The 57,671-nt window shown below is 40.0% G+C and carries 50 protein-coding genes, 2 tRNA genes and 3 CRISPR repeat arrays (1 of these 55 running past the window's edge); of the genes, 24 read left to right on the forward strand and 28 right to left on the reverse strand.

The genetic code is table 11. The annotated features are described in order from the left end of the window. Window positions 1-142: 142 nt before the first annotated feature. Window positions 143-889: a Uma2 family endonuclease gene (locus V7L07_RS02990; RefSeq protein ID WP_335054925.1), complete on the reverse strand. Its 747-nt coding sequence runs from the start codon at window positions 887-889 to the stop codon at window positions 143-145. A gap of 64 nt (window positions 890-953) precedes the next feature. Continuing rightward, window positions 954-2,183, reverse strand: coding sequence for a tetratricopeptide repeat protein (locus tag V7L07_RS02995; protein ID WP_335054927.1), 1,230 nt, complete (start codon window positions 2,181-2,183; stop codon window positions 954-956). A 214-nt stretch (window positions 2,184-2,397) separates the two neighbouring features. Here V7L07_RS02995 and V7L07_RS03000 point away from each other — a divergent pair, with 214 nt between their 5' ends. From V7L07_RS03000 to V7L07_RS03015, 4 genes are all read left to right on the forward strand, one after another. Further along, entirely contained in the window at window positions 2,398-2,988 is a 591-nt protein-coding gene (locus V7L07_RS03000; protein ID WP_179064554.1) for a chromophore lyase CpcT/CpeT, read from the forward strand. A gap of 180 nt (window positions 2,989-3,168) precedes the next feature. Next, window positions 3,169-3,239, forward strand: a tRNA-Cys gene (locus tag V7L07_RS03005). A 233-nt stretch (window positions 3,240-3,472) separates the two neighbouring features. After that, a complete protein-coding gene (locus V7L07_RS03010) occupies window positions 3,473-4,711 on the forward strand; it encodes a tyrosine-type recombinase/integrase (protein ID WP_335054929.1) in 1,239 nt (412 codons plus the stop codon). Window positions 4,712-5,055: 344 nt separating this feature from the next. Further along, complete coding sequence (locus V7L07_RS03015) at window positions 5,056-5,211, forward strand: hypothetical protein (RefSeq protein ID WP_335054931.1); 156 nt, start codon at window positions 5,056-5,058, stop codon at window positions 5,209-5,211. 84 nt (window positions 5,212-5,295) lie between these two features. Here V7L07_RS03015 and V7L07_RS03020 read toward each other — a convergent pair whose 3' ends face one another. Next, complete coding sequence (locus V7L07_RS03020; RefSeq protein ID WP_335054933.1) at window positions 5,296-9,057, reverse strand: tetratricopeptide repeat protein; 3,762 nt, start codon at window positions 9,055-9,057, stop codon at window positions 5,296-5,298. A gap of 82 nt (window positions 9,058-9,139) precedes the next feature. Further along, a CRISPR array of direct repeats spans window positions 9,140-10,193; the repeat unit is 35 nt; unit sequence GTTTCCATCCCCGTGAGGGGTAAAGGAATTAAAAC. Window positions 10,194-10,644: 451 nt separating this feature from the next. Continuing rightward, window positions 10,645-11,394 carry a DUF4384 domain-containing protein gene (locus V7L07_RS03025; RefSeq protein ID WP_335054935.1) on the reverse strand — a complete coding sequence of 250 codons (750 nt, stop codon included), beginning with the start codon at window positions 11,392-11,394 and terminating at the stop codon, window positions 10,645-10,647. A gap of 401 nt (window positions 11,395-11,795) precedes the next feature. Between V7L07_RS03025 and cas1 (V7L07_RS03030) the strand changes: the two genes are divergently transcribed. Together cas1 (V7L07_RS03030) and cas1 (V7L07_RS03035) are read left to right on the forward strand one after the other, a co-directional pair. Further along, window positions 11,796-13,802, forward strand: a complete 2,007-nt coding sequence (gene cas1 / locus V7L07_RS03030) for a CRISPR-associated endonuclease Cas1 (protein ID WP_335054937.1) — start codon at window positions 11,796-11,798, stop codon at window positions 13,800-13,802. Between the two features lie 402 nt (window positions 13,803-14,204). Beyond that, window positions 14,205-16,062: direct repeats of the CRISPR family, unit length 35 nt; unit sequence GTTTTAATTCCTTTACCCCTCACGGGGATGGAAAC. 304 nt (window positions 16,063-16,366) lie between these two features. Then, window positions 16,367-17,464, forward strand: coding sequence for a CRISPR-associated endonuclease Cas1 (gene cas1 / locus V7L07_RS03035; protein WP_335054939.1), 1,098 nt, complete (start codon window positions 16,367-16,369; stop codon window positions 17,462-17,464). Here cas1 (V7L07_RS03035) and V7L07_RS03040 read toward each other — a convergent pair. Continuing rightward, the gene (locus tag V7L07_RS03040) at window positions 17,402-17,749 is read right to left on the reverse strand and encodes a four helix bundle protein (protein ID WP_335054941.1); all 348 of its coding nucleotides are present in this window, start codon (window positions 17,747-17,749) and stop codon (window positions 17,402-17,404) included. The genes cas1 (V7L07_RS03035) and V7L07_RS03040 overlap by 63 nt on opposite strands. 130 nt (window positions 17,750-17,879) lie before the next feature. On the opposite strand from V7L07_RS03040, the gene cas2 reads away from it, so the two are divergent. The 7 genes from cas2 to V7L07_RS03075 all read left to right on the forward strand — a co-directional run bounded on the left by cas2 (window position 17,880) and on the right by V7L07_RS03075 (window position 22,736). Then, complete coding sequence (gene cas2, locus V7L07_RS03045; RefSeq protein ID WP_335054943.1) at window positions 17,880-18,158, forward strand: CRISPR-associated endonuclease Cas2; 279 nt, start codon at window positions 17,880-17,882, stop codon at window positions 18,156-18,158. Window positions 18,159-18,428: 270 nt separating this feature from the next. Further along, window positions 18,429-18,698 (forward strand): hypothetical protein, encoded by a 270-nt coding sequence (locus V7L07_RS03050; RefSeq protein ID WP_335054945.1) that lies wholly within the window; start codon window positions 18,429-18,431, stop codon window positions 18,696-18,698. 167 nt (window positions 18,699-18,865) lie between these two features. Beyond that, the gene (locus V7L07_RS03055; RefSeq protein WP_335054947.1) at window positions 18,866-19,171 is read left to right on the forward strand and encodes a hypothetical protein; all 306 of its coding nucleotides are present in this window, start codon (window positions 18,866-18,868) and stop codon (window positions 19,169-19,171) included. A 136-nt stretch (window positions 19,172-19,307) separates the two neighbouring features. Continuing rightward, window positions 19,308-19,547, forward strand: a complete 240-nt coding sequence (locus V7L07_RS03060) for a hypothetical protein (protein ID WP_335054949.1) — start codon at window positions 19,308-19,310, stop codon at window positions 19,545-19,547. A gap of 113 nt (window positions 19,548-19,660) precedes the next feature. Beyond that, entirely contained in the window at window positions 19,661-19,816 is a 156-nt protein-coding gene (locus V7L07_RS03065) for a hypothetical protein (RefSeq protein ID WP_335054951.1), read from the forward strand. A 90-nt stretch (window positions 19,817-19,906) separates the two neighbouring features. Then, window positions 19,907-21,022 (forward strand): CRISPR-associated endoribonuclease Cas6, encoded by a 1,116-nt coding sequence (gene cas6, locus V7L07_RS03070; RefSeq protein WP_335054953.1) that lies wholly within the window; start codon window positions 19,907-19,909, stop codon window positions 21,020-21,022. A gap of 295 nt (window positions 21,023-21,317) precedes the next feature. Next, a CRISPR array of direct repeats spans window positions 21,318-21,788; the repeat unit is 35 nt; unit sequence GTTTTCAAATCATTACCCCTTACGGGGATGGAAAC. 123 nt (window positions 21,789-21,911) lie between these two features. Next, window positions 21,912-22,736 carry a hypothetical protein gene (locus V7L07_RS03075; protein ID WP_335054955.1) on the forward strand — a complete coding sequence of 275 codons (825 nt, stop codon included), beginning with the start codon at window positions 21,912-21,914 and terminating at the stop codon, window positions 22,734-22,736. 6 nt (window positions 22,737-22,742) lie between these two features. Here V7L07_RS03075 and V7L07_RS03080 read toward each other — a convergent pair whose 3' ends face one another. The 9 genes from V7L07_RS03080 to cas10 are packed head-to-tail and all read right to left on the reverse strand — an operon-like array spanning window position 22,743 to window position 31,971. Next, on the reverse strand, window positions 22,743-23,462 hold the full coding sequence (locus V7L07_RS03080) for a hypothetical protein (RefSeq protein WP_335054957.1): 720 nt from the start codon (window positions 23,460-23,462) through the stop codon (window positions 22,743-22,745). Window positions 23,463-23,471: 9 nt separating this feature from the next. Next, window positions 23,472-24,524: an RAMP superfamily CRISPR-associated protein gene (locus V7L07_RS03085; RefSeq protein ID WP_335054959.1), complete on the reverse strand. Its 1,053-nt coding sequence runs from the start codon at window positions 24,522-24,524 to the stop codon at window positions 23,472-23,474. Continuing rightward, window positions 24,517-25,095, reverse strand: coding sequence for a hypothetical protein (locus V7L07_RS03090; RefSeq protein WP_335054961.1), 579 nt, complete (start codon window positions 25,093-25,095; stop codon window positions 24,517-24,519). The genes V7L07_RS03085 and V7L07_RS03090 overlap by 8 nt, the downstream gene beginning before the upstream one ends. Beyond that, on the reverse strand, window positions 25,083-26,099 hold the full coding sequence (locus tag V7L07_RS03095) for an RAMP superfamily CRISPR-associated protein (RefSeq protein ID WP_335054963.1): 1,017 nt from the start codon (window positions 26,097-26,099) through the stop codon (window positions 25,083-25,085). The genes V7L07_RS03090 and V7L07_RS03095 overlap by 13 nt, the downstream gene beginning before the upstream one ends. Next, window positions 26,092-27,030 (reverse strand): type III CRISPR-associated RAMP protein Csx7, encoded by a 939-nt coding sequence (csx7, locus tag V7L07_RS03100; RefSeq protein ID WP_335054965.1) that lies wholly within the window; start codon window positions 27,028-27,030, stop codon window positions 26,092-26,094. The genes V7L07_RS03095 and csx7 overlap by 8 nt, the downstream gene beginning before the upstream one ends. 45 nt (window positions 27,031-27,075) lie before the next feature. After that, window positions 27,076-27,528 (reverse strand): hypothetical protein, encoded by a 453-nt coding sequence (locus tag V7L07_RS03105; protein WP_335054967.1) that lies wholly within the window; start codon window positions 27,526-27,528, stop codon window positions 27,076-27,078. Then, complete coding sequence (gene csx10, locus V7L07_RS03110; RefSeq protein ID WP_335054969.1) at window positions 27,525-28,859, reverse strand: type III-D CRISPR-associated RAMP protein Csx10; 1,335 nt, start codon at window positions 28,857-28,859, stop codon at window positions 27,525-27,527. Before csx10 ends, V7L07_RS03105 begins: the two co-directional genes overlap by 4 nt. Further along, on the reverse strand, window positions 28,856-29,614 hold the full coding sequence (locus V7L07_RS03115; protein WP_335054971.1) for an RAMP superfamily CRISPR-associated protein: 759 nt from the start codon (window positions 29,612-29,614) through the stop codon (window positions 28,856-28,858). The genes csx10 and V7L07_RS03115 overlap by 4 nt, the downstream gene beginning before the upstream one ends. Beyond that, entirely contained in the window at window positions 29,611-31,971 is a 2,361-nt protein-coding gene (cas10, locus tag V7L07_RS03120; protein ID WP_335054973.1) for a type III-B CRISPR-associated protein Cas10/Cmr2, read from the reverse strand. The genes V7L07_RS03115 and cas10 overlap by 4 nt, the downstream gene beginning before the upstream one ends. A gap of 106 nt (window positions 31,972-32,077) precedes the next feature. Between cas10 and V7L07_RS03125 the strand changes: the two genes are divergently transcribed. The 3 genes from V7L07_RS03125 to V7L07_RS03135 all read left to right on the forward strand — a co-directional run bounded on the left by V7L07_RS03125 (window position 32,078) and on the right by V7L07_RS03135 (window position 33,042). Next, window positions 32,078-32,299 carry a hypothetical protein gene (locus tag V7L07_RS03125; RefSeq protein ID WP_335054975.1) on the forward strand — a complete coding sequence of 74 codons (222 nt, stop codon included), beginning with the start codon at window positions 32,078-32,080 and terminating at the stop codon, window positions 32,297-32,299. 71 nt (window positions 32,300-32,370) lie between these two features. Further along, on the forward strand, window positions 32,371-32,700 hold the full coding sequence (locus tag V7L07_RS03130) for a hypothetical protein (RefSeq protein ID WP_335054977.1): 330 nt from the start codon (window positions 32,371-32,373) through the stop codon (window positions 32,698-32,700). Window positions 32,701-32,787: 87 nt separating this feature from the next. Further along, window positions 32,788-33,042, forward strand: a complete 255-nt coding sequence (locus V7L07_RS03135; protein WP_335054979.1) for a hypothetical protein — start codon at window positions 32,788-32,790, stop codon at window positions 33,040-33,042. Window positions 33,043-33,216: 174 nt separating this feature from the next. Here the strand turns inward: V7L07_RS03135 and V7L07_RS03140 are convergent, their stop codons facing one another. The 3 genes from V7L07_RS03140 to V7L07_RS03150 form a co-directional block, all read right to left on the reverse strand. Further along, window positions 33,217-33,582 carry a hypothetical protein gene (locus tag V7L07_RS03140; protein ID WP_335054981.1) on the reverse strand — a complete coding sequence of 122 codons (366 nt, stop codon included), beginning with the start codon at window positions 33,580-33,582 and terminating at the stop codon, window positions 33,217-33,219. Continuing rightward, entirely contained in the window at window positions 33,566-35,395 is a 1,830-nt protein-coding gene (gene xisF, locus V7L07_RS03145; protein ID WP_335054982.1) for a fdxN element excision recombinase XisF, read from the reverse strand. Before xisF ends, V7L07_RS03140 begins: the two co-directional genes overlap by 17 nt. A gap of 93 nt (window positions 35,396-35,488) precedes the next feature. After that, on the reverse strand, window positions 35,489-36,544 hold the full coding sequence (locus V7L07_RS03150; RefSeq protein WP_335054984.1) for a hypothetical protein: 1,056 nt from the start codon (window positions 36,542-36,544) through the stop codon (window positions 35,489-35,491). Window positions 36,545-36,917: 373 nt separating this feature from the next. On the opposite strand from V7L07_RS03150, the gene V7L07_RS03155 reads away from it, so the two are divergent. Together V7L07_RS03155 and V7L07_RS03160 are read left to right on the forward strand one after the other, a co-directional pair. After that, window positions 36,918-37,178, forward strand: coding sequence for a hypothetical protein (locus V7L07_RS03155; RefSeq protein ID WP_335054986.1), 261 nt, complete (start codon window positions 36,918-36,920; stop codon window positions 37,176-37,178). Window positions 37,179-37,275: 97 nt separating this feature from the next. Then, on the forward strand, window positions 37,276-39,771 hold the full coding sequence (locus V7L07_RS03160) for a DUF3987 domain-containing protein (protein WP_335054988.1): 2,496 nt from the start codon (window positions 37,276-37,278) through the stop codon (window positions 39,769-39,771). Between the two features lie 974 nt (window positions 39,772-40,745). Here V7L07_RS03160 and V7L07_RS03165 read toward each other — a convergent pair. Both V7L07_RS03165 and V7L07_RS03170 read right to left on the reverse strand, forming a co-directional pair. Next, on the reverse strand, window positions 40,746-41,360 hold the full coding sequence (locus V7L07_RS03165; protein ID WP_335054990.1) for a Uma2 family endonuclease: 615 nt from the start codon (window positions 41,358-41,360) through the stop codon (window positions 40,746-40,748). Window positions 41,361-41,813: 453 nt separating this feature from the next. Next, entirely contained in the window at window positions 41,814-42,134 is a 321-nt protein-coding gene (locus V7L07_RS03170; RefSeq protein WP_335054991.1) for a TMEM14 family protein, read from the reverse strand. 87 nt (window positions 42,135-42,221) lie between these two features. On the opposite strand from V7L07_RS03170, the gene V7L07_RS03175 reads away from it, so the two are divergent. The 3 genes from V7L07_RS03175 (at window position 42,222) to V7L07_RS03185 (ending at window position 46,603) form a co-directional block, all read left to right on the forward strand. Further along, window positions 42,222-43,571, forward strand: coding sequence for an ATP-binding protein (locus tag V7L07_RS03175; protein ID WP_335054992.1), 1,350 nt, complete (start codon window positions 42,222-42,224; stop codon window positions 43,569-43,571). 165 nt (window positions 43,572-43,736) lie between these two features. Continuing rightward, the gene (locus V7L07_RS03180; RefSeq protein ID WP_335054994.1) at window positions 43,737-45,035 is read left to right on the forward strand and encodes a tellurite resistance TerB C-terminal domain-containing protein; all 1,299 of its coding nucleotides are present in this window, start codon (window positions 43,737-43,739) and stop codon (window positions 45,033-45,035) included. A 239-nt stretch (window positions 45,036-45,274) separates the two neighbouring features. Continuing rightward, complete coding sequence (locus V7L07_RS03185; protein WP_335054996.1) at window positions 45,275-46,603, forward strand: ATP-binding protein; 1,329 nt, start codon at window positions 45,275-45,277, stop codon at window positions 46,601-46,603. A gap of 1 nt (window position 46,604) precedes the next feature. Here the strand turns inward: V7L07_RS03185 and V7L07_RS03190 are convergent, their stop codons facing one another. The 4 genes from V7L07_RS03190 to V7L07_RS03205 all read right to left on the reverse strand — a co-directional run bounded on the left by V7L07_RS03190 (window position 46,605) and on the right by V7L07_RS03205 (window position 50,557). Further along, window positions 46,605-48,035 (reverse strand): serine/threonine protein kinase, encoded by a 1,431-nt coding sequence (locus V7L07_RS03190; RefSeq protein WP_335054998.1) that lies wholly within the window; start codon window positions 48,033-48,035, stop codon window positions 46,605-46,607. 726 nt (window positions 48,036-48,761) lie between these two features. After that, window positions 48,762-48,834, reverse strand: a tRNA-Ala gene (locus V7L07_RS03195). Window positions 48,835-48,944: 110 nt separating this feature from the next. Further along, window positions 48,945-49,673, reverse strand: a complete 729-nt coding sequence (locus tag V7L07_RS03200; RefSeq protein ID WP_335055000.1) for an HAD family hydrolase — start codon at window positions 49,671-49,673, stop codon at window positions 48,945-48,947. Then, window positions 49,670-50,557, reverse strand: a complete 888-nt coding sequence (locus tag V7L07_RS03205) for a class I SAM-dependent methyltransferase (protein ID WP_335055002.1) — start codon at window positions 50,555-50,557, stop codon at window positions 49,670-49,672. The genes V7L07_RS03200 and V7L07_RS03205 overlap by 4 nt, the downstream gene beginning before the upstream one ends. A 314-nt stretch (window positions 50,558-50,871) precedes the next feature. On the opposite strand from V7L07_RS03205, the gene V7L07_RS03210 reads away from it, so the two are divergent. Both V7L07_RS03210 and V7L07_RS03215 read left to right on the forward strand, forming a co-directional pair. Next, a complete protein-coding gene (locus tag V7L07_RS03210) occupies window positions 50,872-52,053 on the forward strand; it encodes an RtcB family protein (RefSeq protein WP_335055004.1) in 1,182 nt (393 codons plus the stop codon). 62 nt (window positions 52,054-52,115) lie between these two features. Then, complete coding sequence (locus V7L07_RS03215; protein ID WP_335055006.1) at window positions 52,116-53,000, forward strand: ATP-grasp domain-containing protein; 885 nt, start codon at window positions 52,116-52,118, stop codon at window positions 52,998-53,000. 40 nt (window positions 53,001-53,040) lie between these two features. Here the strand turns inward: V7L07_RS03215 and V7L07_RS03220 are convergent, their stop codons facing one another. From V7L07_RS03220 to V7L07_RS03230, 3 genes are all read right to left on the reverse strand, one after another. Next, a complete protein-coding gene (locus tag V7L07_RS03220; protein ID WP_335055008.1) occupies window positions 53,041-53,463 on the reverse strand; it encodes a hypothetical protein in 423 nt (140 codons plus the stop codon). A 166-nt stretch (window positions 53,464-53,629) separates the two neighbouring features. Then, window positions 53,630-53,848 (reverse strand): hypothetical protein, encoded by a 219-nt coding sequence (locus V7L07_RS03225; RefSeq protein WP_335055010.1) that lies wholly within the window; start codon window positions 53,846-53,848, stop codon window positions 53,630-53,632. A gap of 190 nt (window positions 53,849-54,038) precedes the next feature. Then, the gene (locus tag V7L07_RS03230; protein ID WP_335055012.1) at window positions 54,039-55,334 is read right to left on the reverse strand and encodes a dihydrolipoamide acetyltransferase family protein; all 1,296 of its coding nucleotides are present in this window, start codon (window positions 55,332-55,334) and stop codon (window positions 54,039-54,041) included. Window positions 55,335-55,966: 632 nt separating this feature from the next. Between V7L07_RS03230 and V7L07_RS03235 the strand changes: the two genes are divergently transcribed. Then, window positions 55,967-56,437: a hypothetical protein gene (locus tag V7L07_RS03235; RefSeq protein ID WP_335055014.1), complete on the forward strand. Its 471-nt coding sequence runs from the start codon at window positions 55,967-55,969 to the stop codon at window positions 56,435-56,437. 66 nt (window positions 56,438-56,503) lie between these two features. Here V7L07_RS03235 and V7L07_RS03240 read toward each other — a convergent pair whose 3' ends face one another. Both V7L07_RS03240 and V7L07_RS03245 read right to left on the reverse strand, forming a co-directional pair. After that, a complete protein-coding gene (locus tag V7L07_RS03240; protein ID WP_069072569.1) occupies window positions 56,504-56,953 on the reverse strand; it encodes a YlqD family protein in 450 nt (149 codons plus the stop codon). A 38-nt stretch (window positions 56,954-56,991) separates the two neighbouring features. Next, a protein-coding gene (locus V7L07_RS03245) for an AMP-dependent synthetase/ligase (RefSeq protein ID WP_335055015.1) crosses the window boundary here: on the reverse strand, window positions 56,992-57,671 show its final stretch. 1,297 nt of this gene lie beyond the right edge of the window; only the last 680 of its 1,977 coding nucleotides appear in the window; the start codon falls outside the window, past its right edge; it ends in the stop codon at window positions 56,992-56,994.

Raw genomic sequence — 57,671 nt, forward strand, 5'->3', positions numbered from 1 at the left:
CAAAGAGATTGTTGTAGTGACCCATGCTACGAAGCGGTCTTTCTTGACCAAGGTTGGGACGGTCTACTACTATTTCTAAGATACAAGGTTGGGTTATGCAAAGCCTCCACCCAACCTACGAATGACTGAATTTTGAATATCTCTAAGTTTCAATCTCAGATACATTCAAACCTGTTAACCTAGCTACCTGTTCTATTGTCATCCCTGACTCAAGTAAGTTGCGTGCAGTTTGTAATAACTGCGATTCTGCTTTGTCTGCCCTTTGGCGTTCCTTTTCTTCAGGAGTTGGTAGTAATTCCCCTGCCAAAATTGCCCAGCGTAACCAAGTAGTATTAATACCTTTATAACTTCCTTGCCATAACTGTAATGCTAACCCTAAAGATTGACTCACCAATTGATTTTGAGCATTTATTACGATGGGTTGATAAGCTCCTTTTTCATTAGAGAAACCAGCCAAATCATTAGGGTTAAAAGGGTCATACCAGAAATATTCTGGGACACGCAATTGGTTTTGATAAATTAGCTTTTTCTCATTTTTGTCTGCTTGGGCTGTGCTGTCAGAAAGCAACTCAATAACTACATCTGGTGCTTTTGCTTCTTCCCAAACCACCCAACTGCGACGTTCTCCTTTGGGGACTCCCAACACAGCAAAAAAGTCTGGGCCTTTAAAGTCTTTGTTTCGCACCTGGGCCAGACTGTAGTAAACGAACATATTACCGCCAATAAACCCATCTTCTCGCTCTTGCAACCAAGGTATCAGGGCATCTATGAGCAAATCCATCTGGGCTTTGTGTCGTGGACTTTCCATCGGGATACCGTCATCGTCGGGTAATTCTGCTTGGGTGGGTGGGAGTTGAATATCTGGTGCAGCTAGGGTAGTTTCTGACATAGCTTTTCACCTTTTGGGTAAGCATGACGGGTATTTTTATGTTAAGCGATCGCAGAAATTTCAGTTAAAAATTTGTTTTCGACAGTTTTTCAATTTGTCCAGTAAAGTATGCTTCTTCATGTTTGAGTTGTTGCGCTAGTTTTAAACCTTTTTGAAAAGCTGTCAATGCTTGAGGAAACTCTTTGCGTTCTAGATACAATTGTCCAATTTGGTCATAAGCTTGCATCATTCCGTAAAAGTTGGCGGCTTGCGCCTGTGTCTGTACAAGAATTTGGCTAGCCTGCAAAGCTTCGTCTATTTGTCCTTGAGAACGATATAGCACAATTAATTTCTGCAAAGCTTCACCAGCAGGAACAAACTGCTGTAATCGCCAAGCAGTAGTATAAGCTTCTTGATAATTTTTAAAAGCTTCTAGCAGTAAGTTAGGATCTTTCTTGGCAAGAGATTCATAATCTGAAGCGATCGCTAGCTTTAATTCTGGTATTCTAGTAAGATCATTTTCATTGACGTAAATTTCTGCTAACTTATTCAGTACATTCAATGACTGCTGCGGTTGGTTTGTCTGCTCGTAAATATAAGCCAGTCGTTGCAAATATGTTATCTCGTTTACACGTTCGCCAAGGGATGTAGCTAAACTCAATAATTCTTCGTAGATTGGCGCAGCTTTGGGATAATCAAACCAACTCAAATGCAGTTCTCCAATTGTCTGGAGAGTTTCTACAAGTGCAATTGGATCTTTTTGCTGTCGCACTACTAGCAAAACTTGGTTGTAAGCTTCTATGGCTAGTTTAGACGCTCGCACGTTTTGGTAAGCTTGACCTAGCGATCGCCACAATTCTAAATCAATTGGGGCAGTTGTTTTCTCAGATTGCACCTGTTTTTGAATTGCTTGCAATCGTTGCGTAATATATTGTACTTCTTCGCCGTTGTTTTGATTCCAAGCGATCGCACCGACTCGTGATAATGCTTGTATCTCTGCTAATGAACCGAAAAAGCGCCGCAAACGCAATTCTCGGTTCCAAATTTCAAAGGCTGCTTCTGGTTCACCTGCTTGTAGTTTCGCCGCAGCTTCTTGATTTAGCGCATCCAACGCCGGTTCTAACTTTTGCCGTTCTTGGAGAGTTAACGGCTGTTGATCTTTAGGCGATCGTGGTGACAGGGGATCGGGTGTGGTAATCTCTAGAGGATTGGGAGGAAATTTGTCCGGTGGTTTGGGCTTCTTACTCTGTGCCAGCGTTAAGGAACTGCTAAAGAGTATAGTCGCAGTAGCGATCGCAATTAAACGCCTGAGCATAGGTACTTTACTTTGTCTTGAGTTGGTTGTATAAGCTAATTCTACGATTCATCAAAAGCATCCTGATTTTCTACAATCAAAGCATCCATCTTATATCCAATTTAAAAATTGCGTAGGCAAAGCCCATCAAAGGTATCGCAACCAGGATTTTTGAGTCTAGAAAGTGTCAAAATAATCCTAGATAATTTTTAAGCAACTAGTCGATCGTTTTGTAATGACTCATTCTACTGATATCGCCACCTTAGCCCGCTGGATGGCAGCTGACTTTAGCAATCAAGAACAAGCTTTTGAAAATCCGCCTTTTTATGCTCATATCCGCGTGTGTATCCGTCCCCTTCCCTTAGAATTATTCTCAGGAGTAAGTTTGTTTCTCGAACAAGCTTATGATTTTATGCTCAATCAACCCTACCGGATGCGGGTAATGAAGTTGATTCCGGCAGAAAACCACATTGCTATTGAACACTACACCGTTAAAGAAGAACAAAAATTTTACGGTGCATCTCGTGAACCCGAACGCCTCAAAGAATTGTCTGTTGACCAATTGGAAAAAATGTCAGGTTGCAACATGATTGTAGAGTGGACAGGTAAGAGCTTCAAAGGCAGAGTTGAACCTGGTAAAGCCTGCATAGTTGTACGTGACGGCAAAAATACTTATTTGGATAACGAATTTGAGATTGACGCTAAAGAATTTTTCAGCCTTGACCGGGGAAGAGATTTAGACACCGATGAACGCCTTTGGGGTTCTATCGCCGGTCCATTTCACTTTGTCCGCTGGGGTAGTTTTGCTGATGAAGTAAAGGTGTAACAGGTGAAGAGTGAAAACTAATAACTCAGCGATCGCTTAAAGACTACCATAAACATCCAGTTAACCCACTATCTCTACCTCAGAATCCTATGCTATCATGGTTAAACTAGCATCCTATGGCTACTAAATGCCTACTAAGACATCTTAGAAACATTAAAGTAGTTCAGGGAATCTTGCTGTGGCGGCATAGCCAAGTGGTAAGGCAGAGGTCTGCAAAACCTCCACCCCCGGTTCAAATCCGGGTGCCGCCTTTTAATAAATATAAGGATTACAGGGCTTTGAAGCCCTTTTTTAATGGTAGTTGTAGGGCTTGTTTCCAGAGCCTTGCAATATTTTTGGGGTAATTTTGGGTAGTTTGGGTAAAGAACTGGGGTAAAACTGGGGTAAAAATGTAAGGTAGAGGTTTTTACCCCAATAGGTATTTCTGGGGTAAAACTGGGGTAAAGTGAAAAGATAAAGGTCTTTACCCCAGTTAATTACCCTTATGGAATCTCAAAAATCTCAAAGTATTGCCCATCGGGGTTCAGTGCAGATTAAGAACTCTAACGGCAGTCTCCAATTAGTTTTTTCTCATCCTATTGTTACGCCGACGGGAGAGCTAAAAACCAAGCGTTTCTACCTTTCGACAAGGCACTACGATACAACTTTAGGAAGACATCAAGCATCGACTTTAGCGGCAACAATTCAGAGAGATATTGACTATGGAGAGTTTGATGCCAGTTTAGCTAAGTACAAACCAGCAGCTTCATTAAGCACTGTTAGCGCGATTACGCCCATTAGTTCTTCAGTTAACCCCCAATATGACTTGGGAGAATTATGGGAAAAATACACTGAGTTTAAAAAACCACAGGTTAGTCCTTCTACTTACGCTGTTGATTATCGAAAGTATCGCAATCACATCGCCAGTTTCCCAAACAAAACATTGGATAATGCGATCGCAATTCGAGATTATCTCATTGCAAATCTCAGTGCTAATGCAGCTAAACGTACTTTGACAAACATAAATGCTTGCTGTGATTGGGCACTTAAAAGCCAGTTGATTACATCAAATCCCTTCCAGGGTATGGCAAAAGATATTCAGATACCGAAGTCAGAATCAGCAGAATATGAAATCAATCCATTTACTAAGGAAGAACGAGATAGCATAATTCAAGCATTTGAGGAGAGCAAACTCTACAGCTACTATGCTCCTTTAGTAAAATTATTATTTTTTACTGGGTGCAGACCATCAGAAGCGATCGCTCTACAATGGAAGCATATCAGTGATAAATACATTACCTTTGAGCAAGCAATTACCATCAGTACTAAAGGGCTAGCTCTCAAAGATGGATTGAAGACTCAAAGCCAAAGACGTTTTCCGATTAATAATCAGCAACGTGAAATTTTAGACTCTATCAAACCTGAGAACTTTAACCCAGATGATTTTATCTTTAGAAGCAAGAAAGGCGGCATAGTAGACTTTGGGGATTTTCTCAATCATGCTTGGAAAGGTTACAAAAATCACCGTGGTACACATATAGATGGAATCGTAACTAAACTTGTAAAACAGGGTGTAGTCAGCGAATATCGCAAACCTTACCAATGCAGACACACTTTTATTACCCTTTGCCTAGAAGCTGATATTGATGCTAAGGATGTAGGAAGGTGGGTTGGAAACTCTCCAGAAATTATTTACAAGCATTACGCAGGTAATAAACGTAACCTACAGGTGCCAGAATTATAAATTTGTTGAATTAAAATATAGGCGATCGCCTACAAAGCAATTGTGTTAATCAGAAAATACGGTGATTTGATAAAAGTAGCTTTTGCATCGAATGCTGCTACTTATGATCACCTTGTCCATTAACTCTTAGCATTTGTGTAAATAACACAAAGACGCGATCGCGCTTTATTCGGTGTCTGCCTTTATACTGCCACCCAAATCAACGAAAGCTGCACTTTGCTCAAAAGAGATGTTATTGGCACTAGGGGTTCGTCCCAAGCTGATCATCAGGGCATACAACACTAAAGGTGGCAAAGATACCAGAGAAATTCAGGTTCACCCCAGGCTCATTGGTAAAAAGTTAAGTGAGTGTTAAATGTGATACAAAACCTATATCTGTGATGCTCCCAGAAGATTTAGATGCCTACGTGCGAAACAAGCCCAATCGTTCCGAGTGGTTGCGGCAGGTTATTGCTGAGGCTGTGGCTAAGGAACAAGCTTCAGCTTCCCAGGAAGATTGATTGTGAATTTTGCTCAAGCGATCGCTGGTATATTTGTAATTGAGGTAAAAGTAGCGATTAATGCCAGCTTGTCCACTTTTACCCCTAGTTAACCAATGGCTCCGTATTTCCCTGACAAATCCATGCTCCCCAGTAGAAGGGATGTTCTAATGGTGTGTCTTTTTCTTGACAATCAATTCTAGTATTTACTGATAACTCTTTGACCGCTAAAAGCTCCTTTAGCACTTCCAGACCCAAAGTTGATTCGCGCAATTGCTTAACTGTAATTCTACGTATATAATTTTGAGCAGAATGTAACGCCCCAGACCGACTCATGCCAGACTGCAAGTTATCAAAAAAACGCTCCATCAGTAAGGCAGTTACTTTATCAGGAACAGACCATAGGCTCATCACCAGAGTTTTTGCACCTGCCACTGCGAAAGCACGCCGTAACCCAAATACACCTTCGCCAATTTTAATATCTCCTCTGGCAGTATCGCAGGCAGAAAGAACCGTCAATTCATTCGCCCACAAATCTAAACTGGCAATATCTTGGGCAAAAACAAAGCCTTTGCCTGCTGCTTGAGGAAGTCTCCCACCAGCCAGCCAAGTATTAGCACCCGCTAACGCCAGCCCAGAACGCAACATAGGATTTTCTACCTTGGTTGTTCGCAGACCTTCCATGTTTAATAGGTTGCGCCTGTTAGTGACTGGTTGCGCCTGGGAATCGCTTTGGAATAAGCCATGAGTTGCAATTAGCATGATACTAGGACACTTGCTACTTGTCAGGCGGGTTTCTAGTGCTTCTGCGCCTAAGTATAATTTGGCATCGGGCAGTTTTTTCGCCACACTTTCCCCCAAAAACCTTGTCCCTGGAGCGCGAAGGAAGCCTTTTTCTGTGAGATGATCGTTTAACTGAAGACTTCGGACATCGAGCATGAAATTTTTTTCCCAGTCCCCAGTTCCCGATCGCCAATCCCCAGTCCCCAATAAATCAAAATCAGGATCGGCAATGATTAATGGTGCCGAAATAAAACCTGTTGGTAGCTGAACTTTGCTACGGAGAATTTCTCGCCCGACACCCAGATAACTGATGGTATAGTCATCCATTAATAGACGTGAGCCTGTGGCATCAATCGGCAATATCTGAAACGGCACTAAGTTTAAATTCCCATCGGGTGCAATAATTAGATGGCTGCAATCTTTCACTAAGTCCCGGATGGGGTCGAACACTGCTTGACTCAGTTGCATCGCATCTGTGGGATTGTATGATTTGATATGCAGCTTTGGTGCGTCACTACCTTTACCCCAAGCTAATGTCGGGTGGGTGTAGTCAGATGCTTGTAAGCGAAAGGCTTGAATCAGTTCATCGATGGATGCGCTTGCCCCTAAATCTACCATCTGCACGGCATCTGATTGTCCGGCTGTTAAAATAAATGCTAAATACCGAGCTGGATGCCATTGTGTTTCTCCATTGGCCGAAATTGCCTGAAAATCGAATACGTCAAAGCGGACAAACTCGACCAAAATAGAATCAGAAGGTAATGCTGCGACAATCGCCTCACGGTCGAAAGTTTGTTGTGATAGCTGAATTTCTGGAACTTGTGCCGCTAATTGTTTTTGTAAGTTGTGATGTCTGTTTTGCAGTTGTCTCAAATTATCTTGGTATGTAGCTAAGTCATCTGTTTTGGGAACTGCAAAAGTCAGATGGATAATTTGATTGCTCAAATCGCGCAGTTGACGGAATTTTTCTGTCAGTTGCGGGTAGCGGCCATTGTAAAATGCTTCATTTTGAGCCGCCAGCGCTGAGGCGGTTAAGGCTTTACGTTTGAGAACAAAATCTAAGGCTGCTAGTTTTGCTTTATCTGAGTCAGCAAGATGGTTGCAGACTAGGGAAAGAAATAAGTCAAAGTTATTGCGAATTTTCTGGAGGAAGGACAGGCGATCGCTTTCGGAACTAAAAGCGAATATATTACGAATAATCTTGTCATTAATGTTACTGGCTTCGATGCGATGAGATAAAGCTTCATCTGGGCGGTTAGTCGCAGCTAACACTGTTGCGAGATTATTTAAGCTAAATGCAACATCAGGATGTTCATCTCCCAACAGGCGTTTTCTCATTGCCAAAGTTTCTGCATACTTCTGTTGTGCTTCTTCATAGCGCCCCAGCGAAAAGTATAACTCTCCCAGATTATTCAGACTATTAGCGATTTGTGGGTGTGATTCTCCTAGTAATGACTTTCTCAGTCTCAATGTTTCTAAATGGAGTTCTTCTGCTTCTTGATAACGCCCTTGAAAATCATAAATAACCGCTAAGTTATTCATCGTACTTGCTACTTGTGGGTGTTCGTCACCAAAGGCACTTTTAACAATAGCTAAGGCTGATAAAAATAATGATTCTGCTTCTTGATATTTAAATTGAGCATGATATAATGCTGCTAAATTATTGAGAATCGCTGCTACGAATGGATGTCGTTCTCCTAAAAGATTTTTGGTCATTGCCAAAGATTCTAGATGCAGTTGTTCCGATTCAGAATATCGTCCTTGTAACCGATAAATAACTGCTATCTGGTTGAAAGTCAAGGCAATATCAGGATGCTCGTTACCTAAGAGATTTTTTTGAATTTCTAGAGCTGATAAATATTTTTGTTCCGCTTGAGAATAATTGCCTTGTTCTTCATAAAGTCCAGCCAGATTGTTTAAAGTACTGGCAATTACGGGATGCTCTTTTCCAAGTGAGCTTTCCAGTATTGGGAATACTTCTAAATAGAGTTTTTCAGCTTCTAAGTATCGCCCTTGATAAGTGTAGATTACTGCCAAGCTTTTTAAGCTATTAACAATATCTAATTGCTCAGAACTGAACAGTTGTTTTCTCAAAAAATAAGCTTCCAAAGCCTTTTGTTCAGCTGATAAATAACGCCCTTGAATCAGATAAAGTTCTGCTAAATTATCCAAACTGCTAGCGATATCAGGATGTTCATCACCTAGCAAGCGTTTTCTCATCGCTAAGGCTTCTAGATGTTTTTGCTCTGATTCTAGGTAACGCCCCTGTTCTTGATAAGTTCCCCCCAGATTACTGAAGGTAGATGCGATGTATGGATGTTCTGAACCTAATATTTCTTTCCATCTGTCTAAAACAGCTAAATGCAGTTGTTCCGCTTCGAGATAACGTCCTTGAACATCGTACAATCTTGCTAAATTATTCAGGCTAATAGTAATATCAGGATGTAACTCTTCAAACAAGCGTCTTTTCATCACCAAGGTTTCTAAGTGAATTTTTTCTGCTTCTTTATAGCGTCCAAGGGATGTGTAAATCGCTCCTAAATTAGTCAAAGTTTGAGCAATGTCTGGATGTTCATCGCCAAACAGACGTTTTCGCATTCCTAAAACTTCTAAATGTACTTGTTCAGTTTTGAGATATTTTCCTTGTTCTCGATAAATTTCTGCCAGATTATTTAAATTAGTCGCAATTTGAAAATGTTCTGATCCAAAAATACTTTTCCAAAGTTCCAGGGATTCTAAAAAATATTTTTCGGCTTGTGAGTAATTCCCTTGTGAATGGTAGAGTACTGCCAGATTATTTAAAGATTGTGCAACATCAGGATGTTCTGAACCTAAGAGACTTTTTCTAATAGTTAACGCTTGTAAATACAAGAGATTGGCTTCTAAATAACATCCTTGTATTCGATATAATTCTGCTAAGTTATTCAAGCTATCACAATATTCTGAATGCTCAGTTAGCTGCTGGCTTGACCCTAAGTTGACAGCTTCTTGGGCAATAATTATTGCTTGCTTGAAGTTTCCTTGTCCAGCAAGTTGCACAACCTGTAAGTTAAGTTGATTTAATTTTTCTAAGAGTTTTTTCATCTGCTAGTTCCAGATGCTGGTATATTTTTTAGTTTTGACTTTTCAATCAATTACTTATTTTACCTAAAATTGTTCATTATCAGTTTCCATCTCCGTGAGGGGTAAAGGAATTAAAACGATTATTTGTCTGGCGAGGAGGGCCAGAAACCATAGAAGGTTTCCATCCCCGTGAGGGGTAAAGGAATTAAAACCCTATCACTGGAGAGATTATTGTGACTGAACCTGAAAAAGGTTTCCATCCCCGTGAGGGGTAAAGGAATTAAAACAGATGATATTTCTGAAGTTGTAATCGGAGATGAAACATAGTTTCCATCCCCGTGAGGGGTAAAGGAATTAAAACAGCTTGATGAATTTTACTTTAGACAAAAAGCAAGTAGTTTCCATCCCCGTGAGGGGTAAAGGAATTAAAACAAGTAAGCTTTGATACCGTCAAAGTTATAGGTGGAAATGTTTCCATCCCCGTGAGGGGTAAAGGAATTAAAACCGGTTGCAACCCAATCCACCCAAAATTTAAAAGCTTCTTGTTTCCATCCCCGTGAGGGGTAAAGGAATTAAAACCAAATGCTTTTTGCGCTGATTGAGAGTCTAAAAAGATCTGGTTTCCATCCCCGTGAGGGGTAAAGGAATTAAAACTCTGATATTCTCACAAGTGAGATTATTGATGTGTTGATTGTTTCCATCCCCGTGAGGGGTAAAGGAATTAAAACTGTTGGAACTGCATTATTCTTCGGGTTAGCTTTTCGTTTCCATCCCCGTGAGGGGTAAAGGAATTAAAACCGCTGCTTAATGCAACTTCTCAATATCTTTCAGATGTTTCCATCCCCGTGAGGGGTAAAGGAATTAAAACTGTGGCAGAATTTTTGTCTGAACGCCTTTATCCAGAAGTTTCCATCCCCGTGAGGGGTAAAGGAATTAAAACAGAAAAAAGAGTCTGACTCCGTCTTAGACATTGGAATATTGTTTCCATCCCCGTGAGGGGTAAAGGAATTAAAACGATTGATGATGAAGGTTATCGTTATGATGACTATGAAGGTTTCCATCCCCGTGAGGGGTAAAGGAATTAAAACCCTTTCAGTTTTACGATTTCCACTGCCATTCCAAGTTTCCATCCCCGTGAGGGGTAAAGGAATTAAAACCCTACTCTTTCAGAAGCCTTACCAAGATTGAGTTTGAAATAGGTCAATCTGAGGGGGTTGTTTTTTCGAGTAAATAATTGAGATATTTTATCAATAGCAGTAACTTGAAGACACTTAAAATGCTTACCCAGCAAGCTATCTGAGGGGGTCAACGAAAGAATCAGGGTTTCAGCCTTTCCCTGACCCCCTCAGATGCTTATCATTCAATGACAACTTATAAGTTTGCCAAATGATTGAGAGTAACTGGAAACGCTGGATTTAGACTTTATTGATTTTTCATGGTTCAGTAATACTTCAGTATACATAGTATGAAAACAAACTATTAAAGTCAACCCACTTTACAATTTTTAACTACACCAAATTAAGCATTTTAAACCCGCGTAGGCGGTTTTGTCTTTGTAGCTGCGAGTTCTATTTGCACAGGTGAGTAATAAATTAGACTTTTTACTTGTTAACGTGCAGTAATCATGTAATCTGTATACCAAAGTTGATACTCTCCGCGTTCAGTCACGTATTTTAGTAACTCTATAAGATGACTTGCTTCTAGTGACAAAACCTCATCATTCTCTTGCCGTAACCAGTCTAATGCAGGTACTTCCTTGGTAAGGACTGCGATAATTTGCTCCTTACCTGGTTCGCCTTCTACTGGAAAAGCCGTCATTGGTGAACCTTCTTGAGGCAGAGTTGTCTTACCTGTATTCAAGTGCGGCTGAGGAGCAAAACACGAGGGACAAAAACACGATAGTTGTCCAGATGTATCTTTTTGCAACAGTAGTAAATATCCAGGAGTCTCTAAATTGATTTCAAAACGAATAAAGCTACCTACCTGCACTGATTTTTCGTAACGACTCGGTATTTTCTGACCCCAACCTAATGTTTCCTCTTTTACTAAGACTAGCCCCATTTGTTCAGTAGGAGAGCTTAATAATTGAAGTTGTTGCCAAAGGTTATCAAGGGGTGTGAGTTCTTGGGGTTCGGCTTCTTCACCAAATGCAGCAATATCTTGCCAGTCTAAGCCCAGAAAAACGCACATCTCTTGAAAATTTGTGCGATATATCGGTTTACCGTTGAGGAAATTATTAACAGTTGTGTAACCTAATCCTACCTCTATCGCAAAATCTGTTTGAGTTAAATTTCTGGCTTTTAAGGCTTTTCTTGCCAGCTTCACACCTTCATCTGATGCAACCAGAGTCCTGCTCATAATAAGTAAAAAGTAAAAAGGTAAAAGTTAAAAGTAAGAAAATTATACATATTTACGAAGTAAAAAGTTAAAAGATAATCCCCATAAATTTATTTATGGGCTGATAACCATTTTTCTTTTTCTTTCTTTTGCCTTTTAACTTTTTACTTTTGCCTTGTTTAGTCATATACGAAGTCATATACAAGAGTCAATAACCCATACACGAACTCATATATGGCACTGCAACAATTAAGTCAAAGGTACTGCAAGGGATTCGACACCTTTTAAAACACATATTACATTTTCAGTCCATTTTAACGGACTTTCGCTACTCGCCCTTGAGATCATAAACCCCAAGCAGGTTGAAAGCGTGTCGATAATCTTACGTTTACCTTTTTACTTTTACCTTTTTAGTTTTGATTATGTTCACTAAAGAACACCTCCATTTTGCATGGTTACAAGTCCGTGCGGGAAGTAAGGCTGCGGGGATTGATGGTATTTCTGTTGACTTATTTGAGTCAATGGCTACCGAACAATTACAGAAGCTCGAATATCAACTACACCACGAAACTTACACTCCAAGCCCTGCCAAAGGGTTTTACATCCCCAAAAAAAACGGCAGTAAGCGGTTAATTGGTATCCCTACTGTGCGGGATAGAATTATCCAGCGTTTACTACTCGATGAATTGTATTTTCCCTTAGAAGATACGTTTCTTGATTGCAGCTATGCCTATCGTCCTGGACACAGTATTCACCAAGCAGTACAACATTTATATGGATACTATCAGTATCAACCAAAATGGATTATCAAAGCCGATATTGCTGATTTCTTTGACAATCTTTCTTGGGCATTATTGTTAACTGCATTGGAGGAATTATCACTTGAACCAATTGTATTACAGTTGTTAGAACAACAGTTGAAGTCAGGAGTTATCGTCGCTGGACAATATCGCAACTTTGGTAAAGGAGTATTACAAGGTGGGGGACTTTCTGGTGCTTTAGCAAATTTATACCTAACTAGTTTTGATCGAAAATGTCTCAGTCAAGGAATTAATTTAGTGCGGTACGGGGATGATTTTGTTATCGCTTGTAAGAGTTGGCAAGAAGCAAACCGTATCCTTGACAAAATTACTGCTTGGTTAGGAGAAGTCTATTTAACTCTACAACTAGAGAAGACACAGATTTTTACTCCCAAGGATGAGTTTACTTTCTTGGGTTATCGCTTTGCCGGCGGTGAAGTTTATGCACCACCACCACCCAAACCTGTACTCGCTGGGGAATGGGTAATTAATGATTCGGGTACACCTTATTTTCGCAGAAAACCAAGACCAGCGAAACCAGTTTCTCGTCCTCCTAAAGCTTGCAGTATTGACAAGCCGGTCAATTTTCCGAAAGCATCAATTTCTCATTATTGGCAGGAAACCATGACTACTTTATATATAACCGACCAAGGTGCTTATTTGAGCGTCAAAAATCAACAATTTCAAGTTTATTATCAAGGTGAATTGCGGATTAAGGTTCCAGTTAGTCGAGTCAGCAACGTTGTGTTGTTTGGTTGTTGTAATGTATCACATGGCGCGGTGAGTATGGCGTTGCGGCGACGGATTCCGATGATGTATTTGTCCCAAAAGGGCAGGTATTTTGGCAGGTTGCAAACAGAAGGTGATGCTAAGGTTGAATATTTGATGTTACAGGTTGAGCGTTGTCAAAATCCTGAGTTTATTAGAAAGCAAGCTGAAGCGATAGTTCGGGCGAAATTACATAATTCTCGTGCATTACTTTTAAAATTAAACCGTCGCCATCCCTCGAAAATTGCTGCGACAGCAATTAGTGGAATTGCCGAATTGATGGAGAAGTTAACTTTTGCTGAAAGTATGGATTCCCTGCGAGGATACGAAGGAAAAGCAGCGACTTTATACTTTCAAGCTTTGGGTTCCCTGTTTACGGGAGCGTTTGTCTTTGAGAAACGGACTAAGCGTCCACCAACAGATCCCGTCAATAGCTTGTTAAGTTTAGGATATACATTATTAAGTCAAAATGTATTCTCTTTTGTGCAAGTAATTGGATTACACACGCACTTTGGCAACCTTCATGTTCCCCGTGATAATCACCCAGCCTTAGTCAGCGATTTAATGGAAGAATTTCGCGCCCAACTGGTTGATTCTCTTGTCGCTTATTTAATTAATTCCAAGATTTTTACATCTGAAGATTTTACTTCTCCAGATGAAAAAGACGGTGTATATCTTCAACCTCACGCCTTAAAAAAGTTTCTCAAACATTGGGAAGAGAAATTGCAGTCTGAAGTGACGCATCCTCATACAGGATATCAAGTCAGCCTGCGCCGTTGTTTGGAATTACAGGTAAGGGAATACATTGCTTCTTTGACGGGACAAGTGGAGTTATACCGGCCGATGATTTGGAAGTTGTAATGGGGATTGGGGACTATGTAAAACTAGAAAAGTTTGGTGGAGTAATTTTATACTTTATACTTCACCTTGACTTTTTTAGTAGGTTTCTATACACTGGTCATTAAATCTGCCGAACCATGAAAAATTAATAAAATAAAATCAAAAGTAAGTGTTTCTAACTACTCTCAATCATTAGGTAAAGTTATAAATTCTTTATTGATTGATAAGCATCTGAGGGGGTCAGACAACGGCTGAAACCCTTATTATTTCGTTGACCCCCTCAGATAGCTTGCTAAGTAAGCGTTTGAAGTGCGTCAGAGAGTGGTTTATTGAGAGAACTTATAAATTATTTAGCTGGAAAAATGACCCCCTCAGATAGACCTATCTCAAGCTCAATCGTGACAAGGCTTCTGAACAGGTAGGGTTTTAATTCCTTTACCCCTCACGGGGATGGAAACTTCTAGGCTGGGGCCGAGAATATTGACTATTCCGTCTCGTTTTAATTCCTTTACCCCTCACGGGGATGGAAACTGCTTCCAAAATCGCTAAAATTGCTTGTTTAGCTAGTTTTAATTCCTTTACCCCTCACGGGGATGGAAACTAGTCGATGCGATTTTTGAGGCTTTAGAAATTACTTGGTTTTAATTCCTTTACCCCTCACGGGGATGGAAACTTGGGGCTTTGGTATCATTTTGCCCCACACTAACTCCTGTTTTAATTCCTTTACCCCTCACGGGGATGGAAACTTTTTTCTCATAAATAGCAGCGAACGGATAAATAGAAGGTTTTAATTCCTTTACCCCTCACGGGGATGGAAACTTTGACTTCTGGTTCAAGGCATCTGTCTTTTCTGTGAAGTTTTAATTCCTTTACCCCTCACGGGGATGGAAACTTTCTAAAAAAAGGAGTACCGTTTTGGTGATCGTGCAAAAGTTTTAATTCCTTTACCCCTCACGGGGATGGAAACTTAGGTAAGGTACAAACGAAAATCTGTTTAGCATCAGGTTTTAATTCCTTTACCCCTCACGGGGATGGAAACTGTTCTCAAATAAACATCAAAGCAGTCATCATCATTTGTTTTAATTCCTTTACCCCTCACGGGGATGGAAACAAACATTTTTTGTATTCTATATGATTTTGCTGGCAAGCTGTTTTAATTCCTTTACCCCTCACGGGGATGGAAACCAAAGCCCCTGCTGATCGCCATATCCCTGCAATCAACTTCGTTTTAATTCCTTTACCCCTCACGGGGATGGAAACTTTATCAAGTAAAAAGAAATCTCTTCTGCTTTCAAAATGTTTTAATTCCTTTACCCCTCACGGGGATGGAAACCTGATGAGGAACCGTTCCCGTGTACCTTACTGTACACCGGTTTTAATTCCTTTACCCCTCACGGGGATGGAAACTGTTAAGTCGCTTTCGGCAATAGTGCTAAAGACAAGGTTTGGTTTTAATTCCTTTACCCCTCACGGGGATGGAAACAGGGTATTTATGTTCCCCTCCGATTCTGATAAACCCGTTTTAATTCCTTTACCCCTCACGGGGATGGAAACCCTGCACTACGGAAAGCACTGGCTTTCCGTTTATCTCGTTTTAATTCCTTTACCCCTCACGGGGATGGAAACCTTCGCAGGATATGGTAGCTGCCGCAGTGGAGCTTTGGAGTTTTAATTCCTTTACCCCTCACGGGGATGGAAACATTCCTATTTGTAGGCACTCCTGGCAACTATTCAAGTTTTAATTCCTTTACCCCTCACGGGGATGGAAACATCATCTGAAATGTCTATAGGTTCCGGGTATGTCGCCTCCAGTTTTAATTCCTTTACCCCTCACGGGGATGGAAACTGTCTCCCACTGTCGGGGTTTTCATATCATCATCTTTCGTTTTAATTCCTTTACCCCTCACGGGGATGGAAACTTACATCATTTATATAGCTTCCCTTATAAGGGAAGTTGTTTTAATTCCTTTACCCCTCACGGGGATGGAAACTGAGTCCATTGTTAACAAACGATGACTTAGGTTGGAAGTTTTAATTCCTTTACCCCTCACGGGGATGGAAACATTTGTACTTTTGGAGCTCGAACTTTATCACAAAATAGTTTTAATTCCTTTACCCCTCACGGGGATGGAAACCAGTGCTAATTCCGATAGCATTTGATCCAGTGGACTTGGTTTTAATTCCTTTACCCCTCACGGGGATGGAAACGATCAACATTAAACTCAGGGAACCAGCTGTAATAAACAGTTTTAATTCCTTTACCCCTCACGGGGATGGAAAAGTTTAAAGGACGTTGCGATCGCATTAGTGATTTGTCATGCTGCAATGACTGAAGAAAAAATGCGATCGCATTAATATATGTAGGGTGCGTTAGCCTTCGGCATAACACACCCTACCACTAAGTCGGGGATAGTACCTCCGACTTTTTTTTATGCCTTTTTAGTAACTCATATAACCCATATACGAAGTCATATAAAAATAGCATTTACGCAAATACGAACTCATATATCAACCTGAGAAAATTGAAATATAGGTAAGGAAAGAAAACTTTCTCACCTACAACTAAACCTAGTTGGTTTCAATTTATGTCTACCATTTACATCACCGAACAGGACGTATTATTCCAAATTCAACACCATTATTTAAAGGTGTTTCATCAACAAAATCAACGTATCTGTATTCCAATTCGGAATCTCAGTCAGTTTATTATCTTTGGTAATATCAGTTTACCTAAAGAAGTCATTAAAATCGTTCATTCACATCAGATTCCTGTCTTATATCTAACCCAAACTGGTGAATATTTAGGACGGCTAGAAAATCCATCTCAACTACAAGCAAAATATCTTACTTCCCAACGTAGACGCGCACGCGACATTGAATTTAACCGCGCTACAGCAGAAAGTATTATCTGGGCAAAATTGCACAACCAACATACTTTTCTGCAAAGTTGGACTCGCCACCACGCTAATGACACAACTCAACGCGCATTAAATTACTTGACGCTGTTGATGGACAACTTACCAATAGCACCAGGAATTGACGAACTGCACGAATACAGCGAAGAGGCTGATAATATTTATTACGGTGCCGTTGCTTCTCTACTGAGCTTCTACAACGAATGTCCGCGTACAACTGCAAAGCGCATTAGCCAACTAATAAACCTGGGAAATCAACTGCTACATCAATATATTTACACACTGTTGAACACCGCAGGACTTAACCCCGACTATGCAATTTTACACCGCAATGGTAATCACGAACTGCCCTTAGCATGGGACTTTACCGCAGAATTTCGCGCACCTATTGTCGATGACTTGGTGTTAAATTTTGTCCGCAATTTGACTAACACCAATGGAAATGGGAATGGTAACGGGAAAAGCCAGTCACACAATCTTCTGCAAAAGTTTCTCCAATATTGGGAAGCAAAATTGCGAACTTTTGTACTGCATCCTTACGCTGGAGAAGTAAGTTATCGTCAATGTCTCGACTTACAGGTACGAGAATATCTTGCATCTTTACTGGGAGATGTAGAATTTTACCGTCCCCTAGCGTTAAAGTTTCGTCCAGCAAGTGAAGTAAAAAGTAAAAAGTTAAAAGGCAAAAGAGAAGAAATACAAGACTTACTTTTTACTGCTGACAATGATAGCTCCCAAAATTCTCTTCAACTCCTCAGACTCTTGTAATAATTGATTGAGCTTATTTTGTGAGATAATTTCTGTCGCGACAAGTAGGCGTAACCAATATTGAGTTTCACGAGCTTCTTTGAGAGCAATAGCATTTTTATTAATAAAATCTGCTTTGCTTTGTCCTGCTCTTGCTTCTTCTACATTAGCCCCAATTGAGGTTCCTGAACGGAGTAATTGTTTAGCTAATGTACGTGGAACTCCAGGTTTTTCTTCCAAAGACTGACACAACCTAACTATCCTAACTGCAAAGTCAAATGTTCTCTCAGTTATATCTTGATTCATCAACCCCAAAAGTAAAAAGTAAAAAATGCTTCAATTCCAAGCTTTTAAGTTTGAATTCAATCCAACTTAACACAACTCTCTCTTTTCTTCTTTCTTTTGCCTTTTTACTTTTTACTTTTTACTTCCTCTGATGTTTTATTTAGTTTGCTACGACATTGTTAGCGATACCCGTCGCAATAAAGTGGCGAAACTTCTAGAAGCTTATGGTTTGCGAGTGCAAAAATCGGTTTTCGAGTGCGTGTTGGATGAAAAGCAGTACCAAAGCCTATCCAAATACCTCTTCCGACTCGTTAACAAACGCGAAGACCAAGTTAGATTCTACCCCATGACTGCACACAATCGTTGCAAGGTCGCAGTATTGGGAACGCAACCTGAGTTTGTAGTAGATGACGCTGCGTTTATAGTTTAGTTCACACAACATCTGACAAAGTAAGTAGGTGGGCGTAAATAATTCAAGGTTTGTAGTGAGGACTAAAGTCCTCATTTGAGGGCTGAAGCCCTGACTACGAACTCATCTCAAGATTTTTTACATTACTTAATCTACTTTGATTTATTCTCGCCTACTTACTTATTACCCACATAAATTATCACAAAATGAACGCTTGGAAAAAAGCACGCGCTCCACCTGTGCAAAAATCTCTGCGCTTTCGGTCAAGTTTGGACATTCGGAAACTTTTGAATGCATATTCAAGCTGTCAAATTCCGTTTGATTTTCGCTGAAAAAGCCCAAAAACAACTTGATTCATTATCTCCAAAAGACCGCAAGCAATACGATAAAGCTTTTGAATGTTTCGCTAATAATGGGGCTACATATCGCAGCTTAAGAACCCATCGATATCGTTGCAAAGATGGCGAACTCTGGAGTTCTTCTGCATCAATGGCGAAACGCTTTTACTGGCGTTATATGGAGGATATGAGCATCATCATTACCCATTTAGATTCGCACTAATCAAGGTCAGGAGTCAGAATTCAGGAGTCAGGAGTCAGAATTCAGGAGAGCATTTGATGAATGAATATATCAATCATACTAGACTCTTGATAAATTCTGACTTTTGACAATTCCTTGAAATTGCTGTTTTAAGTGCCTTTTGTCTGGCAAATTTTAACTTGTTTATCATGTCTAATATTCGTCGAATCACCACACGCGAACGACATCTGATTTTACTCTATAGCAATTGGGATTTTAGCATGACACCAACACAATTTTATGCTAAATGGGCTGTAAGTTATGAACTAATTGCCTTAATATGTTCCCGTTCGGATTCAACAGTTCGAGGCTGGTTTAGAAATGGCTCCAATCGACGCTATCCCACCCATAATGATTTACTCCATCTGGCTTTGATGGATTTTTTTCTCGAACATTTCGAGGAGATTCCTGAACAGGTTTTGGACTGGTTGCACCTTAACCATCTTGAATCATAGCCGAGAAAGCTCACAACTTAAGTAATTTGTCAATAGCATCTTGCTCTGTCTTAGCAAATACTCATAGCCTACGGTAATGATAGTCATTTCAAAGCTGAGTTTTTGGGTATTTTACAGCATTTTTAAGGTGGTTATTATGACCTATTTTCAGCAACTGCATCCGTGGTGCATTATTCGCGTTTTATCTAACGAACAACTGTTGGATAATCTTGGCGTGAATTCTGGTGTTCAACAGTCTAATGTTGTTGCACGGTTTCGCCGCCGTAATGATGCAGTTGCTTACTTACAAGTGTTGCGACATTCAATCAAAAATATCAAATTCTTGATTATTTTTGATGTGCAAGGAGTGCAAAATTTACCCGATATGAAGCTTTGAGTTGATTGACTTTATCTAAACACCTGCGTCTTTGTTAATATCAGTTATCCTGATTCTTGCTAAAAATTATATTCTCCAAAGTCCTTTGATGGGGACAGTCGAGGATAATTGTGATGAAGCAAGACTTGGTTAGCTGGTATGACAATAATATTAATCATCCCCAGCGATCGCTCAAACAGTTGCTGGGGATTTTTTATCAAGAAAGGCAGAGGCCAGGAGGCAGAAGGAATACTGCTTCCTGCCCTCTGCCTTCTTCAATTCTGATTTGACCCCATCTTGCAGCAGCACGACTCACAGCTTTATCCCCGACTGGGGATGAAAACAAGATAAAATATAGAAACTGTGGCTCAAATAATACTATGCCTCGACGCTCTCAAGAAAAGCCAAATATCCCTCCATCTCCGCTTACATGGCCGCCGGACACAGAGTTAATCGGCTTAGAATTTGAGTTAGTCCCTGCAAAAGATTGTTATCTCTTCCCTCAGTACACTATTGGACTACATGCCTGGTTTCTCCAACAAGTGGGTTCTACAGACCCAGAACTTTCAGCTTACCTCCATGATGGAGAGTCAGAGAAACCGTTTACTATCTCAGCTTTAAATGGAGAGATTATCAGTAGCGGTAGACAAATACAACTATCTGCAAACACCTCCTATCGTTGGTATGTCACAGCTTTATCTCATCGAGTGCAACAGTGGATGGCGCAATGGGTAGAAAATTTGCCAGAGGTGCTGGAATTAAAAAATGCCCCTTTGCAGATTCGTTCTGTCAAAATTGCCCATCCTCCCACGACTTATAAGCAACTGCTAGAATCTGAGCTTAATGAGACTTTCGCTTTGAAATTTCTCAGTCCTACAAGTTTTCGCCGTAAAGGTCATCACTTCCCATTACCAGTACCAACGAATGTATTTCATAGCTATCTGCGGCGCTGGAATGACTTTTCGGGAATGTCTGTTGACCAGGATGCTTTTCTGGCTTGGGTAGATGATTATATATTGATTACTCGTTGCCAATTAACAACCGCGAAGGTATTGGCGGGGAAGAAAGGCGCAGTCACAGGATTCACTGGGGCAATTGAGTTTAGTTTAGCTAAAGATGCAGCCAAACAGCCAGAATTTGGGCAGTTATTTTCGGCTTTAGGAAAACTTGCACCCTACTGCGGTACTGGTCACAAAACTACTTTTGGCTTGGGACAAACACGTTTGGGTTGGTCATCTCAAGTTGTCCAAGATATACCTGATGTGCAAACTGTCTTGGCGAAACGCATTGAAGATTTAACACAGATTTTTAAAGCACGACGCAAGCGGACGGGTGGCGATCGCGCAGATGAAATAGCCTCAAAATGGGCGACAATCTTAGCACGGCGGGAAATGGGCGAGTCATTGCAGGTGGTGGCAGAAGATTTAGAGATGCCTTATGAAACGGTGAAGACTTATGTCAAGTTGGCACGACGCGCTTTGAAGAGTGAGGAGTAGTTTGGTATACTCTTGTTTAATCAAGCGGAACCTTGAAAATTTAATATTGCGTTTCTTGGTGAAAGTTAAAGTGTTGGTTTTTACCCTACACACGCAAATTTTTCGCGGGGGTATGCCAATGCTTGAAACCCTGATTCTTTCGTTGACCCCCGCGAATCGCTTACTGAGTAAGGCTTTGAGATGCCTATAGTCGGGGGCTAGTGTCAGTAAAGTATGCTTATTGACAGTCAAATCAGACCCCCCGCGAAAATGGCACTTTCAAACCCAGTCGTAGCAAGTGTTCTAGAAGGGTAGGGTTTTCAAATCATTACCCCTTACGGGGATGGAAACGATGCGTTATATCCCGGGTTCGCGGATGCGGACAAGACGTTTTCAAATCATTACCCCTTACGGGGATGGAAACTTGGGCTTTTTGGGTACCTTGGGCATGTACTTGTCCAGCGAGTTTTCAAATCATTACCCCTTACGGGGATGGAAACATTTAGCCGGATCCGTTGACGGCGGATCGATTTTTTGTTTTCAAATCATTACCCCTTACGGGGATGGAAACATTTACACGGTTCATACTTTCCACGGTCAATTTCTTGTTTTCAAATCATTACCCCTTACGGGGATGGAAACTTTTCCTTTTTGGGTAAGAGAGAAATTTTCAAAACCGGTTTTCAAATCATTACCCCTTACGGGGATGGAAACACGGTAATAAAAGGAGTGCCGTCATCACGAACTTCCATGTTTTCAAATCATTACCCCTCACGGGGATGGAAATACATTCTGGATTTAGTTAAAGTTGGAGTGGATTGTGCGATCGCTTTTAGTTAAAGTTGGATTTGTAGAGTGATGCGATCGCCCATGATTAAATAAAGAAATAATCGCTATAAACAAAATATCTATGGATTGGCTACCCTCAATTGATTTATCTCACCTGTGGGATTTGGTGATTGCTCAAACTCCAACTCCAACTCCAACACCCACACCTTCACCAGTATTAACCCCTGCCAAAAACCTCAATGATATTGAACTACTCAAAAGCCAGTTAGAATTTCTCAAAGCGACAAATGGTCAACTAGGTGAAAGCTTTAACAGATTTGTTGCAGCAATGCAATTTACTTTAGGGGTATTTGCATTTTTGGGTGTATTTTTGTCTTTTGTTGTAGGTAAAAATTTAGATGATGCGAAAAAAGTAGCTAGTCAATTAATTAACCGAGAAGTAGAGAATAAAATTGCAGATTTAGTTCAGTATGAAGTTGAAAATGTCAAGCGTTCTTTACAGCGCGAAAAAGTAATCGGTTCCACAACTGTAGATTATTACTTACCTAGTTATGATAACGAACCTCATGATTATAAATTACTGCAACAAAGGGGATTTAAAGATGTGAGATTTTATAATCGTCAAAAAATACCTAAGCAGCCAATTGGTGATGTTTTTGTTCTTGATTTGATAAATTTGAATCTATTTTCAGGTCAAGAATTTGCTGGATTATCAAAAGAAGATGCTGAAAATAAACGGGAAGAAAAGGTAAAAATACAAATTGATTCCATATTACCTTGGATGAAAATAACAACCGTCCTGGTGATTTATGTGAAAGGAAGGTTTAGAGAAATTGATAATTTAGCAACGCAGGTTGATTATTATTATGTTGCAGTTAATGCTCCTATCAGTTTGATGGGAATTGTGGCAGATTCTGCTTATGTTGCTTATGGGGAAAAGCAATAGACTAACTTATTTAGATGGTTTTTTAGGATAGCGTTCCCAAGGTTTTGGAGGTTCTACAGCTTTAGAACCTTCTGTTTTAGGAGATTTTATCGGCTTGGGAGAATCTGATATTTTAGGACGTTCTAAAGTTTTTGAATCTTCAGGTTTCTTCGGTTCTATCAATTTGGTAGGTACAGGTTTAGAAGGCTTTGATAATTGAGGAGGTTCTAATGTTTTTGCGTCTTCTGTTTTGAGAGGTTTTGTCTCCTTGGGAGTCTCTGCTACTTTAGGAGTTTTTCTCGGTACTGATTCTGTTGGTATAATTGGTGAAATATCAGGCTCATCATTATAATCTACTGTTTTATAATAACGCATTAAGCGTTGCGACCAGCCCAATATTTGTATAATTACTAAAGGCTTTTTCTCATAAATTCTGAGATATTGATTACATATTTCACTAATACTTTCGTAGTAACTAGTAGTTTTGTTGCTATGCCCGATTATTTTGCCATTTTCGGCTAATTGTTCAATATATGTAAAAAATCGTGATGGTTTTCTTTCCTTTTTATCAACATTTATATTTTGTTTTATTTTCGAGTCAATATAAGTAATTAATTTACTTAACTCAGTACTAATACCTTCTTTACCTGGTTCAATACGCTTTTGTTCTTTGTCTAAAAACTTAGCAATTTTATGAGCTATTTCCAGATGTTCATCAGTTATGTAATAGATAGTATTACTGTTCATATTTTTTAATTAATAACTCTCGTGAGGTATACGATTAGTAGAAGGACTGAGAATTTCTGATAATTTTTTTAATTGAGCTTTTTCAATTAATGCTTCATGTGCTTGTTGAATTTTATTTTGAATAAAAATATTTAGCGACTCATCAGTTAAAACTTGATTGGATGGTATAGTCAAAGACGTATAGCGATTGTATAAATCAGCTTGATTTTGAATGATTTCAGCTTCAGTGATATCTACACTCATACTTCCCATGCCAACCGGCTTACCTGCACCAACTTTTAAGACTAGGGGATAGTTTTTATCTTGTCCTAAAGCAATCAGTAAAGCTCCTAATTCTTCTGGCTTGAGATTTTTAAAATTTAATTGAGTACTAAATTCGTCATTTCTAAATGCTACTTGGACAGGAATACCATTATCTAAACCTTTGTTGATGGAATTTTTCATATTGTAATAAAATTTCCAACCTACGGTTTTCTTATCATCATAATATGCCTGATTTTCATCTGGTCTTGGTCGCCAAAGATTAGGCATAAAATCAACTTCAAAACCTCTCACTTCACAATGAGCATCTTGAATTGTTATCAACCCTTGCCATCCCCATTTTTCACCAGATGCACCAAAAACTATACTAGCAGGACAAAGTTGATTTTTCTCAGTGGCTGGTAAACGTTTTTCTGGGTATTCATTAGGTTTTTTGGGCTTAACTCCTACACGACTATTAGTAATTGCCTCATAAACTGAACGGATACAACCTTTTAAAGAACTACCTTGAATTAATAGTTCTTTATCATTCCCTTGAACCATTGTTTTTATTAAAGGAATATGTTCTCGATTAATATCGCTTCCCATAAGTACTACACCAGTTGAGATGTGCAGCGTTGTCTGAACTTTTAGGGTAAGAAATAAAGTGCCGTGTAAATGGTCAGGTAAATATTTATCGTGTCCGGGAGGACTGTTTGAAGTTGGTGGTTTTTCAAGAAAATAAACAAAATCGTATGGTCTGGGGCCGCGCTCTTGATTTGAACCACCAAAATTTTGAGAACGGGAGGAATTGTTAGCCATGATGATTTTTAATCGTTAGTGCAACAAAGTGAACCGTAGCAGTGTCTTTATTCCGAAAATATCTCTGAGCAATATTTTTTATATCTTCAGAATTCAAACTTTTAGGAAAGCGGGTTTCTTTGGGTGAATGCAATAATGCATTTTGCTCTAAAATTTCCCAATTACCTTTAATGGCACGAAAATTATATTGCTCATCTTGAGGCTTAAAAATGGGTGCTTCATCTTGGGAACTGAGAAGTAACACCTCATATTTTCCTTGCTTTTGCTTCCAACGTACTTCCAATATTGAATTAAATAGCTGTCCTTCTGGACTGGGAAAAGTTTCGGGTTGTTTGGGAGTGGAATTATTGACAGGATTGGGTTGCAGATTGGTAGGATTTTGTTGTAGGCGATCGCCTATATCAGCTTCCAAGCTAGAATATTCACAATCTTCCGAACCTAGTTGCCAAAACCCTCCCACCCGATGCGCCCAGCGTAAAAAGTAATAACTGGGTGGAGTCGAGAGTTTTTCAAGTAGTTTAATTAATTCTTCCGCAGATAGCAGTTGCTGATTTACCCCTACGAAGCACATACCGCACCTCCTGTTTGCAGCAACTTACTCCAAGCAGCAACAGCTTTGGTAAATAAATCTGGGACACCATTTTTACCATCACCTTCCCAACGCAGTTGTACGCCAAAGTTAAAATCCATTGATGTTAGCGAAATATCTTTTACTTCCTGTTTTTCTTGGTCGCTAGTTGGGAAATTATAAGGATTGGCGTTATCACCTCGTAAAAACTCCCCAGCCCCTAAAAGATAAATCTTATCCCACGGCGTTGAACTGCCAAATGGGTAAACTTGCTTGTCGCGCAATATGCAACCTGGGTATTGAACAACAGCGCTGTTGTACTCTAAGCGGACTATGCCTAAACCCCGTGATTTAGCAAACCCAATCCCAAACCAACCTGCATCTAAGTCACGCAACACCAATGCAATTAATCCTAACTGCGCTAAAGAAAAGTTTTTCAGGTGGATTTTGGTCTTAAACGCGCCACTGGTGCAAACTTGATAATCAAAAGGCCCGTGTGCTACTGAACCAAATACCCTGTCGATCGCCACACCATTACGTTCTTCGATTTTGAGTGCTACTGAAGTATCAGGATAGGCATCTTCAATACGCAGACGGCTAGCGATCGCAATATTGCCAAATATCTGATCGGTGAAGGATGATTCTTTGTATATTCTCGGTGCGGGTAATTTCTTTTTTACTCCTTGTTCAGCTTGAGGATTTTCATATAAATAATCGTATTTATCAGTATCCAACGGATTGTTCGCCCAAATAAGTTTCGGGTTAGACGGTTTTTCATATTCAGGATGACCTACCGTTCTCACAATACGTTCTGCGTGGGCGCGGATAGCACCTTTAAGCGAACTACCAGGAAGATAAATTGTGCGTCCGCCAGCATGGTAAGTTTCAACAAATTCCATCTGGGGTTTGGTAGGGTCTGCACCTTCCCGGCCAGATTTAATCAAAATAGGGCCATCTGGAATAATTGTCAGGTCAATTGTGCAGTGGTTAACAAATCGCTTATGCATGATTTTGATGGGAAGAAGTTGCTGTGGTATTGGTGCGTTTATGCAGTTCGCTAGAAAGGTGATTGATAAAAGTGTCCGCCCAAGCTTTTTTTAAAGGTTGGGCATCAATATAGGGAGAAGCTGGATTGGAGTTACTATCAATCAAAGCTTTGAGGTAATTTGTTACCTTCTCTGGGTCTGTTTGCGGTTTGTAATTTTTATCTTGTTTGTAATTTTCATCTCGGACATCGACCCAGTTCATCTTCTCAATTATGAGCTTGACAACTCCTAATCCACGAGAACGTCCGCCACCAAGGGGAATTTGTTGAGTTTGAAATTGATGCAACCCAATCATCAACATACCTAATTCCCATTCTTCAGCATTTTCAATCACTGCATGAAATATGAATGGAGTCCCGGCTGGTACAACTTGAAAATCATAAAGTTTGCCATCACCAGCAGTTTCAGTATCTCTATCAATGGCAACACCATCGCGTTCTTGATATTGATCAAACCAGTTTTCTTCAGGTTCGCTTACTGTTAAATCACGAATTTGGAATTTGCTTGCCAGCCAGGGAGAACCAAATAATGAAGAAACTAAATCAGTGTTGTTAATAATAAATTTGTGTAATTGATCTTCTTTTTCTTGTGGGTTTAAATTTTTAATTTGCTCTTTAAATTCAGACATCATATCTGGAGGAATTGACCATTCCGATTGTTGGGCTGGATTAGCAGCAAAATTAAGGTGAATTCCGCGCAAAAAACTTTCAAGACGAGAGCGTAATGCACCTTTGAAACTCGAACCTGGTATTAGGGGTCTACCTAAAGCATCTTTGATAACTGGTAAATCCGAGCCAATTGGTTCAGATGAACGTCCGGCACTGATTCTTAAGGCTGTAACAGTTTCGAGAATACCAATAATTTCTAGACGATTTTTAAAGATTTCAAACATAACTCAGAATATTTTTTTGTGAAATATCTACACTATTTTTCTTTGTCACTTATTTTCATTCTTAAGATATTTAAGACGACGTGAGCCATAACCGAGATAACGCCGAGTTAATTCCAATTTTACATATTTTAATTTTTCGGTATATTTTACTTTATTAACTATTTCCTCAGCTTTTTGTGGGAGAAGCTTATCAATATCATTAATAATTTTTTGAGCCAGTGAGTTTTCTCCTTGCCCCCATTTTTTATCTCGCCCTAATTGATAGCGTAAAAAATTCTTAATAACTTCTGTGCTATCAGTTGTATCAGCAACGTGCATTAAATTTCGATATTGTGATTCTTCTAAGTTCTTACATGAATCTTTGTCCTTTAAAATTTCCTCAATAGCTATAACTAAATCATCTTCTATTTGACGAATTTCTTTTTGAATTTTGAGTTCTTTATGTTGTATTTCTCTTTGCTTCTCAAATTTTTGTTGCTGTTCAGTCAAATTTGTCATACTGCATCCTCACGAAATATTTGATGAAACTCATTGCAAACCTCCACTTGTCCAAACCCCTCACAGGTGCGATCGCCTACACCTCGCAATTCTAAAGTTGAGAGTGCATTCTCCCATATTTGCCGATTTTGAGTGCTAAATAAATAAACCGAACCTTTATTAGTTACAAGTTCAACATCTTTCATCAAACCCCAAGCGCTATTCCAACCTGAACGGTAACTGTAACTACTGTAAGCAGTGTGGAGTTGTAAGCTAGAGTCTTCCACAACCGCAAACTCCTTGAGCATTGCTGGTGAAACCGCAAACTCCTTGAGCATTGCTGGTGAAATTACTGTAGTATGCTGCCAATTATCAGTCAAAATTGCCTCGGAGTGCAAGTTGAGTGTAAAGAAAGTGCGATTAACAATTGGGTTGGTTGTGCCATCGCCTACAGATGGGCTTGGTATATTGCCAAATGCATCAGACCAGTTTTGCCAACGTTTGTGCAATGCTTGATTGAATACATCAATGCGACTAGAAATATCATCAGGAATTGGAATTTCTTTGGCGGTAATTTTGACTCTACCTAACCCCCGTGATATCGAACCACCAAGCCGAAAAACTTCAGAATTAGCGTTGATAAAAGCAGTGATTTTTTTGGCTAAGGAGTCATTCGGAATGTTAATATAACCGCGATAGACGTAGTTATCCCATGTAATATTCTTGCTCTCATTTGCAGCGATAAATGCTTCGTTGAGAACTTCAATACTGTATAAAATATCATCATTAGATGTAGTGCGATAGCGGTTGATACCAACCCGCGTTAACAAACGACTTGTAGCAGCATGGGTGCAGTACTGCTCGTCATGTATGCTATACAATGAATTGTAGGCTTCAACTCGCGGGTCTACCCCGTCTTCTAATGCTTTCAAACTGCTGGGGTCATAGGGATGGTTAAATTGTTCGGCGCAAAACGAGTCAATTAATGTATCGAATACACCATGTCCTTTGGGTAAAAAGCCTGGATTGGCTTTGGAACTGACGGCAGTTGCAGGTAAAACTTTGATAGTGTTATTTACTATCTGATGCTTACTGCCCACTTTACCCACTGCGGGGTAGGCATTTTGAAAGATGGCTGGATCATCTTCTAAAAATAAGTGTGTAAAGTCACCGCCATTAGCGGCAAGATTTTCGAGTTCCATTCCAGCACGGTGTAGGATATGTTTAGCGATCGCACCACGCAGCACCGAACCTGGAATGTATTGTTCGACTTCGTTGATGGAATCACCTGGTTTTTGTCTACCAATTGCTAAGGGTGATAATGCTGTGATGGTCAGTTCAATTCTCTTCATGCTGCACCACCAACTGAAACTTGATGATTTGCTAGATACTCCTTGGCATTCAAGCTCGACCATATTGTGTCATCAGAGGATAACGTCGGTAAATTCTCCCAATGCAACCATCCCAAACCTGTTGATTTACTGCCTCCTAAAGCATGGATGCGGCGTAAGGCGGCAAAAATTAATGGCTTTGCTAAGTCAGGACTCTGAGACTGAACGTGAGGCTGTAGGTAAATATCACCCTTAAATTCTAACTGGGCATTCGCAGGGGATGTTTCTAATAAATAGAGTTTATTTTCTTCAGCAGTGCGGCGACGACGGTTGATAGTGACACCAGGACGAAAAACTTCTGGTAGTTCGTCTTTTGGTGTTGCACAGATAAAATCATCTACAATAATACGGGATGGTAAGATTGGGTCGCCAAAGATTTGCGAGACAACGCAGTGGTAGCCTTTATAGCCACTAATTTGATATATTTCTTGAAATTGACTCCACACTTGGCTTTTATTTGGGCAAAGTTCTGTTGCTATCGGTGCATAAAAAACTTGCCAGCCTAACGCCCGTGCGAGTTTTTCGCATTCGTGGCGTAGCCTTCCTTTAATTTGAGAACCAGGAATCAGCAGTTGTCCTTGGGCGTTGCGGACAATGGGTTTATCTGCAAGTGAGCCGGATGAGCCACCTGCACCAATGCATAAGGCAGTATCAATAATTGCATTTATTTCCCAGTGTTCAGATACTCTTTGGGGAAGTGTATTCAGGTCAATCATTGCTTTACTCCTTCTCCTTGTTCTTGTTCTTGCTGTTCTCCTTGGTTAGCGGGTGTTTGGTCATCTTCCACTAGAAACGGGTATAAATCTACCAAGTCGCGCCAAATAGTTTCATAGATGGTTTTTTCTGCCTCTGTATCAGATTCTTTTGGCTTTATGGACATCCACGGGGCAAGATTACCATGATTATTTTCATCTTTTGGCTCACACCAAGCCTCCTCAAACGCAGCCTTGAGTTCGGTTTGTCCTTGTTGTAAGCGTACTCTGAAGTAGCGATAGTTGAGGATGGCGGTATGTTTACCTCGCTCTAACAAACTGCGAATTTGATATAGTTGCGATTTGGGAAATTTAGCATTTTTTAGGACTTCCACAGTCTGCAATAACCCTCCTAGTTCATGAAGGGTATAAGGTGAAGCGTAGAATTTGAGATTACCTTTTGTTAATCCTTCTTCGCGGAAATCTTTGATATTTGACGCAATCATGGTTACGGCTTTTAATGCTAAAAAGTCAACCGTTCCACCGTAATATTTGTAGTCGCGTTTGAGTTCTTTAGCGAGTTTCTTCGCTGATTTAAGCAGTTGGCTGGTGAGTGATTCTGCGTAGTAAATGGGTGTATTTTCAGCAGTGATTAGGATACCTGCGGACATACTTAATTCACATTGCGATGTATACTCAGATGGGGTTTCCCCTTGGTAGCGGTGGACTTTTTCAGGGTCGTAGGGTGTGTTAAGCCTAAATCCTGGTGATTCTGATGATTCTGGTAATTTTAGTATTTCTCGTTCAAATTCTTCACCAATGGTTTTGGCAATATCTAAGGCTTTATCCGCAGGTACGATTAATAACACATCATCGCCACCAATAGTAATAATTTCAAAGGGATAAATCCACTGACCATTACGGTAAGCGTTATCTGGGTCATTGAGATGATTGAGTTGGCGAGGTTTCAGATGTTTTTTCAGGGCAATGTAAACAGAATTCTGCGTTGCATCTAAAACTTGTTTACTAAACTCGCGGTATTTTTCTGGTGTGCGAATGTGCTGACGGAGATAGCCACCCATATTGTTGCCATCTGCGTAAATATAACCGACAAAGCCGCTTGGTGTGCTGACATTACCTATTTCACGTAAGGAAAAAGCTTCTGTAACTTTATAAGGCTTTAGTGTTTGATTTAATGCTTGATAATATTCCTTTTTGCTACCTGAATTTTTCAGAAATAACTTAAACTTACTTACCCAACTGCGGACATTATCAGGTTTCCATAGTTCATAGTCTTGCAACAGTCGGCGAAATCCAAAGTTTTTATTATACCATCCCTGTCGTAGTCGATCGCGTTTGCTGCGCTGCCCGACGATTACTTTTCGTGCTAAGGCATCAGAAAAACTAGGCGTTCCCGGTAAATTCGTTTCTGCCACAGCGGATCGATTGTCAGTTTCATCCCGTTGCAAGTAGGGATGAGTTTCAAACATCGGTGGGTAGGAACGACTCTGACGTTCTGCGTTTGGTGATACATTCCCGTTGCGACGGTGGGTAAATTGGTTGGCAAGTTTTCCCACAAGTTCATTAAAATTCTTGCGTTGCCAAAATTTTGCTTCTAGGTCAGATTCATTTGATTGGTCAAAATAAGCTTGGATGATGGGATTGGGATTGGGATTAGGATTAGTCTGTTTTTGCTTGTATTGTTCAAGCCACAGCGTATTTTCAATTGGGGTTTGCAGTAACCCAAAGCGGAATTCTAAAAGGCGGAAAGTGTCACCAACAGCACAGGAGTTAGCAGTCAGAGTTTCGTGAGTGTAGCGTTTTTCAATTGCATTGGCGAGTTGATGAACAAATGCCGCAGGGCAGAAAGCAAGAATGCTGCCACCTGTGGAGTAGATAATCAGTTCGGGAATTAAAGCTTTTCTTAATTCGGCAAATTGGTTCCGATCAAGCCAGTCTCTCATTCGGTGCGATCGCTTCCCCTCTCCAAAAAAGCCGGGAAGATCATCGAGATTAATCCGGTCAAGTAGCGCCGAAGCACCACGAATATCATTTAATTTCGCCGCTTCAAATACGTATTGTTTGATTTTGGTAGCTCCACCGTATACCAGCCCAATGCGCGTATTCTCGTTCCAAAGGTCTTGATAATCTTTCTCTAAGTCTTTGAGTGTCTTGGGGGTGTAGTCTTTAGGAATACCATAGAGTCGTTGTGCTTGTGTAACAACAGATTTTATACTTTCCGGCACAACCTGCCCTTTTTGCAATGCTTGTCGCATTTGATGCAACGCACTGAGTTCATCCTGATTGAGATTGTGCTTTTCGCCCCAGGCAAGACACCAGGCGATCGCAGTAATTGTGCGCGTGCGAGAATCATTTGTCATACTTATTAAGACTATTTTGAGTATTTTAGCTGATTGACAAAAGGTACTTTATTCTAAATTTTTACGGATGGTTTGTCTGTTACCTACCACTCGGTGAGCTACCAAGTTGAGCAGAAACCAGCGAGATGATGGCACCTTAGACAGAAAATGGGCGATCGCCTTTTTTGATTTTAGGCAGAATATGTTCTGTGCGATCACAGCAAGGAGAAATGTTAGAGTACGATCTGCGATCGCAGTTTCTGTATTATCAACTAAATATGAAGCATTTTCAGGGGATATTGCCAGTTTTTACAACAATTTCAATACATCGCCCAGTTTTAGGGAATAGAATTTGCGATCGCTTATTCCCGGTATGATAGCTCTATATGTTGTCACCTGTGCATTATTAAAGTTGTCGCTATGATTGCAGCCAAAACACCCACTCGCAGACACTGGGAACTGTTTGAGGTTTACAAAGCTAAGGTTGCTATCAAAATGGAGCCTGAAGAGTTCCTAAAGCATTGGGCTGTCAACTACGAAGAACTTGCCGAATTGTGTGGTCGTTCTAAAAGCACAGTAGCGCATTGGTTTTCCCAAGGTGAGCATCGTCGGGAACCCTCAGAATCTGACAAACGCCGACTAGCGGAAATTCATGCTCTGTGGATTCAATTTGAAAATGAACCTGCCCACCTCAGAGAGATATGGGCAAGAAAACGACGGCGCAAACAAGACACGAACTGTAATAATTAGTTGTCACTAGTGCATTATTTAATTGTCATGGTAACAACATGAGCTTTATTGTGTGTCATAGCTATTCCCACCTCTGTTAGGTGAATTATGATTACTCAAAGCTTTTTATCCAGCGTCGAAGAATCAAATGCAGCAGTCAATAGTCCAAGTGAGTTTCAGACTGTGCAAGGTAAAGAACCACTCAAACATCTGTTGATTGGTTCTTCTAAAGCTGTAACTATCACAATCCACTACTTGCAGGTTATTGGCTATGCAGATGTTGGGGATTGGAGTCCTTTACTACCCAGTCCTAATCCTGGTGAAGTCATGAGCATTTTGAATAGACCTATTGTGGTGCAATAGGCACTGTTACTTCGTGCAAGTCAACGATTGATGACTCCCTGCTAGGAGTCATTTTTTTAGTTTGTAAATTATTTTGTGTACGTTGTGTGCAATCGCAGAATGAAGAAATCTTAGAGGATAACTGCAAAGTGCGATCGCTGTTTGTATTGCCAACTCCCATCAGTTCTTTTATAGTTAGTCCTTGTGAGGTAAGAAACCCTGTAGCTGTGCAACATTCAAATGCTCAAGTTCTAAAAGTTGCTTGCTAATATGTTCCATAAATCGCTCAAAGTTGGGACAGCCATGACACCCTTTATCCTGACCAGGAATAGTACATTGACAAGTGTGAACAGGAGGAATTTCTTTGAAGTAGTAGTTGCACCGAATACAGTAGCAAACGCGGTTTCCCTGACTCTGGTAGGAAGTTGCAGAACCTTTGCGATCGCATTTGGGGCATTTAGGTTTACTCAAGTCTTCAGGTTGCCACTCCTGCAAAACTAGTTGGGAAGCAACTTCAAACCTTAACTGTTTTAGTCGAAGAAGTTCAAGCACATTCATCATGGTTCTCCGCTGTGACAGAAGAGGTGTTTTGAAAAATGATGGATTCTATCTGACCATCACGGATAAAAATTCTATGTACTATGCGGCGATATATCTGAACCTTCTCATTGTTAGATAGCGATCGCCAAATTCCCAGGTTATTGCCTACTTGAATAATCTCCTCAACAGTCTTGTCTTCAAGGTGCTTGGACTGAAAGAAATTGGTTTCCTCTTCAATCTGGCGTTGTAGTTCCGCCTTAAGTTCCTCTGCACCAGGGTTAAATCCAGGAAACTGCTCTAAAAAAGCGAGTTGTGCTTCTAGCTTTTGCAAACGCTCAGTTTTGAAGGGAACTACATCAGTTGTCTTATTATTCTCCTGACTAAGATGATGAGATTTCTCCAGTAATGCTGTAATCAGAGCTTCCTCAATATCAGGTTGTTTTACATTTTTGGAATTATTACAACCAATCCCAGAATGCCGACAGGCATAGTACCTATACTGCTTAGATGCGGTGTAAACTCCTTTATGAATACACCGAGAACCACACTCACCACAGTAAACTAAACCTATTTGATAAGCATAGGGACGATATTCTTCTTGACGGTGCTTAGTTCCAAATGCCCCAGCGCACATTTGAGTATTTGCTGCAATGATTCGCTGAATTTCTTCAGCTTCTCCATCTCTGAGAAGTCGCTGTTCAGGATGAGTATTGTATATTATCTGCCACTCTTCACGAGGTTTAAGCCTTCTTTTGCCATCAGCAGTTCGTTCATCCCTACCATAGCAAGTATGTCCATCCAAAATTGGATTCTGAAGCCATACTGACAAACCTCGTTTAGTCCAATGAAGAACTTTGTCTGTTCCATTAGACTTAGCTTTTGTTTTACAAACACCATACTTCTCAAAAATTTTCTTGATCGCAGGAGTAATACCTCTTACCTCAAGAAAAATCTCAATACAATCTCTGGCTATTTCAGCTATTGTTCGATGCGGCAAATGCTGGATTGCTTCCTCGTCCATAGAATTACTGTAAAAATCCCGGTAGTTTTCAGGCCGATCTGTCAGTAGACACAGAAAAGGGGTGAGATCCAAAAAATATTGGTGATCAATAACAACTAGACCGAAAGGACAAGAACCATTAGCCCAGACTTGTTTTCGTTGGTGTTCTTTACCTCGCTTAACCCGTTCTGAAAGTAAATCAACTTCCCATTCAGCTAGCACTCCTAGCATATTAAGCATGAGTTTTCCTTGTGGAGTACTCAAATCCATTTTTTGGTCAAGTATCACTAGGTTAACGTCATATTTTTGAAGGATGTCAACGATTTTTCTCAGAGTAGGTAAAGAGCGAGTAATGCGATCAATTCTGGTAATAAATACTGTCCTAATTTTTCCCGCTTCAACAAGTCGTATCAATTCTTGATACTGGGTACGATCATCCTTTTTACCTTTCTCGATATCAGTGAGAATGTGCTCTGCTCCTGCATCCTTTATTCTAGCTATTTGTTGTTCTAAAGCATTTGTATCCTCTGCTTGTTCACGGGAAGAGACACGAGCATAACCAATATCTAATCGTTCCATGTCTTCTTCAGTATTAATAGTAGAATTAGGTGGTTTATTAGCTAATTCTACCAGCTTTTTTGTGCATATCCTACTTGCTTGGGATATGCACAAAAAGTTAGAATAAATTTTAGTAATTACTTGAAATAGTCTAGAAATAATTTTCTTTTTTATGTGCTTATATAATTTATAAGTTTTTGCAATACTTGCTTGGTTATAAAAGTAGTAACCCAGCAATTTAACAGATATTTGGCTAGACGAAAGCGAATAAGACATAAGGCTATATCCTTGTTTACAAGAAATCTTATTTACAAGTAATAACCAATTAATTCAAATTAATACGAACATATTTGAACTTATTAATAAATATTAAGACCAAGACCACAGGATGTATCCACACAAATCGACAATTCCTTGAATCTGCTGAGGTCTGTTTGTGATCTTCCCGTTCTTTTCTCGTTTTTTGTAGGGTTGTCCACTTCGCCAATCGAATTCATCTACAAAAAGTTCCTTCCCTTGAATGAAAGCACTGAGGTAGTCTCCTAAATAGAGTTCTAAGTGCTTGTTGTACCGAGCATTAATTTGCCCTCTCATTGCCAATATCCAGTAACCATCCCAACCTGCACCTTGCAAATAATCAAGGTACTGTTGCTTCTTTTTACAGTAATAATAATTATCAAAAGGTGATTCTTGCCAAATTAATTTTTTAAGCATATAAGCACGATCTGCGATATTTTCTCGTTGTTTTTTTCTTGTAATCCATGTCCAATTTTGGTTGCATGGACGCAAATACCATGCGACCAAAAAATTTTGTTTAAGGATCTCAATAAAAAGTTCTAAAGGATTACTAAACGCGTAGTTTATTTCATTCTTTTGTGCCCATTGTTTGATTATTCGCTGACCTCTGACTAAAATTCGGAAGCAAGCGATATCTATCTCTTTAGTCAATTTAAGGTTATTGATGGTGGTGTCTGGGAAGTGATGGATAAAAACACCTCCTTCTTCCAAAGGGTTTTGTATTAGTCCAAGTAGTTGCTGCGCCATAACTACTCCTCTTGCTTGCCAGAAGTAATGTAGCGTTTTTAACCAATAGCCTTGGTTTTGATTCTTAGGCACAACCGATGCAGTCAAAGGAATGTCACCAATTGCCTTAGCAATTTTGAAAAACTGTTGCCCTTTAGATGTATTCGCTATATATACAGGGATATGCGGAATTAAGCGACGCTCAATTCGCAAAAACTCATCGTCTCTCCTAGCAATATCAAGCCATTCTTGTATTGCCTGGTGGATGAATGGATGCTGCTGCTTCATCTCAACGGAAAGAGGTAACAAGTGTTTTGGAATAAGGATTAGTGGGAGTTCTTGTAAAGCTTTAGGTACTTTAAAATACTGCTTTACTAAAGTTTGAAGTTCAACATCAGACAAGTGTTCAGACTGAAAAGATAATGGGTTCCACATTTTGCTGATAAACAAATGGTTGCTATTGTTCAGTGTACTTCATCTTAAATTTGACTATATTTGCACTTTCTTAACAAAACTTATAAAGTTTGAATTTTATTTTAGATCGGAGATTTTTGAGGTTATTTTGATAAGTGTGCTTCAAGGAATGCCATATTTCTACTTGGAAAGCTTTCACTTAGTTTAGTGAAAGCCTCTTGTTATGAGGCATCTATAATATTTTATAGGATTTCAAAAAATTCTCCATCTAGAAATTACTTTGGCAAGAGTGTTGGAAGCAATTGCAAATGCACTACTCCTCATAACAGTTCAATATGCCCGCAAAAAATAAGGATGTATTATGAATTTCACATTCTGCAACAAACATTTTCTAGCACAACACATTGGGTATAGTTCACATACCCTAAAAGCAATACGACAACGTGGCGAATGGATTGAAGGAATTCATTATGTTCGAGAGAATTCCAGAACAATTCGGTACAACTTGGAGATTTGCCTCAACTGGCTTGCTAATAAGCATAACCCAGATGCACACAAGGAAACAATTGCACGCTATCTGGCAAATTTAGAAGGACAAAAAACTCGAAAAAGTAAAAGTTGATTTTTTATACTCACTAACCAACACACTGCTCTTCAAAGGAAGTTTCAATACTATTTGATTAACTCTCCTCATACCAGTTACAACAGAGAACTTGACAATGGATCAAATCCATAAAGAAGCGATCACTACTAACAGCGATCGCCAAAGTAAAAAAAATTCTTCTGCTCAAGATTCTAACAGAATTAGCACAATAACGCCTCAGCAACTTCTTCAGTATTTGAAATTAATACCTAAAGATTGGGCACTGATTCCGGTGGGTCATAATAAAGCTCCATTGGGAAATAATTGGCAAAATACTCCTTTAGAACTACATGACTTTGAAGTAGCAGTCGAGACTGGTGACTTCAAACGCTTAACAGTAAAAACACATGATGGCAAAATCATTAATCCACCTGTTTCCAGGTGGGGTGCAGTTGGCGTTCTTTGCGGAACTCCATCAAGCGGGTTACTGTTTATTGACCATGATGGGGCAAGTTGTGATGGACTAATTCAGACACTTTCAGAACAATCTCTTGAAAAGGCACTACCTAAAACAGTTACTCTAACATCAGGTAGAGAAGGACGCTATCAGGCTATTTATCGAGTACCAGAAAAGTATTGGGGAGCGCTCGCTACCAAAAAAATCAAAACAGACACCAACGGAGAAGATGGGAAACCCGAACAACTTGAGCTTCGTTGGGATGGTTGCCAATCTGTTGTTCTTGGATACCACCCTGTTACAGGAGCTTATCAATGGTTTCCAGGTCAGTCTCCTGCGGAATGTGACATCGCAGAAGTTCCTCTATGGATAATTGAGCAAATGCTGGCGAATAAACCTCCGCATCAACTGACTCAATTGGAATCCAGGCCATTAAATAGTTTACAAAGATGGAATGACAAGGATTGGGCTTTGTCTTACCTCAGTACCATTCCTCCAACAGAAGACTACGATACTTGGCTTAAGGTTGGAATGGCTCTACACTCTGCTAGCCAAGAATTGTTACCTGAGTGGGATAACTGGAGTCGAGGTGCTACGAACTATGAGGTAAATGCTTGTGCAAAGCATTGGAAATCTTTCAAGTCTGCTAAGGGTATTGGGCTAGGCACATTAGGATTATTAGCTAAACGGAATGGCTGGCAATCTCCATTTGGTAATAATCGAAGTGAGAGCAAGGATGATCAACAGTCTTTATCACCATGCCCTGAACAATCAGAAGATACGGAGGAGCTAGCTCAAGAGGTTCAAAGCCTCCTTGAACTTACTGAAAAAGTAGCGCCAGTTCAATTATTACTTTCTTCGCACCTGACGATTCCATTAACATCCCTCGCTAAACGTTTCAATGTTCCGCTCGAAACTTTTATTGGGGTTTTTTTACCTGTTGCAGCTTCTTTATTAGGAGTTAATACCTGTATCGAAATTGATGCTGCTACAAACTTCCGCCCAGCCCCAATTCTGTGGATGGGTTTGGTTGGTGAGACAGGAGCTACAAAATCACCAATTTTGAATAGCATACTGAATCCGCTTGAAGAGTTGCAGGCAGATGCTGAAAACACTTATCAGTGTAATTTAGCACAGTATAAAAAAGAGTTAGCCGAATGGCACAAACTCTCGAAAGATGAGAAGAGGGATATGCCCACTGAACCAGTTCCACGGGAATATTACCTTCAAGATGCAACTTTAGAGGCGATCGCTGATTGCCTTAGCAAGCAACCAAATCGAGGAGTTATTGTTGCGATCGATGAATTGGCAGGATTATTTGCTGGATTTAATCAGTACCGCCCTCAAGGTCGAGGTAATGATCGCCAGAAATGGCTCTCTGCTTATGACGGTAAACCTATCAAAATTAACCGCAAAACTAGACCTAGAGTATCGATATCTCGTACATCTGTAAGTGTAGTAGGAACAATTCAGCCCTGTGTTTTGCGAAGGCAGATGAGTAACTTGGAAGAAGACGACGGGTTTTGGTCTAGATATCTGTGGATTCAGCTACCATTAACCGAAATGCCACCACCAAGTGCTAAAACAATCCATAACCTCCCAGTATTGCTTAAAAAACTTTACAAGGACTTAGAAAACTTGCCGTCTAAGACTTACCAACTGAATCTAAGTGGGCAACAAGTTTGGAAGGAATGGCATTGTTGGTGTGAAAAGCAGAAAGTTACTGAACCAAATTCCGCATTGAGAGCCATTTATCCAAAAGCAAAAGAGAGAGCAGCTAGAATTGCTCTCATTGTCCATTGTGTGAATGCGATTGTTGATGAGCGCATACCGGAAACTATCGTACAAAGTGAGATATTGGAGGTAGCGATCGCATTTACAAAGTGGTTGATTGGTCAAGCTCGGCTTATTTATGCTGACTCTGGTATAACAATTCATCCAGATTCATCAAAAATTACCCGATTTGTAGAACGGTTTAGAAGGACAGGTTGGATTACGGCAAGGAAAGTTACTCACTGGTCATCAAGCCGCGAGAAACTAAGTGCTGATGCAGCTAGAGCATTCATGAAACAGGTGGTTGATTTAGGTCATGCAAGTGATAATCAACAGTCTGGTAGAGCTTACCAAATCCGAATCAAAGATGACTCTGGTAAAACTGGTAACAATGTACTTTAACTGCTTTGTGCAATAGTTTTGAAGCTGGTAACAAAGTGTTAACAGGCTGGGAACAAACAGGAATATAAGGCTTGAATGCCTTAGTGTAAGGAAATCTGAGGACGGTAACAATGCTCATCAATTATTTGGGAATGAGAAGTATTTTGTTACCGTCGATATTTATCCGCTCAAATTACCTGATATCAAAGGGTGCAGTAAGTTGCAGAAAAGACTGTTACCGAATAGTTAACAAGTTTGTTACCACTCTAGAAGCTTCCTCAGCTAAAGAATCTACGGGAATTTGTTACCAAATTACCAACTTCAATCTTTAGGTGGGTCCGATCAAGTTCATTTCAAGCGTCACAATATTTTTCATCCAGGTGAAGATTTAGTGGTATATATAGAGAATTTTTGTATTGTGTAGATTTGTGGACAAGTACTGTTTTGGGGTAAAACTGGGGTAAAAATTTATCAAATTACTTGTGAAGCTTATAAAAACGTTGTTTTTTGAGGTCTGCAAAACCTCCACCCCCGGTTCAAATCCGGGTGCCGCCTTCAAGGTGTACATTAACTAATTATTTGTCACTGTTAACAGATTGATGTCAATTCAAACAAATTGGTGTCAATGTTAACAAATTAAATGTCACTACTATATGTATGTGGCATTTTTTAATAGCAGACCTCTGCCTTACCTTTCAACCCACCATAAATAAATTCAGTAATGTTTGGACTGTTATAGGACTTACGCACTGTACAAAATAACTATCTTGTGTGTCAACGTAAATACGTTGTTTCAGACTTTTGCACATTACCCTTTGTTGGTTGCGATCGCAAAAAGATAATTGAAAAATCTAGCTAGAAGCCTTGAAAACTATATCTGTTATTTTGGCTTTTCTGTCAATGCGTAAGTCCTATTTACAATACATTGATAATATTTTACTTAAGAGCGACAAAAATCTGAATTTACTGTCAAGCGATCGCCTCATAAGCATTTTTCAATCCCACAACCGACGCAAATTCAGTACAAAACCCGGTAACACCGCTTCACCGGACAACTGGGACGGATTCTCTAACACTTCCACGGCTAATTCTGGTCGATAAATTTCCACCTGTCGCTGTTGCGGATTGATTAACCAGCCTAGCCGAGCGCCATTATCGATATACTCTCTCATCTTAGTTTGTAGGGGAGCAAGCCGATCTGAGCTAGAGCGTAACTCAACGACAAAATCGGGACAGATATTAGCAAAGGCTCCTTTTTGTTCGGGAGTCAATACTTGCCAACGTTCTCGGCTGACCCAAGAGGCATCGGGAGAGCGAGTTGCACCATTGGGTAAAATGAAGGCAGTAGAAGAGTCAAAGGCTTTACCCAAATCTTCATTTTCTTCGTACCAGCGATCAAGTTGCCCAGTGAGGCTGCGGTTGCGTTCTCCAGTTTCCCAGCCTGTTGGTGGATTCACAATTAACTCTCCTTGTGCAGTTCTTTCCAGTCTCAAATCTCGGTTGGCTGCTGCTAAGGTTGCAAATTGTTCTTGAGTGACGTACAACCCAATTGTCTTTGGTATCTCAATCGATAGAGTTTCGGTTTCTGGGCTGGTGGGAGTCTGTACCATCTTGACCTCTTACACAATAGGGATGCGGTGAAAGATGCTGCCCTATTAACTAACATATTGTATCTGCTGTCTGGGCGATAGCGTAAAGCCTCCGGCAGATCGCTTGTCGAATAACGGTAGACAGAAGTGTTGCTTAAAGATTCAGGCGATAATAGTACATGTGCATCGGGTTAATAGCGATCGCAATTACCATACTGCATTAAGGTTTAGATTATGAAAACAAGTAACAACACCTCTACCTTAGATTGCATCTTTGACTGTGTATTTAATTGCATTGCCCGGTTGCCTTGGGTCTTTGATTGTCTCAATAACTCCCTGCAAAAATCCCAGTAGGCTCACAAAACTTAGCATTCTTAATCCAAACATCACCCTGACTTGAATTTGCCTGCTCTCAGTCTCAAATTATTTCTGCACCCTGTCAAATTTTGAATTTAGAATTGCTGAAGACTGATATTACCTTAGAGCCACCATTTGATTCACCATCACCGCCAATGCCAGCATACCCAAAATCGTCATTAATCCCGCAGGCATAAACTTGCGTGTTTTTGCCAATCGAAATGCAAAGAAGACTACTAAAATAGCAGTAACTAATACTGCTAAAATCGAACCCCAGGTATGCCCTTGGAGTTGAAAAAAAGCCGCAATTATTAGTAATAAACCACTAATACTACCACTTAGGAGTGAAACTATACTTGTAGCCTGAATGTAGCCAATAATGCCACCAACAATCGCTAAAATGCCGTAGGCAAAAGCAGCAACTATACCTAAATTCATTGTTAAAACATCTATAGACTTTGACTTTATTACCAGGGTCAGCAGACAATTTACCATAGCTATTTAGCTATACCACACAATTGATTGATGAATAATCAAGCGATGCCAATGGCAAGTACTTCCTCATATACAAAGGTTCAACATCTCCAGCGCCAAGCAGCCTCACTTTTACTGTACCAGTCTGTTCTCCAAAGCGAAGTGGGGATAGCATTTCTGGAACTGTTGCAAGCTATACGTTACACTGAAGCCGATGCAAGGGGTTGTCTCCAAGCCTACGGCAGTTACTTCCACGCTTTGGCTGCTAGAAATCAAAACTGGGAAGATTATTTAATTACTCAACTTCTCTTCTCTGAGAATCCTTTTACAAGGTTGGCCCAACAGCGAGAATTTAAAGATTTGCCCCCAGCTTTAGTAGCAGCAGTTCACCATGATTTACAAGTATTGCAAAGTCTCTATGAATGTAGCAGCGCTTCTTTAAGCGAGTGGGTACAAGGCGTTGCTCATACGCCGATTTCACCGGTAGTGTGGTATAAAGAGCAAGAATTGGTAGGAGTAGAGACAAAGTTCGCTACATATCTACAAGAGTTAGATAATTGGGGTGATGCTGTAGAAGAGTTAGCAGCTTATTATCGGCAATGTGGCTCTGGTTTATTTGCAGAATATCGGGCTTTACGCTGGCAAGCTGGTCAGTTTATCGGTATTCGGTATTCTGACCCAATTAAGCTGAGTGCCCTTGTCGGTTACGAGTCTCAAAGGGATACTTTGCTCAAAAATACAGAGTTTTTATTATCAGGAGAGATGGCGCTGCATGTATTACTTTACGGTAGTCGAGGTTCTGGCAAATCTTCTTTGGTGAAATCTTTGTTGAATGAATATAGCAATCGCAGCCTCCGCTTGTTGGAAGTAGCAAAATCTGATTTAAAAGACTTACCAGAAATTGCCGAACATTTACGAGGTGTGTCACAAAAATTTATTATCTTTGTCGATGACCTTTCCTTTGAAGAAGATGATGAAGCTTTTAAAGCTCTCAAGGTAGTTTTAGAAGGTAATTTAACCGCGCGGCCTCAAAATGTAGTGGTATACGCTACTTCCAATCGCCGCCACCTGATTCGGGAGTTTTTTGTGGATAGACCTGCACCTAAGGATAACGAGGAAATCCATGCTTGGGATACGATGCAGGAGAAGCTTTCGTTTAGCGATCGCTTTGGTTTAACCTTGACCTTTGAACCAGCCAATCAAAAAACTTATTTGAAAATTGTACAACATCTAGCCGCCCAAGCTGAAATTAATATTACCCAAGAAGATTTGGAATTTCAAGCATTACAATGGGCAACTCGCCATAATGGTCGTTCTGGACGTACAGCACGGCAGTTTGTTGATTTTCTCAAAGCAGATTTAACACTTTTTCATGCAAATAACAATACACTCAACATCTAACATTAAAATTAACTCATTGATCGTTGCACTTCTTGGTTATTTACAGAACAATGTTATGGTTATGCACCAGTAACTCAAACTAGATATTTAAGAATGACTATGAGAGGGGTAATGACCTTAAGAACTACTTATTCTGATAATTTAACTACGCTAAAACCCAGCAATATGCAATCAGTAATGATCAGCAATCGATTTATACTAGTGATAGTTGCCTTTAGTGTGAGTTTTGGACTTAGCCTTGTCCCAAGCTGGGATTTTAATAAAGCCTTTCTCACCAGTGTAATTACTGCCGCAACTATCTATGCAGCAGCAGTATTCGTAGATAAGCGACGCAGAAATTATGAAATGTTTGTTTTAGGTTCTCTCCGCAGGCGAATTAAAGATATGGAGGGATTAAAAGCTCGTGTTGTCAGAGAAATAAATCAAATCGAAGAACATCATAATTTATTATATGCCGAATCACAACATCTGCAAAATCAAGTTACAGAAAGCCGTAGTCAAAGAGATAGTCTACATCGAGAGTTAAGAACATTTGCCGGACAAAAAAAGCAGCTGGAAAGTGAAATCAATAATCTGCAAACTGAAATTGATAACTTGCAGGAAAATCAAACCGAATTGAACAACGCTTTTTCTATCCTCACAGCAGAGAAGCGTCGTCTAGAATCTAATTGTAATGTATCTCGTGCTGAAATCACTCAGTTGCAAAGTCAAATTTCTGAACTCCAGCAGGAGAAACAAGAAGTTGAAAGCAATTTAACTCTTTTAGGCAGACTCAAACCCCAATTAGAAGAAAAACTATATGAATTGCGAATTGCAATTCAAGAGCTAGAAGTTGAGACAACCCAAAAAAATCAATTGCTTGTAGCAACAAAAACTGAAAGAGAAAATATCCAAGCTATCCTGAATTATTCACAAACCCAAATAGCAGAACAAAAAGCTGAATTACAGCAGTTGCAAGGGCAAATTTCGTTATTGCAAGAAGAACGAGACTCATTGCAAAATCAAGTATGGGAATTACTACAACAAGTAGAAACATTTAATTCAGAGCCTTTTACAGAAAATTCTCCAGAAGAAGATGATGATGATATTGAATTGTTTCCTTTTTCTGAAATAATTGAAACTTCAGCCGTCATTAAAACTTCGGATGCTGAGACATCGGAGAATATACCCGAAGAATGGACTAATTTTCTAGAAAATCTCCGAGAACATGAGTTACAAGTCTTAAAAGCTATAGTTGAACAAGATAATCCCAATGGTGCTATTAAAAAAATTGCCGAAGCAAATATCACTATGCCGAATCTATTAATCGATTCTATAAATGAACGGGCAAATGATACTATTGGTGAATTAATAATTAATACAGATTCGGAAAATCCCAAATTTTATCAGGAGCATATAACCCATATCAGGAAAATGATTGCAACGTATGAAGACCTTATGGCTAGACATGCTTCGTCAAATTAAAATTAAATTATTATTGCCGTCGTAAGATTTAGTAGTAATGTGAATATGTACCATAACCTACGCGAATATCTCACCTTTGCAAATATACCTGGCCATTAGAAATCGCGGCTGCGCGGATTCTGAAAAATTTGAAACCCACTTTTGTGGGTTTTGTCTGTATAGCCGCGAATTCTATTCGCTAGGTCTAGGGACATTTTTACTGCGTGCTTCTGTGTTTAGAATAAAGTGAAGTGTAATACATGGCAAAGCTCAAAATCTCGAAAAAAATCTCCACTGCTTTAATCAATTCCCTTGGTGCGGGGGTAGTACCAAGAGTAGGAGTTGAATATATCGCAGTAGGCCGAGAAAAAGAACTAAAAAGCCTATTACAAAATCTCGATGATATTGCAGAAGGTGTAGCAGCATTTCGCTTTATAATTGGTAATTATGGTTCAGGGAAAAGTTTTATACTGCAACTAATTCGTAACCGCGCTATGGAACAAGGTTTTGTAGTAGCTGATGCTGATTTATCCCCGGAACGCCGATTAGCTGGAAGCAACAATGAAGGTGTCGCTACCTATCGAGAATTAATGAGCCATCTAGCTACAAAAACTCGTCCTGAGGGTGGTGCTTTAGTCTCAATTTTAGAAGGATGGATTAATAAAATTCAACAAGAAGTGGTTAAAGAAACTGAAATGCGTCCCAATGACGATGGTTTTGATGACCAAGTTGAATCGAAAATTAGGGAAGTAGTTCAGTATATTGAAGACTTAGTTCACGGTTTTGATTTTGGTAGCGTGATTATCGCTTATTGGCGTGGCTACCGAATGGATGATGATAATTTAAAAAATGCGGCAATGCGCTGGTTGCGGGGAGAATTTACTACTAAAGTTGAGGCGAAAGCAGCTTTAGGAGTGCGCGTTATTATTGATGATGATAGTTGGTATGACTATATAAAACTGTTTGCGAAATTTGTAGCTGAAATTGGTTATAAAGGACTGTTAATTTTAGTTGATGAAGCTGTACATTTATATCAAATATCTACTACAGTCACGCGGGAAAAGAATTATAATCGACTCCTCGCAATGTTTAACGATACTATGCAGTGTAAAGCAGAACATCTTGGCATTGTCGTTGGTGGAACAACTAAATTTTTAGAAGACCCCAAACGCGGACTTTTTGCAGACCAAGCTTGGCAAAGACGTACAAAAGAAAGCCGTTTTGTTGCCCAAGCTAATGTTCAGGAACATTTAGGGCCAGTGATTCGGTTGAATCCGTTGAGTGAAGCAGAAATATTGACGCTTCTGCAACGTTTAGCTGAGATTCATGCACTCAATTTTGGCTATGAACAGACTTTGAAAAATAGTGAGTTGAAGGAGTTTGTACAAGAAATTATTAATCGCTTGGGTGCAGAAGCATTACTGACACCAGGGGAAATTGTGCGAGATTTTATGAGTGTGCTGAATATTCTTCACCAAAATCCAGGAATTGCGTTTGGTGAATTAATTCATGGCTCTAAATTTAAACCTACTGCTATGAGTAAGGATGCAGAAGTTGATGAGGACGGCACAGCAGAATTTAGTTTGTAGTTTACTCTCTAGTAATTGGTAAGCCTAGCCAATTGCTAAGTTCATGAGTTAGCCAGTCAAGTTCTGGCAGAGTCACAGGAAAACTATTAGCATAATTGGTAAAAATTTCATACTTTCTGCTTCCTGCCCAGATTATTAGGTAAGGTCTATTAGCAATATCTTTTGTGCGTTCCAGTTGACTTATGTTTTGCATTGGGCTAGAAAGTGGACTATGACGCTCAATCCCAAAAAGATTAAATATTCGTGAAATCTGTTGTCTACTGATGTGCAATCGCATTTCCCCAAAAAAATCTATCAAAATATGCAAAATATTGTTAGCTAAAAGGCAAACTAAAAATAACAACATTATTATTAATATTATTAATTTTGGAAAAATTATGTAAGAATGTGATCCGTAACCTCTAAGTATTATAGAAAGCAAAATAAATAGAAAAGGCAGTATAAGGATTGAAGACCATATATAAATTCTAGTCAAATTTGATAATGAGCCGATTGGTGGAACAATAACTTCTATAAAATCAGCACTTTTCTTCAAAACTACTTTACTACCAGGAGGTTTGCCCATCGTTGAATTAGTCGCCCTTGTCTGAGTCTGAGTTGTATTTACAGGTTGTTCTAAAGCTTGTAAAGCGTCTTCAGCAGAGGTCAAACGTTGACTCGCAATAGGTTCTGTCATCTGCCTTAGCCAACTGCTAAAACTAAGGCTAATATTAGCAATTTGTTCAAATTCTATTCGTAGGTCTGTTTGCGGTAAATCGCCTGGATGTTGACCTGTCACTAAATAAATTAAAGTTGCGCCCAAACTGTAAAGGTCTGAAACTGGAATAGCTCTACCATTAAATTGTTCTGGTGGCATATAGCCGTAACTTCCCACAACTGTCATAGTGCTGCTTCTTCTGGCGATGGTTTGCACTGAACCAAAATCTACCAAGTACACTTCACCCACACTATTACCAGAGCGATTTGTTAATAGAATATTGCTTGGTTTGATATCACGATGAATTACGGGCGGTTGACGACCATGCAGATATTTGAGAATTTCTAGAATTGCTTTTGCTAGTTCCTTAACTTCTTCTTCACTGAAACTACGCCCAGCTTTGAGTTGTGCTTCTAGAGATTGGGCTGGGATATAACTTTGTACGAGTGCAAATCCTCTGCTGTTGGGTGAATCTAGCTCAAAGTAGTTAAGGTAGCGGGGAATGGCTGGGTGGGAAAGTGCTTTGAGAGTTTCAGCTTCCCGCTCAAATAATTTGAGGTCGTTCCATTCAAACTCATTACCAAAAGACAGTATTTTGACTACTACTAATTCTAGAGTTTGTAAGTCACGAGTTAGCAGCGATCGCCGTCCGGCTTTTTTGCCTAGTTCCTGTTGCACTTGATACCTTTTCAACAGAATTTCTTGGTGAGAATCTGGCGATTCTTGACTTGTCATTTACTCGTGACTCCAAAGCTTTGTTGCTTTTATAGCTTTCCTGTTTGTTACTGCCCCACTGTAAGATTACTTAAGTTAGCAATAAGCATTAGGGAGAGTATTTTTCCAAAATTCGACCTACCGGGATGTCAAGTGTAGAGCGACAAATTATTTGACCACAGCGACAAATTATTTGTCAAAAGATTTAATTAACTACGAATCCCTATATATCAGGACTTTCAGGAATTCAACCCGTAAAAAACTAATTCAGGCTTTGGCGACAAATTAAGCGTCTTTTTTTAGGTTTTACGACTAATTAGATGACAATTCTTAATTTAGCGATGAATTAAATGTCAATTCTTCGCAGTTTCATAGTAGTATAAATGTACCCAAATAATCAATGAAAAATCACATCTATGAATCCTTTAGATGTAGATGACCAGTTTGAACTAGAAGATGAAGACAGCTTCCTATCGGATGACGAGTATACAGACACACTCGACTTTTTAATGGAAGTTGAGCCATTGAGTGAGAATGATAACTCTGTAGAAGAAGACAAATCTGTTGAGTTTTTAGATCAGAGATTTTTAGAGGACTCAGAACTCAGACTCTCAGGTGAACAAAGACTCAAGCTAGAGATAATTCGCAATCTACGTAAACCCTGCGATCGCCTAACTTACGGTGAAAGATTGGAGGAAGCAGCCAAAAAGCTTGGTAAATCTGAACGAACGGTTAGAACAGTACAAATGGAGAATAACGGATTCGAACCGATGGCCTCTGCGGTGCGATCGCAGCACTCTACCAACTGAGCTAATTCCCCTTAATCAGTGCTGAGTTATGTTAGCGGGGCGTTTAGCCCGTGCTGAGTCCTGAGTTATGAGAAATATCACTCTTCAGAACAATACTCTTTCACCATCACCATTGACTATTTTAGCATTCAGTTGCCGATGGTTGAGGCTGTTTTTGAGAATAAACCTTTTGCACCCGTTCGAGTTCCAAATCACTGAGATAATCAACAGTCCAGTTACAGCAACGCTGGAGCATGTGAAATGGGTAAGTATTTGCGACACCAACAACCTGCATTTGCGATCGCTTCGCTGCTGCTATACCAGCTGGAGTATCTTCAATTGCTAGACACTCGTGTGGTTGAAGATTCAAGTCAGGATATTCTTTATTCAGGTGTTTCACTGCCAGTAGATAACCATCGGGTTCTGGTTTACTGGTGGTTATGTCATCACCCGCAACGATAATTTTAAAATATTCAGCCAGTTTAGCGCGATTGAGTACTAATTCGATTTCTTTGCGAATAGCACCACTGACTAATCCTAGTTTCAGATTTCGCGATCGCACCTGAAATATTAAGTCTGCTACACCTGGATATAAAGGCAGTTTCTCGATTTTTTCTAGTTCCACCGTATAAGCTTGGGCTTTGCGGTACAACAACTGAGTTAAATAGTTTTCGTTGGCTACTCTACCACGATTAGCAAGTAATTGCTGAAAACAAGCGCGATCGCTGCGTCCCAAAGAAGCTTGACGCTCACTCACCTTTTGGGGTTGGAGATTTTCTTCAATGAGAATCTCATCGATCAGTTGTAGGTGGATTGGCTCATCATTAATGATGACACCATTAAAATCAAAGAGAACTGCCTTTAAACTCATGCCATTATGCCAAATGCTGGAGAACCAAGTCCCTCCAAATCATTATTATCTATTGATGTGGGAGTATACTGACGGACATTTTCGGTTGCTATTGGTTTAACGCCGCTAGTTACCTGATTTATCCACCATACATCCTGCGATCGCACTGCTTCAAATCCGGCTGCACCCATATTCGCATCTATACTACCAGCAGCATACTCACGAATATATGGCTCCTCAAAAATATCATTAAGCCATTGTAACTGACGCAGAGTTTTCTGATTTCCATCTAGAATTAATACTTGCCCTCCAGTTACCAGTAACCGGAAGCTTTCCCTCAGAATTGCTAGGGATACGGCGTCTGGTGTTTCATGAAATAGCAAAGAAGCTGTCACTAAGTCAAAAGAAGCATCCCTCAAGCCAGTTTTTTCAGCATTTCCGTGTCGCCAGAGGATCTCTAAGCCAGCATTTCGTGCTTTATCTTCTGCCCTGACTAGCATATAGGGTGATAAGTCCAAACCGATAACTTCCGCCTGGGGGAAAGCCTGTTTTAACATCAAGGTAGTAGAACCTGTGCCGCAACCTAAATCGAGTATGCGTCGTGGTTTCACCTTGACAGCATCCACTAAAGCCTGACGGACAGTACTTTCGTTCGGCGGTAGAACATATTGGGTAATCGGATCGTAAGTAACTGCGGCATCAGAATTGAGATATCCGTTAGTAACACCGTGAAAGTTTTGACTGCTGTAGTACGACGGAATTGTGACATCATCTCGTCGATAGCGATCGCTCTCTTTCTCCCAATCAATACTATCAGCGTAACGCCGTAAACCGTCTTCATCAATCAAAAGACGCACTACAGGGGATAAAAAACGTTCCCAGATTGTATCTTGACGCACTGTCATATTGTGTCAGAACTTTAAGGGGTTATGGAAACAAAGTGATTTTCTTTACAAATTTTAATACATCTGGGAAATATCTGCTTTCTTTGGTGCGATCGCCTTGACGTTTGTAATCCATCTTGCTACATTCATACTACAAGTATATTACTTTCTAAAAGTAATTCTTCATCTGCACGAAAATTGAGACAGCTAAATCAAAGACAATACAACATTTAAATTGCTACAACTAACTAATGGGTTATAAGTCATACCGATAATTATCAGTGTCATATAGCCAATCCCAAATCTAAAATTTAAAATCCAAAATAGAAACAATTATGCCCTACGAAAAATTAGAAATTACCACACCAGCACCAGTCTTCTCTTGGGCAAATCACTCTTTAGGGCCAGAAGAAACCAAGATGGCCAAGAATGTGGCATCATTACCATTTGTATTTAAGCACGTGGCATTAATGCCAGATGTTCACTTAGGAAAAGGTGCTTTAGTTGGTTCTGTAATTGCAACCAAAGAGGCAATTATACCGGCTGCTGTCGGTGTGGATATTGGTTGTGGTATGAGCGCGATCAAAACAGCATTTACCACCGAACAACTAGAAGGTAAACTCAAGAAAATTCGCTTGGATATTGAAGCAGCAATTCCAACTGGATTCAACGAAAATAAAGACATTCAAAAATCTGTCAGCAATTGGCAACACTGGGATGATTTTAAAGACTTGCATCGCGGTGTACAAGACCTACAAAGTAAAGCAATGAAACAGATGGGTTCTCTGGGTGGAGGAAATCACTTTATTGAAGTGTGCCTCGATACAGAGAACCAAGTTTGGCTGATGCTGCATTCTGGTTCGCGTAACATTGGCAATAAACTCGCCCAGTGTCATATTCATACAGCCAGAGAATTAGCAAAAATGGCAGGTAATAAATTGCCTGACCCAGATTTGGCTCACTTTGTCGCAGGTACGCCAGAATTTCAAGCATACTGGCATGATTTGCAATGGTCACAAAACTATGCACGTGTCAACCGCGATGTGATGATGGCGCGTTTTAAGCACATAGTTGAGAAACATCTCGCAGGTGGGAAGGTAACTAAACCTTTATTGCAGGTTAATTGTCATCACAATTACGCAGAAAAAGAAGTGCATTTTGACGAGGATGTATACGTTACTCGTAAAGGTGCAGTCCGTGCCCAAACTGAAGATTATGGGATTATTCCTGGTTCGATGGGGGCAAAGTCTTTCATCGTTAAAGGTAAAGGTAATGCCCACAGCTTTTGTTCTTGTTCTCACGGTGCAGGACGTTTAATGTCTAGAAATAAGGCAAAAAATGTCTACACACTTGACGATTTGATAGAGCAAACAAATGGAGTAGAATGCCGCAAAGATGAGGGTGTCTTAGATGAAATTCCCGGTGCTTATAAACCAATAGAGCAAGTTATGGAAAATCAAGCGGATTTGGTTGAAGTTGTAGCAACACTTAAGCAAGTTCTTTGTGTGAAGGGATAAGTCTCTTGGGTGGGCAATGCCCACCTTTTTATTTTTAACTATTGAGGCACGCTGAAGAATAAATGATTGTTTTAAGTGAATCGACTGAACAAATAGAGCAATCTGCCAGCGCTAGCGAAAATAAATTGATGACTGAAGCTGCACAATTATTAGGGTGCAAAGTCTACTACATACCACGAGATTTTGAACGATGTAGTACAGCCGAAAATGCTCTCTGGCACATTCCTAACTATCCTAAAATAACTGCTGGTATCTGGATAGGATATATCCCTGAGTTTGAGCGTTATAAGGCTATATATCATGCAGCTTTAGATAAGGGGATAAAATTACTCAATACTCCTTTAGAACACCAGACAGCACTAGAGTTTGACCTATTTTACCCTCACTTAAAAGGATTGACACCCGATAGCCTGGTAATTACTTCAACAACCGAATGTATTGAGGCTGGTGAATTATTGGGATTTCCTCTGTTTGTCAAAGGCGCAGTTCAATCTAGAAAAATGCAAGGATGGGAGTCTTGTGTAGCGAATAATCACGAGGAATTAGTCAAACTAACAGAATTGTTATTAAAACTTAAATATGGTTCACGAGGTAGAGTTATTGTTAGGAAATTGGTAAAGTTGCGGCATAAACGCCTAGCCCCAAATGGCTTTCCAATGGGGAGAGAATTTAGATGCTTTATTTATAATCAGCAGATTCTAAAATATGGATATTATTGGGATGGTCAAGATGACTTGAGCAAGTTATCAAAATCAGAAAAGACGCAAGTATTAAAATTGGCAATCCTAGCCTCTGAATGCCTTGGTGTTCCTTATATAGCAATTGATATCGGGCAATTAGAAAGTGGAGAATGGATAGTGATAGAAACAGCCGATGCACAATTTGCTAGTCTGATTCACATTCCCGCACTTGAACTATGGAATAAGTTGAAAAATATATGCTATTGACAGTTTATTGAAGTTTATTTAATAAATTAGCATTAAAGTCTTATATTCTTTTTATTTTGTAAAATTGTAAAATTGTAAAATTATTTGAATCATTGAAATACACTTTTGTTGTTTTTGAAGGGCACTTTAATACATCGCTTGTGTACTCTGGTAAAGATAAATTTTTTCTAGAAAGATAGGCTGTATCATTCTCTTTGCAAATAACACTCACCATTTTCAGTTCCTTACTACCAGGAAGTTGAACGGCAAAAATAGCACCAACATATAAGTTAAGTGTAAAGCCCCAATGACCTTTACAAGCATCTTGAAATGCATAGATATAAATACTATCAGCAACATTATTAATATTAGTGTTAATCTTAATATTTCCCGGTCTAATGTAGTATCGGTAACAGCTTTGTGGATCGCCAATAACCCAATCTTTCAATGATGTTTCTTGTCCTTTTTGATCGGTAATTATCACAAAATTTTTCTGCTTTGAAAAAAAGCTTCTTGAGTCGTAATCATTGATATTATCTTTTTTTTAGCGTTGATAGTTATTCTGTCTATCTTTTTACTCGTCGCTTTGTTTCCACCGTCTTTACTTGGGCATCCAGTCAAGAACAAGCTCAGGAAAATAATGCTAAAAATTAATAATTTACAAGGTGAATAAATAATTTATTTCTTAGACATAAAAAGCAATTACTAACAGAAACAGAGATAAATGAACCAAGCCGACGAGTTAATAGACGTATCACTAGCCTAAGTTCTGATTGTCTTCCTTCTTCAATACCTTGTTCAATGCCTCGTTGTCTACTTTCTTGCAGTCCTTCTTCAAGAATTTCTTGATAAATGGCAGATTCTCTCATATCTTCTCGCCTCAAAAACTGACGAATTAGTTCTGGCTCAAATTCCCAGTCTCCAGTACCCAGTACCAGAGCAGCGAGGAGTTAAAGTTTGTAGTATTGAAGTGTAAGTATTGTTTGTTGTTAGCGCTACTCTACGAAAAATTGCTGCTCGCTCATAGCGCTAACATTTAAATTTGGTGTTTTTTCAAAACTACAGTGTCAAAGATTGAGGATTTGTCTCAATCAATTTTGCTAAATCTTGCAAGAACGCCGCAGCATGGGCACCATAAATAATCCGGTGGTCAGAAGTAATATTAACTTGCATTTGTTGTCGCACGGCAAATAAACCGTCGGGTGTTGCTACTACTTGCGGACGCGATGCCCCGATCGCTAAAATTGAACCTTGTCCAGGCGGTAAAATCGCATCAAATGTGTCTACGCCAAACATTCCCAAGTTGGACAGGGTAAAAGTACCACTGTTGTATTCTTGGGGCTGTAATTGTTTTGCTCTCGCACGTTCTACCAAAGATTTCCAAGTACGCGATAGAGAATATATATCCACTGCGTCGGCATTTTGCAGCACAGGTGTAATTAATCCGCCATCATCCATTGCTACTGCTACGGAAATGTTGATATCAGAATGATAAACAATACCCTGGTCTGAGTAGCTAGCATTTAACAATGGGTGTTTTTGCAATGTCACTGCTACAGCTTTCGCCAATAGCGCTGTCATTGTCACGCCTTTGGATTTAATTTGTTTATAAAGTTTGTCTAATCCATCGGTGGTAATTGTATAACCGACACGGAAGACGGGCACGGATATGGTAGCTACCATGTTCCGTACTACGGCGTTTTGGAAGGTAGTTAGAGGTACAATTTGACCAGGAACAGCCGCTACTACTGGTGTGGGTGCTGGTGTCCGAGGTGCTGGGGGTGCAACTGGGGCGCTAGTTGGTATGGGTGCTGCTGGGAGAACTGGGGTAGGTTGTTTGCCCTTATTGGACAATGCTTCTACATCTTCAGCGACAATGCGTCCGTGAGGACCACTGCCTTGGAGTGTAGTTAAATCAACTTTGAGTTCTTTGGCTAACTTGCGGGCGCGGGGTGAAGCTACAAGCCTTCCTTCTTTGTGGTTAGACCCGTTTTGAGACGCTAAGGCAGGTGTGGCAGATGAGGCTATGGCGGAGACTGGTTCAGGGGAAGAGGTTGTAGTAGCAGCTGCGCCGCCAGAATTGGCAAGAGATTTGGCCTGTTCAATTTCAGCTTCCGTTTCGGCAATGAAGGCGATCGCAGATCCTACTGGGGCAGTTTCACCAGCTTCAACTATGATATGGGCAAGAAATCCTTCATAGAAGGTTTCTACATCCATATCTGCCTTATCTGACTCTACAACCACCACTGTTTCGCCTTTTTCCACTTTGTCCCCTGGCGATTTCACCCAGGAGACGATTTTGCCTTCCGTCATGGTGGAACTCAGCGCCGGCATAAATACTTCGTGAATGCTCATAGGGTGGTTTGGAAATCAATGGTTTATGGACTTTAACAGTTTTTATCAGATCGAATTGTATCTTGGTGGGAGGGTTTTAGACTGTTTATATTTTAGGTTGGGCATTGGGCAAAACAGTTCCGAGTGGTGAGTGGGGAATCTCAACTTCTTTACTCAGCACTAAGCACTCATTACTCAGCACTCTTGGGGGGCATTGGGTATGAACATACACAATTTTCGGTTTTTGTCAAAACTTTTGTTAAGAAAGATGTTTATAATGGATAGCTTCCCTACAAGGGAAGGGGGAATTAAAGCCTCTCTCCGCTTCGGGGAGAGGTTTGGAGAGGGGTCATGCATTAATTTTCGGAGATGTCTAATGACAAATGACTAATACTTTAGGAACCTAAATATGAGTTAGAGGTCTATAATACAGAGCTATCCTGAATGGTTAGCCAATATGTCGATCTCGTTTTAGTCGTTGACTTGCAAAAACCACCACGAGTTTCTCACAGATTAAATGGGATGTGCTATTTATATTCCTCATAACTACTGCTTAAGATACAAGAGCTTCTCAGAGATAGAGGATATGGGATGCAGTTCAATCTAGAATTCAAAATTGGTAATAAACCTATTTGAAATTCCTGTTTACTTTTATGTCGGCAAAATTGAAATTCTTTTTGATTGTGATATTAGGTATCTTTGCCACTGCTGGCGCTGGAGTTTATATTATCCAGGGTCAGGCATCTGCACCGATTGTTGAGACTAGTGATGGACAAACTCAGCAGGTGGCAGCAATACATCAGTCTCAACAGATTGTGGCATACCCAGAGCGTTCCGATTATAAAATTATACCTTTAGAAAAGCTCAACTCATCTCTCCAAGGGAGCGATCCTGCTACCCTCGCCCTGAATGCCTTTGAGGACATAGGAGTGGGAAGAACGCGAAAGGTAGAGGTAGCTTATCCGCAACGAAATCAGGCCTTTGTAACGATTACACAAATCAAAGGAGGTAATGATTCAGTTGGTACGGTTAAATATCGATTTGAGATGACCACCTTTGGGCGATCGCTTTTTATTAGCTCACCTCCAGTCTGGCAAATTGTTTGGGCTGGAGTGAGGAGTTAGTTAGGAGTTAGGAGTGAGAAGTTAGGAATTTAAACTCATAACTCATAACTCATAACTCATAACTTTTTAAATGTCGCCGCGAATTTCTTCTACCACGCCATCGCGCAGAACGATTTCGACCTGCATTTTGCTAATCAGGTTATCACCGGTTTCTACCCGGAAAAAGCCTTCCATTTGGAATTGGTTGACTTCCTGATCTTGTTGGAGAAACTGCACTTGCTGGAGATTTTGCAGCAATTGATTTTTTTGCTCTAAAAATTCACTTTTCTTTTGGTTGACTTGGAGTTGGATATTGTCAATTTGTTGAAGAGTCTGTGGCCCTGGTGGTTGTAGACTCTGCTTTTGAATTGCTGCGATCGCTCTTTGTCCTTCAACGTCTAGCTGTTGCAATTGCTGATCGAGTTGATTGATTTGCGTTTGCAGCTGTTGTTGTACTTCCTCTTTCCAGAGAGGAGTCACAATAACTTTGACGTTAACGACACGTTTCAGAAGCAAATTAGATTTGGAGACATCCATATTTCACGTTCACTCTTTACAGTTAGCAGGTGGAATCATCAGGCAAAGATGCCGTCAATAATATCGCGATAGCGTTCCGTGACGATGTGTCGTCGAACTTTCAGTGTTTGTGTCATCAAACCATTTTCGATCGAAAACGGTTCCAGAATGAGTTTAAACGTTCCGATGCGGTCATCCGGTCGATAACCTGGACGATTTTGTACTTCCCGATTTAATTCTTGGCGAAATAAATCCTGGATCATTCTACTCTCCAAGTCAATTTTTTGACTATCTGAGGAAGTTACGCGATCGCTCGACGTATCCAGTATCAAATTCTGACTTGCTGCCCATTTTTCCAAGGCTTCGACATTGGGGACAATTAAGGCTCCCAGGCTGCGCTGATCTTGACCGATGAGCATAATTTGATCGATGTATGGCGATCGCAAACAGGCATCTTCAATCGGCTGTGGTTCGATGTTTTCCCCGTTAGTCAATACAATCGTATCCTTGGCTCTGCCAGTCAGTACCAAATCGTCTTGTGGTGTTAGCCAACCCAAATCGCCGCTATCAAACCAACCTTCAGCATCAATTGCTTTGGCTGTCGCTTCGGGATTTTGGTAATAGCCTTGCATAATCTGCGGTCCCCTCAACAATACCAAGCCTCGCTTTTCTACTGGTAGAGGCGCTTTTGTTTCAGGATCTACAATCTTAGCTTCTGTAGCGGGGAGTGGTAGTCCTG

The organism is Nostoc sp. (assembly GCF_036916985.1).
In the GTDB taxonomy this organism is placed as follows: domain Bacteria; phylum Cyanobacteriota; class Cyanobacteriia; order Cyanobacteriales; family Nostocaceae; genus Nostoc.

Excerpts from the sequence above, each read along its gene's own strand:
- V7L07_RS02990 (WP_335054925.1), bottom strand. The coding sequence starts at position 889 with ATGTCAGAAACTACCCTAGCTGCACCAGATATTCAACTCCCACCCACC.
- V7L07_RS02995 (WP_335054927.1), bottom strand. The coding sequence starts at position 2,183 with ATGCTCAGGCGTTTAATTGCGATCGCTACTGCGACTATACTCTTTAGC.
- V7L07_RS03000 (WP_179064554.1), top strand. The coding sequence starts at position 2,398 with ATGACTCATTCTACTGATATCGCCACCTTAGCCCGCTGGATGGCAGCT.
- V7L07_RS03010 (WP_335054929.1), top strand. The coding sequence starts at position 3,473 with ATGGAATCTCAAAAATCTCAAAGTATTGCCCATCGGGGTTCAGTGCAG.
- V7L07_RS03020 (WP_335054933.1), bottom strand. The coding sequence starts at position 9,057 with ATGAAAAAACTCTTAGAAAAATTAAATCAACTTAACTTACAGGTTGTG.
- V7L07_RS03025 (WP_335054935.1), bottom strand. The coding sequence starts at position 11,394 with ATGAGCAGGACTCTGGTTGCATCAGATGAAGGTGTGAAGCTGGCAAGA.
- cas1 (WP_335054937.1), top strand. The coding sequence starts at position 11,796 with ATGTTCACTAAAGAACACCTCCATTTTGCATGGTTACAAGTCCGTGCG.
- cas1 (WP_335054939.1), top strand. The coding sequence starts at position 16,367 with ATGTCTACCATTTACATCACCGAACAGGACGTATTATTCCAAATTCAA.
- V7L07_RS03040 (WP_335054941.1), bottom strand. The coding sequence starts at position 17,749 with ATGAATCAAGATATAACTGAGAGAACATTTGACTTTGCAGTTAGGATA.
- cas2 (WP_335054943.1), top strand. The coding sequence starts at position 17,880 with ATGTTTTATTTAGTTTGCTACGACATTGTTAGCGATACCCGTCGCAAT.
- V7L07_RS03050 (WP_335054945.1), top strand. The coding sequence starts at position 18,429 with ATGCATATTCAAGCTGTCAAATTCCGTTTGATTTTCGCTGAAAAAGCC.
- V7L07_RS03055 (WP_335054947.1), top strand. The coding sequence starts at position 18,866 with ATGTCTAATATTCGTCGAATCACCACACGCGAACGACATCTGATTTTA.
- V7L07_RS03060 (WP_335054949.1), top strand. The coding sequence starts at position 19,308 with ATGACCTATTTTCAGCAACTGCATCCGTGGTGCATTATTCGCGTTTTA.
- V7L07_RS03065 (WP_335054951.1), top strand. The coding sequence starts at position 19,661 with ATGAAGCAAGACTTGGTTAGCTGGTATGACAATAATATTAATCATCCC.
- cas6 (WP_335054953.1), top strand. The coding sequence starts at position 19,907 with ATGCCTCGACGCTCTCAAGAAAAGCCAAATATCCCTCCATCTCCGCTT.
- V7L07_RS03075 (WP_335054955.1), top strand. The coding sequence starts at position 21,912 with ATGGATTGGCTACCCTCAATTGATTTATCTCACCTGTGGGATTTGGTG.
- V7L07_RS03080 (WP_335054957.1), bottom strand. The coding sequence starts at position 23,462 with ATGAACAGTAATACTATCTATTACATAACTGATGAACATCTGGAAATA.
- V7L07_RS03085 (WP_335054959.1), bottom strand. The coding sequence starts at position 24,524 with ATGGCTAACAATTCCTCCCGTTCTCAAAATTTTGGTGGTTCAAATCAA.
- V7L07_RS03090 (WP_335054961.1), bottom strand. The coding sequence starts at position 25,095 with ATGTGCTTCGTAGGGGTAAATCAGCAACTGCTATCTGCGGAAGAATTA.
- V7L07_RS03095 (WP_335054963.1), bottom strand. The coding sequence starts at position 26,099 with ATGCATAAGCGATTTGTTAACCACTGCACAATTGACCTGACAATTATT.
- csx7 (WP_335054965.1), bottom strand. The coding sequence starts at position 27,030 with ATGTTTGAAATCTTTAAAAATCGTCTAGAAATTATTGGTATTCTCGAA.
- V7L07_RS03105 (WP_335054967.1), bottom strand. The coding sequence starts at position 27,528 with ATGACAAATTTGACTGAACAGCAACAAAAATTTGAGAAGCAAAGAGAA.
- csx10 (WP_335054969.1), bottom strand. The coding sequence starts at position 28,859 with ATGAAGAGAATTGAACTGACCATCACAGCATTATCACCCTTAGCAATT.
- V7L07_RS03115 (WP_335054971.1), bottom strand. The coding sequence starts at position 29,614 with ATGATTGACCTGAATACACTTCCCCAAAGAGTATCTGAACACTGGGAA.
- cas10 (WP_335054973.1), bottom strand. The coding sequence starts at position 31,971 with ATGACAAATGATTCTCGCACGCGCACAATTACTGCGATCGCCTGGTGT.
- V7L07_RS03130 (WP_335054977.1), top strand. The coding sequence starts at position 32,371 with ATGATTGCAGCCAAAACACCCACTCGCAGACACTGGGAACTGTTTGAG.
- V7L07_RS03135 (WP_335054979.1), top strand. The coding sequence starts at position 32,788 with ATGATTACTCAAAGCTTTTTATCCAGCGTCGAAGAATCAAATGCAGCA.
- V7L07_RS03140 (WP_335054981.1), bottom strand. The coding sequence starts at position 33,582 with ATGATGAATGTGCTTGAACTTCTTCGACTAAAACAGTTAAGGTTTGAA.
- xisF (WP_335054982.1), bottom strand. The coding sequence starts at position 35,395 with ATGTCTTATTCGCTTTCGTCTAGCCAAATATCTGTTAAATTGCTGGGT.
- V7L07_RS03155 (WP_335054986.1), top strand. The coding sequence starts at position 36,918 with ATGAATTTCACATTCTGCAACAAACATTTTCTAGCACAACACATTGGG.
- V7L07_RS03160 (WP_335054988.1), top strand. The coding sequence starts at position 37,276 with ATGGATCAAATCCATAAAGAAGCGATCACTACTAACAGCGATCGCCAA.
- V7L07_RS03165 (WP_335054990.1), bottom strand. The coding sequence starts at position 41,360 with ATGGTACAGACTCCCACCAGCCCAGAAACCGAAACTCTATCGATTGAG.
- V7L07_RS03170 (WP_335054991.1), bottom strand. The coding sequence starts at position 42,134 with ATGAATTTAGGTATAGTTGCTGCTTTTGCCTACGGCATTTTAGCGATT.
- V7L07_RS03175 (WP_335054992.1), top strand. The coding sequence starts at position 42,222 with ATGAATAATCAAGCGATGCCAATGGCAAGTACTTCCTCATATACAAAG.
- V7L07_RS03180 (WP_335054994.1), top strand. The coding sequence starts at position 43,737 with ATGCAATCAGTAATGATCAGCAATCGATTTATACTAGTGATAGTTGCC.
- V7L07_RS03185 (WP_335054996.1), top strand. The coding sequence starts at position 45,275 with ATGGCAAAGCTCAAAATCTCGAAAAAAATCTCCACTGCTTTAATCAAT.
- V7L07_RS03190 (WP_335054998.1), bottom strand. The coding sequence starts at position 48,035 with ATGACAAGTCAAGAATCGCCAGATTCTCACCAAGAAATTCTGTTGAAA.
- V7L07_RS03200 (WP_335055000.1), bottom strand. The coding sequence starts at position 49,673 with ATGAGTTTAAAGGCAGTTCTCTTTGATTTTAATGGTGTCATCATTAAT.
- V7L07_RS03205 (WP_335055002.1), bottom strand. The coding sequence starts at position 50,557 with ATGACAGTGCGTCAAGATACAATCTGGGAACGTTTTTTATCCCCTGTA.
- V7L07_RS03210 (WP_335055004.1), top strand. The coding sequence starts at position 50,872 with ATGCCCTACGAAAAATTAGAAATTACCACACCAGCACCAGTCTTCTCT.
- V7L07_RS03215 (WP_335055006.1), top strand. The coding sequence starts at position 52,116 with ATGATTGTTTTAAGTGAATCGACTGAACAAATAGAGCAATCTGCCAGC.
- V7L07_RS03225 (WP_335055010.1), bottom strand. The coding sequence starts at position 53,848 with ATGAGAGAATCTGCCATTTATCAAGAAATTCTTGAAGAAGGACTGCAA.
- V7L07_RS03230 (WP_335055012.1), bottom strand. The coding sequence starts at position 55,334 with ATGAGCATTCACGAAGTATTTATGCCGGCGCTGAGTTCCACCATGACG.
- V7L07_RS03235 (WP_335055014.1), top strand. The coding sequence starts at position 55,967 with ATGTCGGCAAAATTGAAATTCTTTTTGATTGTGATATTAGGTATCTTT.
- V7L07_RS03240 (WP_069072569.1), bottom strand. The coding sequence starts at position 56,953 with ATGGATGTCTCCAAATCTAATTTGCTTCTGAAACGTGTCGTTAACGTC.